Origin of the sequence: Pseudoxanthomonas sp. J35 (assembly GCF_000513995.1) — a bacterium.
GTDB lineage: Bacteria > Pseudomonadota > Gammaproteobacteria > Xanthomonadales > Xanthomonadaceae > Pseudoxanthomonas.
The window spans coordinates 112,129-158,597 of sequence record NZ_AZVB01000008.1 but is presented as its reverse complement, the minus strand read 5'-3'; the positions used below and the strand labels follow the sequence as shown (position 1 = coordinate 158,597).

Annotated in this window: 46 protein-coding genes and 4 pseudogenes (1 of these 50 running past the window's edge); 27 read left to right on the top strand and 23 right to left on the bottom strand. The window is 67.3% G+C overall.

What is annotated here, in order from left to right:
- A partial coding sequence (locus tag PSEJ35_RS0107005; protein WP_028917159.1) for a transposase occupies positions 1-284 on the top strand: 284 nt, incomplete at its 5' end.
- A gap of 78 nt (positions 285-362) precedes the next feature.
- Here the strand turns inward: PSEJ35_RS0107005 and PSEJ35_RS0107000 are convergent.
- The 5 genes from PSEJ35_RS0107000 to trxB form a co-directional block, all read right to left on the bottom strand.
- Positions 363-731, bottom strand: coding sequence for a hypothetical protein (locus tag PSEJ35_RS0107000; protein ID WP_028917158.1), 369 nt, complete (start codon positions 729-731; stop codon positions 363-365).
- Between the two features lie 217 nt (positions 732-948).
- The gene (gene infA, locus PSEJ35_RS0106995; protein WP_013535213.1) at positions 949-1,167 is read right to left on the bottom strand and encodes a translation initiation factor IF-1; all 219 of its coding nucleotides are present in this window, start codon (positions 1,165-1,167) and stop codon (positions 949-951) included.
- A gap of 74 nt (positions 1,168-1,241) precedes the next feature.
- The gene (gene aat, locus PSEJ35_RS0106990; protein WP_028917157.1) at positions 1,242-1,994 is read right to left on the bottom strand and encodes a leucyl/phenylalanyl-tRNA--protein transferase; all 753 of its coding nucleotides are present in this window, start codon (positions 1,992-1,994) and stop codon (positions 1,242-1,244) included.
- An 18-nt stretch (positions 1,995-2,012) separates the two neighbouring features.
- Entirely contained in the window at positions 2,013-3,134 is a 1,122-nt protein-coding gene (locus tag PSEJ35_RS0106985; RefSeq protein WP_037082669.1) for a GNAT family N-acetyltransferase, read from the bottom strand.
- Between the two features lie 96 nt (positions 3,135-3,230).
- Positions 3,231-4,184 carry a thioredoxin-disulfide reductase gene (gene trxB, locus PSEJ35_RS0106980; protein ID WP_028917155.1) on the bottom strand — a complete coding sequence of 318 codons (954 nt, stop codon included), beginning with the start codon at positions 4,182-4,184 and terminating at the stop codon, positions 3,231-3,233.
- A gap of 285 nt (positions 4,185-4,469) precedes the next feature.
- Here trxB and PSEJ35_RS0106975 point away from each other — a divergent pair, with 285 nt between their 5' ends.
- The 10 genes and pseudogenes from PSEJ35_RS0106975 to PSEJ35_RS0106930 all read left to right on the top strand — a co-directional run bounded on the left by PSEJ35_RS0106975 (position 4,470) and on the right by PSEJ35_RS0106930 (position 13,643).
- The gene (locus tag PSEJ35_RS0106975) at positions 4,470-6,824 is read left to right on the top strand and encodes a DNA translocase FtsK (protein WP_028917154.1); all 2,355 of its coding nucleotides are present in this window, start codon (positions 4,470-4,472) and stop codon (positions 6,822-6,824) included.
- Positions 6,825-6,911: 87 nt separating this feature from the next.
- Positions 6,912-7,553: an outer membrane lipoprotein chaperone LolA gene (gene lolA, locus PSEJ35_RS0106970; RefSeq protein WP_028917153.1), complete on the top strand. Its 642-nt coding sequence runs from the start codon at positions 6,912-6,914 to the stop codon at positions 7,551-7,553.
- A gap of 52 nt (positions 7,554-7,605) precedes the next feature.
- On the top strand, positions 7,606-8,973 hold the full coding sequence (locus tag PSEJ35_RS0106965; RefSeq protein WP_028917152.1) for a replication-associated recombination protein A: 1,368 nt from the start codon (positions 7,606-7,608) through the stop codon (positions 8,971-8,973).
- A 42-nt stretch (positions 8,974-9,015) separates the two neighbouring features.
- Positions 9,016-9,402 (top strand): fluoride efflux transporter CrcB, encoded by a 387-nt coding sequence (gene crcB / locus PSEJ35_RS0106960; RefSeq protein WP_037082627.1) that lies wholly within the window; start codon positions 9,016-9,018, stop codon positions 9,400-9,402.
- Between the two features lie 99 nt (positions 9,403-9,501).
- Positions 9,502-10,062 carry a lipocalin family protein gene (locus PSEJ35_RS0106955; protein WP_028917150.1) on the top strand — a complete coding sequence of 187 codons (561 nt, stop codon included), beginning with the start codon at positions 9,502-9,504 and terminating at the stop codon, positions 10,060-10,062.
- Between the two features lie 45 nt (positions 10,063-10,107).
- Entirely contained in the window at positions 10,108-10,593 is a 486-nt protein-coding gene (locus PSEJ35_RS0106950; protein WP_156924752.1) for a hypothetical protein, read from the top strand.
- A gap of 65 nt (positions 10,594-10,658) precedes the next feature.
- The gene (locus tag PSEJ35_RS0106945; RefSeq protein ID WP_028917148.1) at positions 10,659-10,997 is read left to right on the top strand and encodes a zinc ribbon domain-containing protein YjdM; all 339 of its coding nucleotides are present in this window, start codon (positions 10,659-10,661) and stop codon (positions 10,995-10,997) included.
- Between the two features lie 264 nt (positions 10,998-11,261).
- Positions 11,262-12,401 (top strand): SDR family oxidoreductase, encoded by a 1,140-nt coding sequence (locus PSEJ35_RS0106940; protein WP_028917147.1) that lies wholly within the window; start codon positions 11,262-11,264, stop codon positions 12,399-12,401.
- Positions 12,402-12,550: 149 nt separating this feature from the next.
- Positions 12,551-13,027 (top strand): annotated as a pseudogene (locus PSEJ35_RS17600) (pyridoxamine 5'-phosphate oxidase family protein); the annotation flags it as partial.
- Positions 13,028-13,379: 352 nt separating this feature from the next.
- Entirely contained in the window at positions 13,380-13,643 is a 264-nt protein-coding gene (locus tag PSEJ35_RS0106930) for a DksA/TraR family C4-type zinc finger protein (RefSeq protein ID WP_024867846.1), read from the top strand.
- Between the two features lie 21 nt (positions 13,644-13,664).
- On the opposite strand, the gene PSEJ35_RS0106925 is transcribed toward PSEJ35_RS0106930, so the two are convergent.
- The 3 genes from PSEJ35_RS0106925 to PSEJ35_RS0106915 form a co-directional block, all read right to left on the bottom strand.
- Complete coding sequence (locus PSEJ35_RS0106925) at positions 13,665-14,279, bottom strand: mechanosensitive ion channel family protein (RefSeq protein ID WP_028917146.1); 615 nt, start codon at positions 14,277-14,279, stop codon at positions 13,665-13,667.
- 130 nt (positions 14,280-14,409) lie between these two features.
- Positions 14,410-14,640 (bottom strand): RNA-binding S4 domain-containing protein, encoded by a 231-nt coding sequence (locus tag PSEJ35_RS0106920; protein WP_028917145.1) that lies wholly within the window; start codon positions 14,638-14,640, stop codon positions 14,410-14,412.
- 8 nt (positions 14,641-14,648) lie between these two features.
- Positions 14,649-15,791 (bottom strand): tetratricopeptide repeat protein, encoded by a 1,143-nt coding sequence (locus PSEJ35_RS0106915; RefSeq protein WP_028917144.1) that lies wholly within the window; start codon positions 15,789-15,791, stop codon positions 14,649-14,651.
- 260 nt (positions 15,792-16,051) lie between these two features.
- Between PSEJ35_RS0106915 and PSEJ35_RS0106910 the strand changes: the two genes are divergently transcribed.
- The gene (locus PSEJ35_RS0106910) at positions 16,052-16,396 is read left to right on the top strand and encodes a RidA family protein (RefSeq protein WP_024867850.1); all 345 of its coding nucleotides are present in this window, start codon (positions 16,052-16,054) and stop codon (positions 16,394-16,396) included.
- A gap of 170 nt (positions 16,397-16,566) precedes the next feature.
- Here PSEJ35_RS0106910 and PSEJ35_RS0106905 read toward each other — a convergent pair whose 3' ends face one another.
- From PSEJ35_RS0106905 to PSEJ35_RS15665, 6 genes are all read right to left on the bottom strand, one after another.
- Entirely contained in the window at positions 16,567-17,073 is a 507-nt protein-coding gene (locus PSEJ35_RS0106905) for a histidine kinase (RefSeq protein WP_028917143.1), read from the bottom strand.
- Positions 17,074-17,231: 158 nt separating this feature from the next.
- Positions 17,232-17,639: a hypothetical protein gene (locus PSEJ35_RS17445; RefSeq protein ID WP_028917142.1), complete on the bottom strand. Its 408-nt coding sequence runs from the start codon at positions 17,637-17,639 to the stop codon at positions 17,232-17,234.
- Positions 17,640-18,390: 751 nt separating this feature from the next.
- Positions 18,391-18,783, bottom strand: coding sequence for a hypothetical protein (locus tag PSEJ35_RS0106895; protein ID WP_028917141.1), 393 nt, complete (start codon positions 18,781-18,783; stop codon positions 18,391-18,393).
- A gap of 383 nt (positions 18,784-19,166) precedes the next feature.
- Complete coding sequence (locus PSEJ35_RS16925; RefSeq protein WP_084635474.1) at positions 19,167-20,039, bottom strand: TniQ family protein; 873 nt, start codon at positions 20,037-20,039, stop codon at positions 19,167-19,169.
- On the bottom strand, positions 20,032-20,949 hold the full coding sequence (locus PSEJ35_RS0106885) for a TniB family NTP-binding protein (protein WP_198014164.1): 918 nt from the start codon (positions 20,947-20,949) through the stop codon (positions 20,032-20,034). Before PSEJ35_RS0106885 ends, PSEJ35_RS16925 begins: the two co-directional genes overlap by 8 nt.
- Before the next feature lie 5 nt (positions 20,950-20,954).
- On the bottom strand, positions 20,955-22,724 hold the full coding sequence (locus PSEJ35_RS15665; RefSeq protein WP_198014163.1) for a Mu transposase C-terminal domain-containing protein: 1,770 nt from the start codon (positions 22,722-22,724) through the stop codon (positions 20,955-20,957).
- An 843-nt stretch (positions 22,725-23,567) separates the two neighbouring features.
- On the opposite strand from PSEJ35_RS15665, the gene PSEJ35_RS0106875 reads away from it, so the two are divergent.
- On the top strand, positions 23,568-24,572 hold the full coding sequence (locus PSEJ35_RS0106875; RefSeq protein WP_232207596.1) for a hypothetical protein: 1,005 nt from the start codon (positions 23,568-23,570) through the stop codon (positions 24,570-24,572).
- Positions 24,573-24,612: 40 nt separating this feature from the next.
- On the opposite strand, the gene PSEJ35_RS0106870 is transcribed toward PSEJ35_RS0106875, so the two are convergent.
- Positions 24,613-24,942: a hypothetical protein gene (locus PSEJ35_RS0106870; protein WP_028917137.1), complete on the bottom strand. Its 330-nt coding sequence runs from the start codon at positions 24,940-24,942 to the stop codon at positions 24,613-24,615.
- Between the two features lie 102 nt (positions 24,943-25,044).
- Between PSEJ35_RS0106870 and PSEJ35_RS0106865 the strand changes: the two genes are divergently transcribed.
- The 3 genes from PSEJ35_RS0106865 to PSEJ35_RS17195 are packed head-to-tail and all read left to right on the top strand — an operon-like array spanning position 25,045 to position 26,061.
- Positions 25,045-25,371 carry a helix-turn-helix transcriptional regulator gene (locus tag PSEJ35_RS0106865; protein ID WP_028917136.1) on the top strand — a complete coding sequence of 109 codons (327 nt, stop codon included), beginning with the start codon at positions 25,045-25,047 and terminating at the stop codon, positions 25,369-25,371.
- A gap of 56 nt (positions 25,372-25,427) precedes the next feature.
- Positions 25,428-25,847 carry a hypothetical protein gene (locus tag PSEJ35_RS17200; protein ID WP_156924751.1) on the top strand — a complete coding sequence of 140 codons (420 nt, stop codon included), beginning with the start codon at positions 25,428-25,430 and terminating at the stop codon, positions 25,845-25,847.
- On the top strand, positions 25,825-26,061 hold the full coding sequence (locus PSEJ35_RS17195; RefSeq protein ID WP_156924750.1) for a hypothetical protein: 237 nt from the start codon (positions 25,825-25,827) through the stop codon (positions 26,059-26,061). The genes PSEJ35_RS17200 and PSEJ35_RS17195 overlap by 23 nt, the downstream gene beginning before the upstream one ends.
- Before the next feature lie 258 nt (positions 26,062-26,319).
- Here the strand turns inward: PSEJ35_RS17195 and PSEJ35_RS0106850 are convergent, their stop codons facing one another.
- Positions 26,320-26,751: a helix-turn-helix domain-containing protein gene (locus PSEJ35_RS0106850; RefSeq protein ID WP_024867893.1), complete on the bottom strand. Its 432-nt coding sequence runs from the start codon at positions 26,749-26,751 to the stop codon at positions 26,320-26,322.
- A 90-nt stretch (positions 26,752-26,841) separates the two neighbouring features.
- On the opposite strand from PSEJ35_RS0106850, the gene PSEJ35_RS0106845 reads away from it, so the two are divergent.
- The 7 genes and pseudogenes from PSEJ35_RS0106845 to PSEJ35_RS15650 form a co-directional block, all read left to right on the top strand.
- Positions 26,842-27,459 carry a cation transporter gene (locus PSEJ35_RS0106845; RefSeq protein WP_024867892.1) on the top strand — a complete coding sequence of 206 codons (618 nt, stop codon included), beginning with the start codon at positions 26,842-26,844 and terminating at the stop codon, positions 27,457-27,459.
- A complete protein-coding gene (locus PSEJ35_RS0106840; RefSeq protein ID WP_028917135.1) occupies positions 27,456-27,815 on the top strand; it encodes a DUF2946 family protein in 360 nt (119 codons plus the stop codon). Before PSEJ35_RS0106845 ends, PSEJ35_RS0106840 begins: the two co-directional genes overlap by 4 nt.
- A gap of 53 nt (positions 27,816-27,868) precedes the next feature.
- On the top strand, positions 27,869-29,146 hold the full coding sequence (locus tag PSEJ35_RS0106835) for a TolC family protein (protein ID WP_028917134.1): 1,278 nt from the start codon (positions 27,869-27,871) through the stop codon (positions 29,144-29,146).
- A gap of 137 nt (positions 29,147-29,283) precedes the next feature.
- Positions 29,284-30,096, top strand: a pseudogene (locus tag PSEJ35_RS15660) (efflux RND transporter periplasmic adaptor subunit); the annotation flags it as partial.
- 8 nt (positions 30,097-30,104) lie between these two features.
- Positions 30,105-33,287: a CusA/CzcA family heavy metal efflux RND transporter gene (locus PSEJ35_RS0106825; protein ID WP_028917133.1), complete on the top strand. Its 3,183-nt coding sequence runs from the start codon at positions 30,105-30,107 to the stop codon at positions 33,285-33,287.
- Between the two features lie 265 nt (positions 33,288-33,552).
- Positions 33,553-34,708, top strand: a pseudogene (locus PSEJ35_RS15655) (IS3 family transposase).
- A gap of 15 nt (positions 34,709-34,723) precedes the next feature.
- A pseudogene (locus PSEJ35_RS15650) lies at positions 34,724-34,998 on the top strand (transposase); the annotation flags it as partial.
- A gap of 40 nt (positions 34,999-35,038) precedes the next feature.
- On the opposite strand, the gene PSEJ35_RS16910 reads toward PSEJ35_RS15650, so the two are convergent.
- On the bottom strand, positions 35,039-35,464 hold the full coding sequence (locus PSEJ35_RS16910; RefSeq protein WP_043766636.1) for a MerR family transcriptional regulator: 426 nt from the start codon (positions 35,462-35,464) through the stop codon (positions 35,039-35,041).
- Between the two features lie 41 nt (positions 35,465-35,505).
- Between PSEJ35_RS16910 and PSEJ35_RS0106805 the strand changes: the two genes are divergently transcribed.
- The 4 genes from PSEJ35_RS0106805 (at position 35,506) to PSEJ35_RS17440 (ending at position 37,657) form a co-directional block, all read left to right on the top strand.
- Positions 35,506-35,862, top strand: a complete 357-nt coding sequence (locus PSEJ35_RS0106805; protein WP_017355168.1) for a mercuric transporter MerT family protein — start codon at positions 35,506-35,508, stop codon at positions 35,860-35,862.
- Positions 35,863-35,870: 8 nt separating this feature from the next.
- A complete protein-coding gene (locus PSEJ35_RS0106800; protein ID WP_028917132.1) occupies positions 35,871-36,158 on the top strand; it encodes a heavy-metal-associated domain-containing protein in 288 nt (95 codons plus the stop codon).
- A complete protein-coding gene (locus tag PSEJ35_RS17595) occupies positions 36,151-36,363 on the top strand; it encodes a GDCCVxC domain-containing (seleno)protein (RefSeq protein WP_084635471.1) in 213 nt (70 codons plus the stop codon). The genes PSEJ35_RS0106800 and PSEJ35_RS17595 overlap by 8 nt, the downstream gene beginning before the upstream one ends.
- A 94-nt stretch (positions 36,364-36,457) precedes the next feature.
- On the top strand, positions 36,458-37,657 hold the full coding sequence (locus PSEJ35_RS17440; protein ID WP_028917131.1) for a hypothetical protein: 1,200 nt from the start codon (positions 36,458-36,460) through the stop codon (positions 37,655-37,657).
- A 35-nt stretch (positions 37,658-37,692) separates the two neighbouring features.
- Here the strand turns inward: PSEJ35_RS17440 and PSEJ35_RS0106790 are convergent, their stop codons facing one another.
- The 6 genes from PSEJ35_RS0106790 to PSEJ35_RS0106765 form a co-directional block, all read right to left on the bottom strand.
- Complete coding sequence (locus PSEJ35_RS0106790) at positions 37,693-38,796, bottom strand: acetate/propionate family kinase (protein ID WP_028917130.1); 1,104 nt, start codon at positions 38,794-38,796, stop codon at positions 37,693-37,695.
- Positions 38,797-38,815: 19 nt separating this feature from the next.
- The gene (locus PSEJ35_RS0106785) at positions 38,816-40,891 is read right to left on the bottom strand and encodes a heavy metal translocating P-type ATPase (protein ID WP_232207595.1); all 2,076 of its coding nucleotides are present in this window, start codon (positions 40,889-40,891) and stop codon (positions 38,816-38,818) included.
- 63 nt (positions 40,892-40,954) lie between these two features.
- Positions 40,955-42,628, bottom strand: a complete 1,674-nt coding sequence (locus PSEJ35_RS0106780; RefSeq protein ID WP_232207594.1) for an AarF/UbiB family protein — start codon at positions 42,626-42,628, stop codon at positions 40,955-40,957.
- The gene (locus PSEJ35_RS0106775) at positions 42,573-45,035 is read right to left on the bottom strand and encodes a xylulose 5-phosphate 3-epimerase (protein WP_232207593.1); all 2,463 of its coding nucleotides are present in this window, start codon (positions 45,033-45,035) and stop codon (positions 42,573-42,575) included. Before PSEJ35_RS0106775 ends, PSEJ35_RS0106780 begins: the two co-directional genes overlap by 56 nt.
- Positions 45,032-45,946 carry a ribose-phosphate diphosphokinase gene (locus tag PSEJ35_RS0106770; RefSeq protein ID WP_028917126.1) on the bottom strand — a complete coding sequence of 305 codons (915 nt, stop codon included), beginning with the start codon at positions 45,944-45,946 and terminating at the stop codon, positions 45,032-45,034. The genes PSEJ35_RS0106775 and PSEJ35_RS0106770 overlap by 4 nt, the downstream gene beginning before the upstream one ends.
- Positions 45,943-46,469: the 3' portion of a thymidine phosphorylase family protein gene (locus PSEJ35_RS0106765; RefSeq protein ID WP_028917125.1), read on the bottom strand. The gene runs 991 nt beyond the window's last position; the window shows 527 of its 1,518 coding nt (coding positions 992-1,518); its start codon lies off the right edge, out of view; its stop codon occupies positions 45,943-45,945. The genes PSEJ35_RS0106770 and PSEJ35_RS0106765 overlap by 4 nt, the downstream gene beginning before the upstream one ends.

The following is a 46,469-nucleotide window of genomic DNA, read 5'->3' as shown; positions in this document are numbered from 1 at the left end:
AACAGTTGTGGCGATATCGCAGCCGCGCCTGGGCGTTACGCGCCTGGAAGCAGTGGAAGCGCCGGGCCCTGCGCAGCGGGCTGGAGCCGCTGAAGATCTTCGTCCGGCGCCTGGAGCCCTACCTGCCCGGCATCCTGGCCCACTGCCGGTGGCCGCTGGGCACCAACCTGGTCGAGGGCATCAACAACAAGATCAAGGTCATCAAGCGCATGGCCTACGGCTTCCGCGATGACGCCTACTTCTTCCTCAAGATCCGGGCGGCCTTCCCCGGAGTTGGGAGATGAACCTTTTTTTTGGTTCTGGCCGGGTCGCCGCCGGCCGCCACGACGAGTAGGCGGCGGCGGGCGACCCGGGCGCAGCGGTCAGCGCGAGAGGCGCTTCTTGCGGGCGGCGAACTGCTCGGCGTCGATCGACTCGACCTTGCCGACCTGGCAGTTCTCGCGCTTGGTCTTGACGATGGTGCCGGTCGCGCACAGGCGGTTGGCGGTGCCGGCGGTGATGATTTCCAGCTTCGAGGTGGTCGGCAGCGAGGCGCAGTCGCCGCGGAAACCGACCAGGTAGTGCTCGTCGCCATCGCGCAGCAGGAAATTCTGGGTGCCGCCCGAGCGGACGATTTCCTGGTTGCCGCCCAGGTCGACGCAGTCGGTGAGGGCGTTGCCATTGGCGGCCGACGCATTGGCAGCGAAGCCGGCGAACATCGCGGCGGCGGCGAGAATGAGCTTCTTGTTCATGGGGAAAGGGTTCTTGGTCCGGTCCGGATTGGACCGCGCACAGGCTATGCGCCGCGCGTCGGCGGCAAATCTGCCTGAGGTGACAATGACCTTGGACACTGCGTCGCAGGTCCCGGTGACTTGCGGCACGCGCTGGCGCCAACCGGCGCAAAGCGCAAGAAAAAAGGCGGCCAGGTGGCCGCCTTTCTTACTACGATCCGGCGCGGTGCGCCAGCCGTCATTTCATGCGGTAGGTGATGCGGCCCTTGGTCAGGTCGTAGGGCGTCATCTCGACCTTCACGCGGTCGCCGGTCAGGATGCGGATGTAGTTCTTGCGCATGCGGCCGGAGATGTGGGCGATGATCTCGTGCCCGTTCTCCAGGCGGACCCGGAAGGTGGTATTGGGCAGCGTCTCGATGACGGTGCCTTCGAACTCGATGGAATCGTCTTTCGACATGCGGTTCCGGTAAGCGCTTCTGGGGCGAAAGCCCGGCATTTTACGCCAGGCTGGCGACAAAGGCAAAAAATGTGTTAACAGGCGCTGGATGGCGCGGCCAGGCCGGCCGCCGCCATGGTGCCGAAAGCCCTGGTCCACGGGCCTTCGCGCCCCGGCTGGCGGACCAGGGTGGCTACCTCGGCCAGGAACCGGGCCCGTGGCCAGGCCTCGGCGCCGAGGGTCTCCAGGTGCGGGTTGGCCACCTGGGCGTCCAGCAGCGGCCAGCCCCATTCGTGCAGGCGCCGCGCCAGCGCCGCCAGGGCGATCTTGGAGCCGCCGGAGCGCGCGCTGAACATGCTCTCGCCGAAGAACATCCGGCCGACCGCGACGCCGTAGATCCCGCCGGCCAGCGCGCCGTCCTCGTCATAGACCTCCACCGAATGGGCGTGGCCCAGCGCATGCAGGCGGCGGTAGGCCTGCTGCATCTCCGGCAGGATCCAGGTGCCGTCCTGGCCGGGGCGGGGGATCGTGGTGCAGCAGGCGACCACCTCCGCGAACGCGGTATCGGCGCGCACCTGCCAGCGGCTGCGGCGCAGTTCACGGCGGAAGCGGCTGGACAGGCGCACGCCGTCGGTGCGGAACACGGTGCGCGGGTCCGGGCTCCACCACAGGATCGGCTGGCCGCGCGAGTACCAGGGGAAGATGCCGTGCCGGTACGCCTGCAGCAGCCGCGGCACGGACAGGTCGCCGCCGATGGCGAGCAGCCCGTCCGGCTCGTCCAGCGCCTGCTCGACGGGAGGGAAGGGCGCGTGCGGGTCGTCCGGCAGTACGAAGGGCAGGCGGTGCATGGCGTCGGATCCGGCGGCTCAGCCCGCCTCGCGGAACGGGCTGTGCCTGGCCAGGGTGGCGGCGTAGCGGCGGGTGGCTTCGCCTTCCTCGGCACACCATTGGCGTAGCGCCGTCCGGAATGCGGGATCGGCGATCCAGTGCCGGCTGCACACGAAGGCAGGGAGGAAGCCGCGGGCGATCTTGTGCTCGCCCTGGGCGCCGGGCTCGAAGCGGGCCAGGCCCTGCTCCAGGCAGTACTCGATGCCCTGGTAGTAGCAGGTCTCGAAGTGCAGCCCCGGCAGCACCGCGTCGCTACCCCAGTAGCGGCCATACAGGGTGCCGGCGCCGCGCAGGCACAGTGCTCCCGCGACGGGTGTCTCGCCAAGATAAGCAAGTATTATCAGTAAGTTGCGCGGAACAGTTCGCGCCAGATGTTCAATGAAATCGCGGGTGAGGGCGGGCGCGTTGCCGTATTCGGCGAAGGTCTGCCGGTAGAAATGGTGGATCGCGTCCAGCTGGGCTTCGGAGGCCTCGTCCCCGTGCAGGCGGCGGAACTCCACGCCGGCACGGGCGACCTTGGCCCGCTCCTGGCGGATGTTCTTGCGGTGGCGGTGGTCCATGGCCGCCAGAAAGGCGTCGAAGCTTTCCCAGCCGCGGTTGCGCCAGTGGTACTGCACGTCGCTGCGCGGCAGCCAGTCTTCGCCGAACAGCGCGTCCTCGGCGTCGGTGTGGAAGTTGACGTGGGCCGAGGGCAGCCCGGCGGCCGCGACGCGTTCGCCGATCGCGGCAAGCAGGGCGCGCCGGGTGGCCTCATCGCGGGCGAGCAGGCGCGGGCCGGTGACCGGGGAGTAGGGCACCGCGAACAGCCACTTGGGGAAGTAGTCCATGCCGTGCCGTGCGTAGGCATGGGCCCAGGCATGGTCGAACACGAACTCGCCGTGGGAGTTGGTCTTCAGGTAACCCGGCGCCGCGGCGGCCAGCCTATCGCCGTCCCACAGGGTGAGATGACGCGGCGTCCAGCCCCAGTCGCGGCGCAGGCAGCCGTACCGCTCCAGACCTTCGAGGAACGCGTAGGAGACGAACGGGTTGCCGCCGTCGTGCAGGGCGTCCCACTGCGGCGCTTCGATCGACGCCAGCGCGTCCAGTTCGCGGACCTGCAGGCTCACGGCCCTGCCCTCATCGCGGTGTCCGGCCCCGGTGCCGGGGTGCGGAAGCGCCTGCCGCGGCGCCAGGCTGCCGCCGCGGCCGGGCAGGCATCAGGCGCCCTTGTCGAGGTAGCGCTCGGCGTCCAGCGCAGCCATGCAGCCGAAGCCGGCGGAGGTGATCGCCTGGCGGTAGTGCTGGTCGGCCACGTCGCCGGCGGCGAACACGCCCTCGACCGAGGTCTGGGTGGCGTTGCCGCCCAGGCCCGAGCGGATTTCCAGGTAGCCGTTGTTCATCGCCAGCTGGCCTTCGAACAGGCTGGTGTTGGGATGGTGGCCGATGGCGACGAAGAAGCCGTGGCACGGGATCTCGCGGGTGCTGCCGTCGAGCGCCGACTTCACCCGCACGCCGGTGACGCCGGCGTCGTTGCCGAGCACCTCGTCGACGGTGTGGTGCCAGACCGGCTCGATCTTGCCGGCCTCGACCTTGGCGAACAGCTTGTCCTGCATGATCTTCTCCGCGCGCAGGGTGTCGCGGCGGTGGACCAGGTAGACCTTGCGGGCGATGTTGGACAGGTACAGCGCCTCTTCCACGGCGGTGTTGCCGCCGCCGACCACGACCACGTCCTGGTCCTTGTAGAAGAAGCCGTCGCAGGTGGCGCAGGCGGACACGCCGCGGCCCTTGAACTTCTCCTCCGAGGGGATGCCCAGGTACTTGGCGGTGGCGCCGGTGGCGATGATCAGGGCGTCGCAGGTGTAGGTGCCGTTGTCGCCGACCAGGGTGAACGGCTTCTTCGACAGGTCGGCGGTGTGGATGTGGTCGAACACGACCTCGGTGTCGAAGCGCTCGGCATGGGCCTGCATGCGCGCCATCAGGTCCGGGCCCATCAGGCCATGGGCGTCGCCCGGCCAGTTGTCGACCTCAGTGGTGGTCATCAGCTGCCCGCCCACCTGCAGGCCGGTGATCACCACCGGCTTGAGGTTGGCGCGGGCCGCGTAGACGGCGGCGGTCCAGCCGGCGGGGCCGGAACCGAGGATGAGCAGGCGCGAGTGCTTGGTGGAGGTCATGCAATCCAAAGGGGGTCAGAAGGCAGCGCATAGAGTGGCGGCCGTACGGGGGCGAATCAAGGCGAACATCCGGACACTGCGTCGTCGGCGCAGGCATGCGCGGTCGCCATGCGGCGCTTCGGAACGCGGGTATGCGCCGCGTCCGCGGGCCGGTAGGATGGGCCGGCAAGCCTTGGGGCAGGGGAGCCCGGCCAGCGCGGACAGCGCTAGGCAATAGTGGACAGAAGCATTTAAGATCAAGGCCTAACATCGCATTCTGCGAGCAACTTCCAGAACCGGAACCCCGTGGCCAAGGCATTGACGGAACGCAGCAAGTCCAGCCGTGGCGCAGCTCCACGCGCCGACGCTTCCGCCGCCGGCGCGCGCCGGCAACGGTTGTGGCGCGACCTGGCGCTGATCGTGATCGCGCCGCTGCTGCTGTACCTGCTGGCCTGCCTGGCCAGTTATTCGCCGGACGATCCGGGCTGGTCGCACAGCGGCAGCCTGACCGCGCCGGTGCAGAACCTGGGCGGCTTCGCCGGCGCGTATATCGCCGACGTGCTGATCCAGCTGTTCGGATACGCCGCCTTCGTGCTGCCGGTGATCCTCGGTGCGGTCGCCTGGATCGCGCTGTTCGGCCTGGGCGAGGAGGATGAGCTCGGGCCGGCGCTGCGCCTGGTCGGCATCGTCGGCTTCCTGATCTCGCTGACCGGCCTGCTGCACCTGCGCCACATCGGCGCGCTCAGCGTGGGCGACCCGGGCCAGGCCGGCGGCGTGATCGGCCAGCTGGTCGGCAAGTCGCTGGCCACCGGCTTCGGCGAGCTGGGCGGCAACATGTTCCTGGTCGTGCTGCTGCTGGTCTCGGTCACCCTGGCCACCGGGCTGTCCTGGTTCTGGGTGATGGAGAAGATCGGCGCCTTCGTGCTGGCGCTGCCGGACCTGGTCCGGCGCAAGACCCAGCAGGCCGAGCAGTGGAAGCGCACCCGCGACCTGCGCGAGGAGCGCGAGGAAACGCGCAAGACCGAGGCGGTGCGCCAGGCGCGCCGCGAGCCGGTGAAGATCGAGCCGCCGGCCGCGCCGGTGGTGGAGAAGAGCGAGCGCGCCAAGCGCGAGACCCAGATCCCGCTGTTCCACGGCGCCGGCGCCACGGCCGACGGCCTGCCGCCGCTGGCCCTGCTCGACGAGCCCAAGCCGCAGGCGCGCGGCTACTCGGAGGAGACCCTCGAGGCGCTGTCGCGGCAGATCGAGTTCAAGCTCAAGGACTTCCGCATCGAGGTGCAGGTGGTCGGCGCCTACCCGGGCCCGGTGATCACCCGCTTCGAGCTGGAGCCGGCACCGGGCGTCAAGGTCAGCCAGATCAGCTCGCTGGACAAGGACATCGCCCGCGGCCTGTCGGTGAAGTCGGTGCGCGTGGTCGACGTGATCCCGGGCAAGTCGGTGATCGGCCTGGAGATTCCCAACACCAGCCGGGAAATGATCTTCCTCTCCGAGCTGCTGCGCTCGAAGGAGTACGACAAGTCCGCCAGCGTGCTGACCCTGGCCCTGGGCAAGGACATCGCCGGCCGTCCGACCGTGGCCGACCTGGCGCGCATGCCGCACCTGCTGGTCGCCGGCACCACCGGTTCGGGCAAGTCGGTGGCGGTCAACGCCATGGTCCTGAGCCTGCTGTACAAGGCCACGCCGAAAGAACTGCGGATGCTGATGATCGATCCGAAGATGCTCGAGCTGAGCGTCTACCAGGACATCCCGCACCTGCTGGCGCCGGTGGTCACCGACATGAAGGAGGCCGCCAACGGCCTGCGCTGGTGCGTGGCGGAGATGGAGCGCCGCTACAAGCTGATGAGCGCCGTGGGCGTGCGCAACCTGGCCGGCTTCAACAAGAAGGTCAAGGACGCCCAGGACGCCGGCCAGCCGCTGATGGATCCGCTGTTCCGGCCGAACCCGGAACTGGGCGAGGCGCCGCGCCCACTGGAACCGCTGCCGTTCATCGTCATCTTCATCGACGAATTCGCCGACATGATGATGATCGTCGGCAAGAAGGTCGAGGAGCTGATCGCACGCCTGGCGCAGAAGGCCCGCGCTGCCGGCATCCACCTGATCCTGGCCACCCAGCGTCCGTCGGTGGACGTCATCACCGGCCTGATCAAGGCCAATATCCCGACCCGCATCGCCTTCCAGGTTTCGAGCAAGATCGACTCGCGCACGATCCTGGACCAGTCCGGCGCCGAGACCCTGCTCGGCCATGGCGACATGCTCTACCTGCCGCCGGGCACGGCGATGCCCGAGCGCATCCACGGCGCCTTCGTCAGCGACGACGAGGTGCACCGGGTCGTCGAGCACCTCAAGGCCAGCGGCCGCGCCGACTACATCGAGGGCGTGCTGGACGAGGTCCAGACCCTGGGCGACGGCGTGGTGGTCGGCGCCACCGGGCTGCCCGAGACCAGCGCCGGCGGCGACGAATCCGACCCGCTGTACGACGAGGCGGTGCGGATCGTCACCGAGACCCGCCGCGCCTCGATTTCCGGCGTGCAGCGCCGGCTGAAGATCGGTTACAACCGCGCCGCACGACTGATCGAAGCGATGGAAGCGGCCGGCGTGGTCAGCGGGCCGGAGCACAACGGCGACCGCAGCGTGCTGGCTCCGCCGCCGCCGCGCGACTGAGCGAGGGCGGGCGCCCGGCGGCATCGACGCCTGTTCAGGTTTCCTGTCGCACACTCCCGCCATCCGATCACGACTCCGGTCATCCCCATGCATCGCACTCCGCGCAACGCCTTCCGTCTCGTTCTCGGCCTGGGGCTGGGCCTGCTGCTGGCCGGCAACGCCAGCGCTGGCGCCCGCGACGAACTGGTCCGCTTCACCAGCGGCCTCAAGGGCCTGGAAGGGCAGTTCAGCCAGCAGGTGTTCGACGCCAACGGCAGGGCCAGGGAGAAGAGCAGCGGCAAGGTCGCCGTGTCCGCGCCGCGGCTGTTCCGCTGGGAGTACACGAAGCCGTTCGCCCAGCTGATCGTCGCCGACGGGCAGAAGGTCTGGATCTACGAGCCGGACCTGGAGCAGGCCACGGTCAAGCCGCAGGGCGAGGAGGAGCGCAACAGCCCGCTGGTGGCGCTGTTCGACCCGGCACGCCTGGACAGGCAGTTCGACGTCAGCGAGGAAGCCACCGCCAGCGATGGCCTGCAGTGGCTGACCCTGACCCCGAAGGTCGACGCCGAGACCAACTTCCAGATGGCGCGCCTCGGGTTCGATGCGCAGGGCCTGGCGCGGATGCAGGTGCTGGACCTGGTCGGCCAGAAGACCGAGATCAGCTTCCAGGGCTGGAAGCGCAACCCGGCCTTCACCGCCGGCACGTTCAAGTTCACCCCGGGCCCGGGCGTGGATGTGGTCGGGGAATGATCGACGGCGCCGCGGTCGCGGCCTGCGCGATCGCAGGCGCTAGGATGGTGGCATGAGCCGTCCGCGCCGCGCCGCTGCCGCCGATACCGACCTGCTATCCGCCGACTCCGCCCGGCAGGAGGCGATGCGCCCGCTGGCCGAGCGCATGCGCCCGCGCACCCTGGACGAGATGGTCGGCCAGCGCCGGCTGCTGGCGCCGGGTTCGGCGCTGCGCCGCGCGGTCGAATCCGGGCGCGTGCATTCGATGATCCTGTGGGGGCCGCCGGGCTGCGGCAAGACCACGCTCTCGCTGCTGCTGGCGCAGTACGCCGACGCCGATTTACGCGCGATCTCGGCGGTGCTCTCCGGCCTGCCGGAGGTGCGCCAGGTGCTGGCCGAGGCCGCGCAGCGCTTCGCCGAAGGGCGCCGCACCGTGCTGTTCGTGGACGAGGTGCACCGCTTCAACAAGACCCAGCAGGACGCGTTCCTGCCGCACATCGAGCGCGGCAGCATCGTGTTCGTCGGCGCCACCACCGAGAACCCCTCGTTCGAACTGAACTCGGCGCTGCTGTCGCGCTGCCGCGTGCACGTGATGGAGGCGGTGTCGGTGGACGACATCACCGCCGCGCTGCAGCGGGCGCTGGCCGACGAAGAGCGCGGCCTGGGCGGGCAGGGCATCGCCGTCGAGGCGCCGCTGCTGCGCGAGATCGCGTCGGCCGCCGACGGCGACGTGCGTCGCGCCCTGACCCTGCTGGAGATCGCCGCCGAGCTGGCCCTGGACGAGGGCGGCCAGGTCACCGAGCAGACCCTGCTGCAGGTGCTGGCCGACCGCACCCGCCGCTTCGACAAGGACGGCGAACAGTTCTACGACCAGATCTCGGCGCTGCACAAGTCGATCCGCAGCTCCAATCCCGATGCGGCCGTTTACTGGCTGGCGCGCATGCTCGACGGCGGCTGCGATCCGTCCTACCTGGCGCGCCGGCTCACCCGCATGGCGGTCGAGGACATCGGCCTGGCCGACCCGCGCGCGCTGCAGATGTCGGTCGATGCCTGGGATACCTACGAGCGCCTGGGCAGCCCGGAAGGCGACCTGGCCCTGGCCCAGGTCGCGATCTACCTGGCCAGCACGGCCAAGTCCAACGCCGCCTACGCCGCCTGGAATGCCGCGCGCGCCGACGTGCACAGGTACGGCACCGCAGAGGTGCCGATGCACCTGCGCAACGCGCCGACGAAGCTGATGAAGCAGCTCGGCTACAACAAGGGCTACCAGTACGACCACGACGCCGCCGGCGGCGTGGCGCTGGACCAGACCGGCTTCCCCGATGCGATGGGCGAGCGGGTCTACTACGAACCGGTCGAGCGCGGGCTGGAGATCAAGCTCAAGGAAAAGCTCGACCGGCTGCGGGCCGCGCGCGCCGAAGCGCGCCGGGGCAAGGGCTGAGCGGCGCGTCACGCGGCGTGCGCAAGGGGCAGGGCAGTGGAGATGGTGCGTTCCTTCATCGCGGTAGGCGCCGGCGCGGCGATCGGCGCGTGGATGCGCTGGGGCCTGTCGGTGTGGCTCAACCCTGCGCGCTCGCCGGTGCCGCTGGGCACGCTGGCCGCCAACCTGATCGGCGGTTACGCGATCGGCCTGGCGATGGGCTGGATCGCCTCGCGGCCGGGCCTGGCGCCGGAATGGCGCCTGTTCGTGGTCGCCGGCCTGCTGGGCGGGCTGACCACCTTCTCCACGTTCTCGGCGGAGATCGTCCAGCAGCTGGTGCGCCAGCAGTACGGCAGTGCGCTGTCCGGCGTGGCCCTGCACCTGGGCGGTTCGCTGCTGCTGACCCTGCTCGGCCTGTACACCTGGCGGGTGCTGAGGTTCGGCGCCTGAGGACGCTTTCCGCACGCTGAAGCAGCCCTGGCCGCCACGACGGCGTACTAACGCCGGCGGTGTCAGGGTCGCACCACCTTGAGTTACGTGAACCGTTGCATGCGCCTGAACCTGCTCCCCGCCGTCCTGCTGTGCTCCCTGCTGTCGCTGCCTGGCCCTGCCGCATCGCAGGAAATCACCCGCAACATGCCGGTGCCGGTGTTGGACCTGGGGCGCTATGCCGGCCAGTGGTACCAGGTCGCGCACCTGCCGTTCTTCTTCCAGCGCAAGTGCGTCAGCGACACCACGGCCCGCTACACGCTGCAGGAAGACGGCAACATCGAGGTGCTCAACGCCTGCACCACCGCGAAGGGCAAGCGCATGGAAGCGCTGGGCGTGGCCGAGCCGGTGCCGGGCAACCCGGGTTCGCTGCGGGTGACCTTCGCGCCGAAATGGACCACGTGGCTGCCGATGACCTGGGCGCCGTACTGGGTGCTCGCCGTCGACCCGGACTACCAGTGGGCGGTGGTGGGCGGCCCGGACCGCGACCATCTGTGGATCCTGGCGCGCGAACCGGAGATGGATGCGCAGCTCTATGCCAGGCTGGTCGAACAGCTGGGCGCCCTGGGTTATCCCGTCGACGAGCTGGTACGCGAGGCGCATACCCTGGGATCGCCCTGAGGGCGCACACGCGGCCTTTGCCGCAACCGCAAGAGGAGAAGCACGATGCGCACGTCACTCTCCGCCTTCCCGCCGATCCTCGCAGGCGCCATTTGCCTGGCCCTGGCCGCGTGCGGCCGCGACCAGGAGGCTCCGGTTCCAGGGGAGCAGGGCGTTACCGCGCCTGCCGCGCCAGTGGACGCGAGCGCCGCCGCCGGCGAACGCACGCCTTCGCTGCAGGACGAACTGGTCCTGCTCACCAACGAACCGTTCTGGCAGGCGCGCACCGATGGACCGGAGCTGGCGTTGAGCGGCATCGAAGGCCAGCGGCAACTGGACGTGGTCAGCAGCGTGCTCACCGAAGGCACGCGCACCGTCGTGGCCAACGATGCCTCTGGCAAGGTCGAGCTCCGCGTGACCGAGGAACCGTGCCAGGACTCGATGGCGGGCGCGTCGTTCCCGTTCACCGGCACGCTGGTCATCGACGGCGGCGCGCCGATCCAGGGTTGCGCGCGTCCGGCGTGGATGCCGCCGCCGGGCGAGCCGGACTGAGCCGGCTGCCAGCCGTACGCAGGCGTCGGTTAAAATGCGCGGCCCCATAGAACGGACCGCCACGCATGGCCGATTTCCCCGCCTGCCCGCAATGCGGGCTTGAGAATGTCTACGCCGATGGCGCGCTCTGGATCTGCCCGGAATGCGGCCACGAATGGTCCTCCGTGGCCGAGGCGGCTGAAGGCGGCGTGGTGGTGCGCGACAGCAACGGCAACGTGCTGTCCGCCGGCGATTCGGTGGTCGTGATCAAGGACCTCAAGGTCAAGGGCTCTTCGATCCCGCTCAAGCAGGGCACGGTGATCCGCAACATCCGCCTGGTCGAGGACGACCCCGAGCACATCGAGGGCAACTCGGACAAGATCAAGGGCCTGGTGCTCAAGACCATCTTCCTGCGCAAGGCCTGAAGGCCCCGGCCGCGCCCGGGCGCGGCCGCGCAGCGCCAGGTCGAGCCGGTCGACCACGATCCCCGGTCCGCGTTGTCGCTCCGGCCAGTGACGTACCGCCATGCCTGAAGGTGGCGGCCGCAACGCCGGGCGTTGGCGCCTTGGCCGGAAGGCGTGCCGGGCGGCCCCCCGACTTTCATCATGGGCGCCAGTACGGGGCCCGGTGCTTCAATCCCGTCGATAGGGCGGCCCGCCTGGGGCTGATCCCGCAGACAGGAGAGACCCATGCGCACCACCCGTCGTGACCTGCTCCGTATCGGCGCGCTGGCCGCCGCCAGCGCCGCGCTGCCGTCGTGGGCGCCGATCGCCCGCGCCGCGCGTCCGCTGCGCATCCTGATCCTCGGCGGCACCGGCTTCACCGGCCCGTTCCAGGTCCAGTACGCGCTGGCCCGCGGCCACCAGGTCACGCTGTTCAACCGCGGCAAGCGGCCTTCGCCGGAATGGCCGGGCGAGGTCGAGCAGCTGCACGGCGACCGCGAGACCGGCGACCTGTCCGCGCTCAAGGGCCGCGCCTGGGACGTGTGTATCGACAACCCGACCAGCCTGCCGTCGTGGGTGCGCGACGCCGGCCAGGTGCTGGCCGGCAACGTCGGCCACTACCTGTTCATCTCGACCATCTCGGTCTACGCCGACGGCAGCAAGCCGGGCATCGACGAGGACGCGCCGCTGGCCCAGTATCGCGGCAAGGACGCGATGGCCGAGACCCGGCAGACCCTGATCGCCGACATGGAGAACCTGTACGGTCCGCTCAAGGCGCTGAGCGAGGCCGAGGCGTTCCGCCAGTTCGGCAAGGCGGTGACCATCGTGCGTCCGGGCTACATCGTCGGCCCGCGCGACGAGACCGACCGCTTCACCTACTGGCCGCACCGCGTGGCGCAGGGCGGCGAGATGCTGGTGCCCGGCGACGGCAAGGATCCGATCCAGGTGATCGACGGCCGCGACCTGGGCGAGTGGATGATCCGCCTGGCCGAGAACCGCACCTTCGGCACCTTCAACGCCTGCGGCCCGCGCGACGCGCTGACCATGGACGCGATGCTCGAGGCCAGCCGCAAGGCCACCGGCGGGCAGCCGCGCTTTACCCATGTCGACAGCGCCTTCGTCGAGGAGAAGCAGATCGAGCTGCCGATCTGGGTGCCGCGCAACGAGGGCCCTTACGGTGGGTACGGCCAGGTCAGCAACGCACGCGCCGTTGCCGCCGGCCTGACCTTCCGTCCGCTGGAGACCACCATCGCCGACCTGATGGACTGGTTCGGCAAGCTGCCGGCCGAACGCCAGGCCAAGCTGCGCGCAGGCATCAGCCGCGAGCGCGAGGCCGAGCTGTTGGCCGCGTGGCACCAGCGCGGCACGCGTACCGGGCGGGCCTGAGCTTCGTCATGGCCGGCGTGCGGGGTGAACCGCGCGCCGGCATCCGTCCGGCCGTCGCAACCGGCCGTGGCTCCTTCACGGCGGATCGCCATCCGTCCCGCTAGCGTCACGGCATCGCGACCTGCGATCCAACGCCAGCGAGGAAGGACATGGCCACCGCCACCGAGAAGCGCGAACAACTGCGTGGCCTGATCAAGGGCATCGACATCGCGATGTTCACCACCTGGGGCGAGGACGGCTTCCCGGTGAGTCGGCCACTGAGCACCCAGGAGGCCGAGTTCGACGGCAAGGTGCTGTGGTTCTTCACCCGCCGCTCCAGCGCCAAGGTCGACGAGATCCGGCGCAACCCGAAGGTCAACGTCGCCTACGCCTCGAAGGAGCGCAACGTCTACCTGTCGGTGGCCGGCACCGCCGAGGCGATCGACGAGCAGGCGCTGATCGATGCCTACTGGAACGACGCGATGAAGGCGTTCTTCCCGGGCGGGCGCACCGATCCGGACCTGGCCCTCATCAAGGTCACCGTGCACACGGTCGAATACTGGGACGGTCCGTCGACCCTGCTGGGCAAGGCCATCGCCTTCGTCGTCTCGCGGGTGCGCAAGGACGATTCGGCCATGGGCGACAGCGGCCAGCTGCGGATGGCACCGGCGAAGAAGGCGGACAGCCGCAGCCGGGCAGGGAAGGCGGGAGGGGCGCGGAAGGCGACCGCAAAGAAGGCCGCCATCGCCAAGGCCGCGCGCAAGGCTCCGGCGAAAGCAGCGAAGAAGGCGTCCACCGGCACGGTCCGCGCGACAACCCGTACCTCGGGTGGTCGCAAGGTCGCCGGCGACGGTCCGGCGCGCGGTCCAGGGAAGACGGCCGCTGGCGGAAAGGCACGCAAGGCCGGGACGGGAAGCCGTTCCGGACGGAGCAGGGCAGGTTGAAACCCCCTCCCGGCGGCCACATGCTGTCAGGGAGAGTGAGGGCTGGAGGACGGACATGGCGACAGGCTGGGCAGGCGACGGCGCGGTCAACGACCAGATCGACGCGACGGTGAAGGACGCGGTGGAACGCGCGCGCCGGCAGCTGCCGCAGGGGCCGGGGCTGGAGCGATGCGAGGAATGCGACGCGCCGATCCCGCTGGCACGGCGCCGGGCCATGCCCGGGGTGCGCCTGTGCGTGCCCTGCCAGGAAGCGCACGACGAGGAGGCCTCGTTCAGCGCCTACAACCGCCGCGGCAGCAAGGACAGCCAGCTGCGCTGAGTGCCCGATCCGGCTTCGCGCTCAGCGGCTCTCCTGCGAGGCCGCGTTGGCGGCCGGCGTATCCAGCCACTTCGCTGGAACCGTGGTCCCGCGCCAGCGCCGCACGGTGCGCTGGAAGAACATGCTGTTGGGCACCTGCAGCACGCTTCCGGCGTCCCTGGCGTCGGGACCGACTTCCTGCAGCGTGCTGTAGATCAGGTTGATGTCCACGACCCGGCCCTTGAGCCCGGGCTTCTCGCCGTTCTCCAGCACCTCGACGTAGTCGCTGAGGCGGAACAGCCGGGTGCTGAATATCAGCACCGCGCAGAAGATGTTCGACAGCACGCTCCACGCGGCGAAGAACGCCACCGCGCCGACGGCGGCGAAACTGGTGAAGGCGGTCCACAGCACCGTCCCGGACACGCCCAGGCGATCCAGAACCAGGAGCACCGCGCCGAAGCTGATCAACGTCGCCGATACGCGGCGCATCACCGTGGCCATTTCCCGCGGCAGGCCACGGGTGTTGCCCAGGCGGACGACCAGGGAGCGCACCAGGCGCTGCAGCAGCCATGCGCCCAACAGCACCAGCACGACCTCGCCGACCGGCACGATCACGTCCAGCCAGTCACGTATCCAGGTGGGCAACGCCTGCTTCATCCGTCCTCGTCCCGTCGTTCCCGCGGCGTTGGCGCCGCTTGGCTGGCATTCTAAGGGCGAGTGGGCGGTCCATGCCCGGGTAGCGAAGCATGGGCAGTGGAGTCAGGAGTCGCCCCGGAGGAGGGCAGGGTCAGCCGACGGGCGCGGCAACGACGTGGATCGTGGTGCCGTCCAGTTCGACGCGCTGGCCCTCGCGGATCTTGCAGGTCTTGCGCCACTCGACCTCGCCATCCACACGGACCAGGCCCGCGGCGACCAGCTGCTTGCCGGCGCCGCCGCTGTCGCACAGCCCGGCCAGCTTGAGCAGCTGGTTGAGTTCGACGTAGTCGCCTTCCAGTTCGAACTCGAGCGTATCGGTCATCCCTGTCCTCAGTGTTGCAGCCGGGTCGAGGCCTGTTCGCGCCAGCGCCGCAGGCTGTCCAGCTTCTGCTTGTACACGCTGCGCACCTTGTCGTTGTCGCCGAGGTTGAGTGCGCGGCCCAGTTCGCGCTGGGCCGCGCCCAGGTCGCCGGAGAGAAAATACACGCGTGCCAGCCCGAAGTGGAACTGGTGTTCCTCGCCCTGCAGCGCGATCGCGCGCCGGTAGCGGGTGATCGCGCACTCGTAGTTGGCGTTGTGCTCGCATTCCAGGGCCAGCATGAACTGGTGGAACGGATCGGTGCGCTGCACCCGGTCCAGCCGCCACTCGTAACGGCGCTGCTGGCGTTCGTCGCCGGTGCGGCGGTACAGCGAGACCAGGTTGCTCAGCGTGGCCGCGTGTTCGCGCTTGTGCCGCAGGCCGGTCAGGTACGCGTGCTCGGCGGCCCTGGCGTCGCCCATGCGCAGCAGCAGCACGCCGTAGTTGTTCCAGGCCGGGACGAATTCCGGGTCGTCCTGCAGGGCGGCCAGCAGGGCGAGACGGGCGGAGGCCAGGTCGCCGTCGGCCATCAGCTCGGCGCCGCGGTTGTTGTGGAAATGGGCCAGGGCGCGGCGGTCGTCGACCCCGAACGGACGGTTGCGCGCCGCCAGGATGTTGGTGTCCACGTCCACCACCTGCCATTGCGCGCCGGTGCGCACGCCGACGTTGACGTGGTTGGCGTTGTAGATCACCCCTTCGTCCTGGTACCAGGCCAGCACTTCGCCCACTTCCTGGACCTGCGCATCCAGCCCGGCCTCGCGCGCCAGGGCCACGAACAGCAGGGTGAAGGACAGGCAGTTGGCCTTGCGGTCCCGGTACACCTCGGAGACGGTGCGGGTGTAGTCGTTGTCGTAAACCAGGGCCAGACCGTCGTCGCCGAACACGTAGGCCGCCAGCAGGTCCAGCTTGCGGCTGCGCGAACCGCCGCCGGGTTCGACGACGCGTTTGCGGACCTCGGCGCGCAGTTCTTCCGGCACCGCCATGACCTGTTCCATGGTCAACGGCGCGATGGGCGTGACGGGTACGGAGGGGATATCGGTGATGTCGGGCAAGGGCGAGGCCGGCGAGGTCGGGGCCAGCGCCAGGGTCGCCGCGAGGGTCAGGCTTGCGAACATGGCAACCTCCCGAATGCCTGTCTGCACCGCCAGTCTATGCCGCTTGCCTCGCTGCTGGCTGAAGGCCGGCAGTGCCGCGTACCCCATTGGTCGGAAGCGCAACTTCGGGCAATTCCGCGCGCGCCCTGGCCGGCGCCGGTTCGTGGCGCAACCGCGTGGGACACCGGCGTCCGGGGCAGGGAATCGGAGGCACGCCGGAACCGCCGGAGCGCGGCGTTGTATGCTGCGCTCGCTATCGCATCCCTATTCAGGAGTTACCCATGATCCAGCGTTTCGAGGTTGGCCCGCGCCTGTCGGAGATGGCCATCCACAACGGCGTGGCCTATCTGGCCGGCCAGGTGCCGGAGGACCCGACCAAGGACATCGTCGGCCAGACCCGCGAGGTGCTGGAAGCGATCGACGCGCTGCTGGCCCAGGCGGGCACCGACAAATCGAAGATCCTGCGCGCGGAGATCTTCCTGGCCGACATCGCCGACTTCCAGGGCATGAACCACGCCTGGGACGAGTGGGTGGTTCCGGGCCACACGCCACCCCGCGCCACCGTGCAGGCCAGGCTGGCGCGCCCGGAATGGAAGGTCGAGATCGTGGTGACGGCGGCGATCTGACCGCTGGGGTGCATCTGGCGGCCGGTCGCCGGCAGGCTCTTGCCACGTAGGCCGGGGGCCAACGGATTACGTGCGCCCGGCGAGGTCCGGGCGCGGGTCATTCCGGCGGACGCGCTACTGCAATCGCGCTTGCGCTCGCGGCAAGCGCGGCGGGGCTAGTGGTTGGAGCGCTATTCCCGGCGTGTCCGCTGGAGCCAGCGCACCAGATGCCGGTGCGGACGGACCCGGGTGGGGATGCTCGTCCAGGGCAGGCAGATCTCGATCTCCGTGCCTGAGCCTTCGCGGCTCCAGATGCGCAGGCGGGCACCCATCTTCCCGGCCCGTTCCTGCATGCCGGTGACGCCCCAATGTCCGGCGCGCGCGCGTTCCTGCAAGCGCCCGGAATCGCATCCCGGGGACCGCCGACAGGTCTGCACCAATCGCTGCCAGGGATTCCAGCAGAGCCCCGGGGCGGTAGTGCGGCAGGCGAAGGTCCATGACCCGGTCCCTGCCTTATGCAGCCGGAGCGTCAGGCCCTGCACGCCCTGCAGCAGGGTGTCGTGCAGTTCACGGGCGATGCGCTCGCGTTCCTGGTGCTGTACCTCGAGCCGCGCCAGCAGCCGCGAGGCCAGGTACCGGACCCTCGCACGATAGGCGACCCACAGCAATGCGATGGCGACAAGCGCGCAGAAGGCCATGAACTGCCAGGTCTGGTGCAGCGCGGGCGGTATCTCGAAATGGATGCTCGCCGGCTCGCTCCATGGCCCATCGCCGTAGGCGGCCGCCAGCTCGAACCCGTATCGCCCCGGAGGAAGCCCGCGATGTAGGTGGCCTCGCGCGAACCCCCGGGATGATGTCAGTCGTCGTCGTAGCCATGGAGGCGATAACGGAACTGCAGGATCTCGGGCGCCTTGAGTCCCGGCGCGGTATAGGCGATGGCGACCCGGCGCACCTGCGCGGGCAGGACCGGTTCTGGACCGGCCAGTGGCGCGTTGTCATCGCCGAGCAGCGAGACGATCTGGGGCGCGGGGGGCGCCAGTCCGGCGGCGACGCGGTGGGGGTCTGCCCGGCGTACGCCTGCACTGGTGGCAATCCAGATGCTTCCGTCAGCGCCGGACAGCGCGGTCGGTAGCGGGCGCAGCTGCCAGGAGTCGTCGGCCATCGGCTCGGTGGGCCCGAGCCGCTTCGGGGTGACCAGGTAAGCCGGATCGCGAAGGAACCCCGCGAGCTGCCCGGCCTCGATACGGAAAAGCCCGTCGTCCACATGCAGAGTTCGCCGGTCACCGTCTCGACCAGCCCGTGGAGGCCCCTGATGTCGCGGTATCCGAACCAGGGATGACCTGCGCGGTCGAGCACGGCGCGTACCGGCATCTTCTGCGAGGGCAGGGGGCCTTGCACCGGCTCCCGCGACCAGCGACCTGCCTGCCAGCGGTACAGGCCTTCATCGTGCAGGGAAGCCCACAACCTTCCCTTGCCGTCGTCCACCAGCGCACGCACGACGCTGTTCGATGCGATGCCCGGGGGCAGGCCGGTCACGGGTTCGACTCTGCTGCCACGGGTTTTCCAGAAGCCCGTTGGCCCGGCCAGCCAGACGTCGCCTTGCGGATTGCGGTGGGCCACGGTGACCGGGGGCGGCACCTGCGAGCTCACCCGTCCTGCCTGCGTCAGGCGCATCGCATTCCGGCTCATCGAGCCGGCCCACACCGCGCCTTCGGAGTCCACGGCCAACGCGAAGTTGTAGGCGGCCGCCGGAAAGCCGACCTTGGCCAGCTCGGGTTGGCGAAAGCGGCCCAGTCCCGCATTGGTTCCGAACCACAGGTTGCCTTCGCGATCCCTGAGCGCAGCCCCCACCACCTCGCCACTCAGCCCCTCGGCGCTGCCGAAGAGAGTCGAGTCCGCATCGGCAACGTTGCCGCCGGGCGAGGGGACATACCGGATGCCGTCACCGGTCGTGCCGATCCAGAGTCCGCCATCCAGGTCGAAGACCATCGTGGACAATGGGCTGGGATAAGCGCTCATCGACGCCCTCCCGGCAGCGCTGGAAGCACAACGCCCTCCGGTACGCCGTGCGCGACTCCGAAAGACGTCACCTGTCCGTTCTCAAGCCTGGCCAGGCCGCCGCGGCGCAGGCCGGCCCAGAGCGAGCCGTCGGGATGTGCCGCCAGCGCCATCACCCGCGGAAACGGCTCGCCATCGTTCGAGCGGACCGGCTCGAAGGTCATGCCATCAAACCGGAACAGGGTGTGGCCGCTTGCAAGCCACAGGAAACCGTCCCTGGTCTGGGCCAGCTCCGAAACCTGGCCAGGCAGTCCGCGCCTGGCCGTCCACTCGGCATGTTCGAACCCGGAAAGGTCCCGGTCGTCCTTTGCCGCGACAGCCAGCGGCCACGCCGAGGCATGCAATGCCATTACCAGGGCGGCACAACGGTGCAAGGCAGGACGCGGGCAAAGCCGCGGCATCCTTGGAGCCGTCTGTGCTGGCATGGATCCCGGTCCCATAGGCGCCGACAATCAGGCAGCGAGTCTGATGTCGAACGAACCCCGTGGATGGAGGCGGGCGCCCGGATGGGCCGCACGAAGCCCCAAGCCCGACGCCGTACGAGTGTCGGTAACCCCTTAACCATGTCGCAGAAGATCATTTCACCGTAACCAATTGAATTGTAAGGATCCTTTGGTGCGATCTCAGGAGCGCCTCGCGCCTGCACGTTTGGGAAGCGACGCGGTTAAGGGCCATGACCGGACTGCGCGCCATGGCTACGGATCAATCACCCCTTCAAAGGGTTAAGGATGCGTCAAACACGCCAGACAGCGCGTTCGACCACGGGCGGGAGCCTGCTCAATCCTGGCGACAACTCATCTGGACGCTCGCGCATCAGTTCCCATGCTGCGATCCAAAGGCTTGCGCGCCGGATCGACGGATCGGCGATCTCCCGGTACCCGTCCCATCGCAGCTTTTTGACCGGTTCTTGGTGGTGCGAAGGACCGTGGACGTACATCGCGAGGTTCCCGCTGGTCTGGATGCACTTCGTTAAAGGGATGTCCCTGACTTTGTTCATGTTGAAGCTGACGGCGATGAGCAGCTGGCGCGCGGCATGAGGATTACCGGCCAGGTTTGCGGGCCAGGGAGCGCCCTCATACAAGCTGCGCTCGAGGCTTTCCCCAAATGACGCAATCAACTCAAGAATCCGCTGCTCGTGAGCGGTCAGGTCGGGGAGTTGGAACTCGCGGACCTGGGGCCAGCTAGTCCACTGCTCTGGGCAGAGAAGGAGCGGGAATCCATGAACCGCGCACCGGGTGCGAAGAACCCGCCTCCACCCGCGACGGAACCATAGGGGGTCACCTCGGCGCCGGTCGTCTGTCCAGCACAAGGGGCAATAGACCTCATCCGCTTGTGGGGCAAGGAGCCAAGGAGCGTCCGGCAGGCGCTGAGCAGACAGGTCGGAGGGTGGCAGCCCCATAGCGATGGCCATCCTGCGCAGCACGCGGAGAGCGGGTGAGTCGATTTCCCCGTACGGTTGCGGGTCGTCCCAGTTCAGGCATTCCCACAGCCGCTTGGGCGGGCACTCGTATAGCGCGGCGGCGCGGTTGATGACCGAACGCAGCGTTTCGTCCGGCATCGGCGGTCGAATCCACCAACGCTGGCGGGCGGGTTCAGCTTCAAGCATCGATCCTCCGAAGTTCGATCTGTAGAGCCGCTTGTCTCGCAGCAGCCAGCGGCGGTTCGATCATGGCGCGTTCCAATAGCGCCGCCGTGATCCGATCTTCTCCGCACTCGACGGCATGGGCAGCGGCGTGGGTCACCAACTGAACGATCGTCTGCAGAACGCCCCTCGACAGTCGCGTCAACTCCGTCGAGAGCGTCGGCGAAGACAGATAGGAGGGCTTGCGCAACGGAAGCGCCTTCTCCAATGCATCGAGGAAGTTCTTCAGGTACGCATCGCGCGTCCAGATAGGCAACTCCCGGTACTTGAAACGCGCGTTCAAGTGCTCATCGACCTGCATCGCCGCGGGTGCGTGGGATGTCCCCAATATGAGGATCGGCAAAGACAACTCGTTCATGAGGAACTTGATGGTGTCCAATGCAATGCGCTGCTGGCGTGCTGTCGTCGTCAGGATGTCCTGGATCTCGTCGACGACCAGCAACCTGAGATTCGCTGCTCGGCAGAGCTTGATCACCATGCGCTCCCGGTCGCTTCCCGAGTAGCGGCTGGGCTCAGGAACTCCGAACCGGACCAGGATCCGGCTGTAGAGCGTTTTCGCTTCCCGGGCATTGGTCATGTTGATGGCCAGCACTGGTTGGCCGGCCGCCCTTCCGGCCATTGCCGGCGTCGGAGGGTGACGGCGAAGGACGGCACGGGACAGCATGGTCTTTCCGGAACCAGGCTTGCCGGAGACAACCAGCCCATTGGCCCTTGTCCGGGAAGGCATTCGGATGAGGAACTCGATGTGGTCAAGAACTGGGACCAGCCGTTCGTGCATGATGAATCGCTCGATGAGCATGCGGCCGGCTCGCTCTTCATCAGGCAGGTCAAGTTGCCCACGTGCCGAGGGGTCAAGGTGCCTGAAATCGCTCATGTCCGTCAGCTCCATTCTTCAAGCTGAAGGGCGGCATGGCTGGGGATCGACACACCTACGATTGGCGACGGCTCTGCGGGATTTGCCTCTCTAGAAGACGCGCCACGCTTGTCGGGGCGTTTCCCGCCGCGAGCCGCACGGGTAGCGTTCTGCGCAATGGCCTCGATGCGGTCGGTGGCCTCGAACCCCTTGTCTGTTTCGGCGTGAAGTCTGGCTTGCGTGATCCGATCGACCTTCCTGCCGAGAGTAGCTTCCGCCGCGCGGCCGCCGATCAGGGCTGCCGTCACCAGCACCCCGTCCGAGCGTCGTATCCAGACCTCGCTCGGATCTCTTGGGTCATAGCGGACCCGTACAGGCGCATCCGAGCGGAGCATGGGAACCAGATCGTCATGCCAGTAGCGCGACCCCCTGAGCTCGATCCCGGTGCGACGCACTAGGCGCGTTTCGAAGGGCAGGAAATCCATCCGGAAGTCCCTTGGCCGCGCAATCAATGGGGGACTGGTGATGTTTCCTGCCGCATCAGTGAGACTGCGCTCCCACGCAACGATCGGGGGCAAGCCAAGCACGCGATGGTTGCGCTGGTGATAGAACCTGCAGACCTTCTGCGTCATCCATTGACGGAACTCCTCCAGGGTCAGGCGGGCCTTGCCTTCGCTGTCGTAGTTCCCCCGTTCCCGGACGTTGCTGAAAGTGGTGCCCGGCAGGAGATGGGCAATTTTCATGAGCGTGCCGATCAGCCGCTCGATGTGACCTCCGTAGTGCGGTGTCCTGACCGGGCGCCACGTCAGGTCGATCTGGTGTTCGTCGCAGCCTCGCTCCAGCGCCATGCTGCGGAAGTCTTTTCCGTTATCGACCAGAATCCTTCTCGGCTTGCCGTACATCGGCCAGATTCCAGGATCCGTGGCGTTCTCCGGCTTTGGCAGGACGACATGCTCGATGCACAGCGAGACCGACACCGATGAAGGTGCCTCCATCGAGATGTACATGCCGAGTACGCAGCGAGTCGCCACGTCGATCGCCAAGGTGATCCAGGGACGGCCCAACACTTCGAGACGGTCGTCGCTCAGGACCATGACGTCAGCGCGAGTGTGATCGATCTGGATCAGGTCCAGAGGCCGTTCGACCCTCAGACCTCCCACTCGTGGCCGCCACTTTTGATGGGCGGCTGGCCCGCCCTCGCGTGCCATGTCCGAGGCGACACCGATCTCCTGGTTCAAGCGCAGCAAGATCGCCTTGCGTGACGGCATCGGCAGCTGAAGTCGGCGCGCCATCGACTGGGCACGGACCACCACGTATTCCTTGGGCGGCTTTTCGCGACGCATGTAGTGCTTGGCGATGACGTGCCGGATCAATGCATCGACCCGTGGGTCGAGCCGACAGAATCCGAGCGGCCGGCCACCTGGTTTCCTGGCTAGGGTGCTGGCCCTTGGATCTTTCGCAAAGGCGGCACGGATGCGCTGCAGCTGGCGGACACTCAGCTCGTATCGCTTGGCTAGCTTCGTGAGAGCAACTCGAGGTACCTCCCTGCAATCAAGCAGGGCACTCAGATCCTTGGCAAGCTCGGTACACCGCCTCCATTCCGCTTCGTGGATGGTTCCTGCCTCCCTATCAGCGCCGGTCGAAGGAAGTGCCTCGATCTGGGCAATGGGAACGGTGATCATCTTCCCCGTCCCCATGTCTCGCGCATCCACTTGCGAAATCGAACTCGCCCCGTCGATCTGGATCACTCGCCCGTTGGCCATGCAGACGGTTCCCGGGTTCAGTAGGAGGCTCATTCGACACCTCCTTGATCGACGTTGAGTTCTTGCTCCGACCTTGCGTGGTTGCGGTTGCTGCCACCCACGCAGCATCTCTGCAGACGTGCCGGCATAGCTGAGGAGCCCGGCATGCGCCGGGAATAGGACTTGGTGGGCATTGAGCTCTCCCTGCCGGCCCCCTTGAGGCGAACCGGCGCGTTCAGATACATCCCGCCCTGTTTGAACAGGGCAGGGGAACTTGACTTCCTAGGAGGGCGCTCGGAACATAGCCTCAACGGGCGTGAATCCGTTTCAGCTACTGGGCCCCGCATTGGCGTGCGGGGCCCAGTTCGTTCGAGCGATGGAATCTCACTCGCTCATCGTCGGCTCCTTCTCTGTTCGTTCCCTTGCCCCGGATGATCCGCACGCGTCCGTTCGTGCCGGGAAATCTCTCGGTACTTCCTGATGCGGGCCCCGTGTCGCCCGGCTCGCGCTCCTTTCGGGCTCATGCGGCCGCCGGAGGAGTCGCTCGGCGCCTCAGCCCGGCAAGCCATGAGGCAACGTCCTTGGTGAGCGCGTACTTCCCCCGCCGGTGTGGGATGGCGAAGACAGGGACCGGGACCAGGCCCCGTGCCAACGCCTGGCGAAAGCCGTCTCCGGAGGCGTAGCCCAGCGCCTGACGCAGCTCGTCTTGACCAATTACAGGCCCATACCGGTGCAGCAAGTCTTGCTGCAAGGCGTCGGCGAGCGGATCCGCTGGCTTGTCATGGCAGGTCACGCACGTAGCGTAACGGTTGCTAGGATTTGGGCCCACAAGGAACGACGAAGGCCGTCGTTACTCTATTGCGCCACCTCTCCTGCGAGCCTAAGCCATTGAATCGCTTGAAATCCTACGGCGATACACGTCTGAAGCAGCTGATTCGGCGTGCAGATGCTGGACAGCCGGACTCTGCACGCAGGGCGCTCGATGTGCTCAGAGTTGGCCTGTGGTTCGAGGAGTTGCGCGCGCAATCAGGTTGCGAAACGGCATACGGCCTCGGTCGCCTGCTTCAGCCGCAGACCTACAAGGACGGGTTTCACCACAACAACCTCTGGGCGAAGTACGCCGGTGGGCTGCACCTCCCGGGAGCCGAAACGGTACGGGCGTGCGCGGAGAAGCTCCCCGGATCGGATGAGCCGCTTATGAGCCCCGCCTGGTGTGCCCTGGACATCAGCAAAGCACCGAAGGGCAATGGAGACACCCTTCTGCGAGCCCTTGGGCCTGGTATCCAGACTGCCGTGTTCGACCAGCGGGAGTTGGCAAAAGGACGCTACGTTCTTCGAAAAGCATTGGGCACGTCGTTGAGGAGCCTGGAAGGACAAGCGGGGCTGCAGTCGTTGGCGGCTACCGTGGTGTTGTTGCAGGACGCCTATGTGAATGGCGATAGATCGAGAGCCTTCACGATTGGTCGATCACTGCATCGAACCTTGCTGATGGCGGCAGTTGCAAGCCCGCTTAAGTTCATTTCGGTCGAGCTGTTCGAGTTCTTTATCCGATACATCTTCCCGATGGCTGCCGGGGAGGAGTTCGAGATGGACCTGGACCGAAATATGCTCCAGTCACAATCAGAATGGCTCAGACGGACAGCGTTGAACCTTCACATGCGTGGTCGGCCAGGTTTCTCCCTGGTGGGCAATACTCGGCAGCTGCGACGGTTACTGCAGCTCGACTTCGGCTTTGATCTTCTGTATGGCCTGGGGCCGCGTCTCAGGACGCTCATGCCATCGGACGCGGTTCAGCCGCGCCTGTCCGCTTTCATCGCAGAGAACAACGCGAGATGCGATTGGGGTGCCTCAGTACTCGCATCCGGTCAATGCGTGCGCCTGCCTCCCGACCACATTCGATGAGCCGGAACGAGAGCCACAAAAGCACCAGCGGGCGCACCGGTCAGCCGTCGCGGAGGCGAGCGGACGCTTTGTCGATGAAGAGTGACATCTCCAAGCGGGAGGACAATGCCCCGGGCGGGACATCCGTCGCTAGCTTTTGGGCGAGCACCGCCGCCAGCGCCATCTGGGCATCAGTTGGTGCCTTGATATCCCAGTCCAAGGCTTCAGACAGTGCGCTGGTCAAGTGCTTGCCAAGCCTGACGTTGAATCGCTCGCGCGCGGCAGCCTCTCGCAACCGGGCCCATTGACGAAGGAGGGCGCGCTCGTCCGACTCCGAGATCGGGACCTCGAGGGCTATGCCGTGCTCAGGTGCGACCAGGTAGAGGCCCATGGAGCAGTTGGATCCTTGAAGACTTGACCGGACACTAAGGATATCTTAGTGTGAAAGCGTGGACGCTTGCGCCATCCTATGGTTCCAACCGTAGGGGGCACAGTGTCCGACACCACGCGTCCAATCTTTGCCCAGAGACTGGCCGAAGCACGTAGTCGTGCGGGTCTTTCCCAGGCTCAGCTTGGCGTTCTGGCCGGTATGGAGCCTGAAGTGGCGAGCCCTCGCGTCAACCAGTACGAACGCGGCGTGCACGAGCCCCGCGCCGAGATGGCGAAGAAGCTTGCGGAAGCCTTGAATGTCCCTGCCGCGTTCCTGTATACCGAGGACGAGATGCTGGCCAAGCTGCTGCTGCGCTGGAACGATCTCAGCAAGACGCAGAAGCGCGATCTGGTGAAGCAGGTCGAGCAGTCAACTGCCACAAGCAAGTAACGGCCGAACTGACGGTGTGCGCGCCGTCCATTCGGACGGTGACTCGGGAGACGTGAATGCCTGACGTCCGGAACGCATCGGTGAAGGTCGCTTTTACCTCCGAGGAGAAGCGCAAGCTCGTCGAGTCCGCCCGCATGGAAGGCCGATCACTCGCCGACTACATCCGCGAACGTGTCCTTGCGGAGTGCCGAGTAGAGGACGAGGTGTTTCATCTCCTGCTGGACGACCTGGCTCGCGCAGCGATGCCGCTGCAGCGTGCCGGAACCGGTCAGCCGGATGCGGACGACGCTGGTGCGCCACAAGAACTACCGGAACAGCAGCACGCCCGCATAGCCAAGGAAGTGCGTGCTTCATTGTCTGGCGAGCAGATCGAAGCTTTGTCCCAGTTCCTGAATCCTGCGTTCGAGCGAGGGCTTTGGCCCGGCCCCATGCCGCGAAATGAGAAGGTGGAAGATGAGCAGCCAGGGTTTGACTGATTCCGTGTCCAATGCGGCAAACGAGCTTCATCTGCATCCGGTAGACGGTGGCCGTTGGGTCGGGGTGGTATACCTAAAGGGCGCCAAGCGGATCGAAACTGAGCCGCTGTCAAGTATCGACGCCGTCAAGTCCGAGGTCGCCAAGCACGTTGAGGGCGAGCTGAAGAACGTCAAATGGGCACAAGATGGCGGAATGATCCTGAGCGAGGGCTAGTGCTGGCAGAATTCGTTGTTGATCAGCAACGTGCCTAGCCATCAGCCGCCCATCGCCGTCGGCCAGCCAAGAACCTGATGTGCGCATCAAGCTTGCGGTGAACTGCAGGCCTGCTTGGTGTGGCCGATGTATCGCATCGGCCATCTTCCAGGTGAAGCAGCTATGCGCGATTAGGGGCCGTTATCGTGGCTAGCAGCCGACAAGTTCGCCTGCGCTGCGTGTTTTTGCGTCCGGCGGCCTCCAGATACCGTTCGAGGCTCATGAGCGGCACCCCGGTTCCGGACATGAAACCTGGGCGCTGCCCGGCCGGCGCAGTGCCCCCAGGATGGTGCACGTTCCGCGCTCGCCGCCGGCGCAGTCGGCAATGACCCGTTCCAGTTCCGACGCCATACGCTGCAACTCTGCGATGCGCCCCTGGATATCGGCCAGATGGGTGCGGGCCATGGCGTCGACGTCGCGGCACGACATGGTGGGGTCGTCGTCCAGGCGCAGCAGGCTGCGGATCTCCTCCAGGCTGAAGCCCAGCTCGCGCCCTCGGCTGATGAAGCGCAGCCGGTCGACATCGGCGGGGGTGTAGGAGCGATAGCCGCTGTGCGTGCGCTTGGGCGGCGACACCAGGCCCGAGCGCTCGTAGTAGCGGATGGTCTCCAGGTGGCAGCCACTGGCGGCGGCCGCTTCGCTGATCTTCACGTGCTTGACTCCGTAGCTACTACAGACTTTATCCTTCGCCGCATTCCGCCGCCACCCTGGCCGGGTGGCATCTGTTCGACGAGGACCCCGATGAGCGATTGCGGCTGCCACCATGAGGCAAAGAACGCACAGGAGCGGCGCGTACTGCGCATCGCCCTGGTGCTCAACGCCGCCATGGCGGTGATCGGCGGCCTTGCCGGCTGGATCGCCCAGTCGACCGGCCTGCTGGCCGACGCCCTGGACATGCTGTCCGACGCCACCGCCTACGCGATCGGCCTGGTGGCCATTGGGCGCACCGCCCGCTTCAAGGCGAACGCGGCCTGGCTCAGTGGCAGCGTGCTGCTCGTGCTCGGTATCGGCGTGCTGGTGGAGGTGGGCCGGCGCGTCGTCTATGGCGCCGAGCCGCTCAGCGGCTGGATGATCGGCACCGCGCTGCTGTCGCTTGCGGTCAACGTCACCGTCCTGCGCCTGCTTGCCCCGCTGAAGGCGGGCGAGGTCCACCTGCGTGCCACCTGGCTGTTCACCCGCGCCGACGTGGTGGCCAACATCGGCGTCATCCTGGCCGGTGTATTGGTACTCTGGCTCGCCACCCCGTACCCGGATTACGTCATCGGCACCCTGATCGGCCTGTACGTGATCAAGGAAGCCATCGAGATCCTCGGCGATGCCCGCCGTGCCCGCGCCGAATCGAAATCGCCCTCTGCATGACCTCGCGTCGTCCCCCGCTGTCCCTCTGTCGCTGGCTGATGCTGGCGGCATTGGCGTTGAGCGTGGTCCTGCAGCCGGTGCTGGGCTCGGTGAGCGAATTGCACGAGCTGTCGCACGGCGCCGCGAGCGTGCACGACATCAGCGAAACCGGAGCGCCCGATGAAGAGGGCAATGCCGCCGGCACGCTGCACGTCATGCACCACTTGGCTCACTGCTGCGGGCATGTGGTGCCTACACCCGCTGCACCGCTGGTGCTGCCCCGGATCAGTCACAGCGAACCCACGAACCTGACGGACTCGCGCCTTGTGCCTAGCGGGCGATGGCTCGCCCCCTTCCGACCTCCGATCTCGGCCTGACGCCCCACCGGCGCTGATGCCGGCTTCTGGCCCTTTCCGATTGGAGTGTTTCCATGTCTGTGCGACTTGCGGCGTTCGCCGCACTGGTCGCCGTGTCCGCCATTGCATGGCCGGCGAACGCGGCTGATCGACTCTCCCTGGACGACGCATTTGCGCGCGTCGCCGAATCCCATCCCGATCTGCGCCTGCTCGGGGCGCGACACAACGTGCTCGCCGCCGAACTGGGCCGCGCAACCCTGCGCCCCCCACTGGTCGCCGGCGCCAGCGTCGAGAACGCTTTCGGCACCGGCGAGGCGAGTGGCCTGAGCGGCGCGGAGCTGACCCTGACCCTGGCGTCGGTGCTGGAGCGTGGCGGCAAGCTCGATGCGCGTCGCACGCTGGCGCAAAGTCGCATCGATGCCCTGGCGGTCGAGCGCGAGGCCCGGCGCCTCGACCTGCTGGCGGAAGTCGCGCGTCGCTACTTGGCGATGGTCGCCGCGCAACGCCAGCGCGAGATCGCCGAGCTCGACATTGCCCAGCGGCAACGTACCGTCGCCGGAGCGCGGCAACGGCTGCAGGCCGGCGCTTCGCCCGAGTCGGTCGTGCTGACCGCGCAGGCGGCCCTGGCCCGAGCGGAGTTGGATCGTGCCCGTGCCGAGCAACGCCATGCGGCGGCGCGGCAGCACCTGGCCGCCCTGTGGGGCGAGCGATCACCCACCTTCGACGCGGTGGCTGGCGACCCGACGGTCCTGCCCGAGGTGCCTGCGTTTGCCACCCTGGCGAGCTTGCTGGAACAGACGCCCGAGCTTGCGCAGTTCGTCGGTGAGCGCCGTATCCGTGAGGCGCGCCTGCAACTCGCGCGTGCCGATGCCAAGGCGGATCTGGATTGGGAAGTCGGCATCCGCAGGTTGCAGTCAACAGACGACTTGGCCCTCGTGGGCAGTGTGTCGATGCCGCTGGGCGCGAGTCGCCGCGCGCAGCCGGAGATCCGCGTGGCCGAGGCCGAACTCACCGCGCTGGAGATCGAACGCGAGTCCAAGGGGCTGTCGCTGTATTCGACACTGGCCGAAGCGCACGGGCGCTACCTCACGGCACAGCTGGAGGTGGACCGGCTGGGCACCGACGTGCTGCCCAAGCTCGCCAAAGCCGAAGCCGCGGCGGAACGCGCCTACCGCGCCGGCGCCATCAGCTACCTGGAATGGGCGCAGCTGCAGTCGGAACGCACCGCAGCCCGCAAACAGCAACTCGACGCCGCGCTGGAAGCCCAGCGCGCCCTTATCGAAATCCAGCGCCTGACCGGTGCGCCGTTCGTGGCAGCACCGGCACAGGCGACGCAGGGAGGTACCCCATGAAGTGGACACACTGGATCAGCGCACTGACGCTGGCCGTTCTGTTGAGCGCATGCGGCGGCGCGAAGCCGTCCAACGAAACCGATCACGAAGAAGGCGAAGCACACGCCGCAGAGGAAGGCCACGAGGAGGCGCCCGACCGCACCACCATCGCGGCGAAAGTCGCCCAGGACGCCGGCATTCGTGTCGCACCGGCGGCAGCCGGCATCATCGCCGACGAGCACGAAGTCCAGGGCCTGCTCACACCGGTCGAAGGCCGCGTCGCCAAGGTCATGGCGCGCTTTCCCGGTCCGATCCGTTCACTGCGTGCCAACGTGGGTGATCGCGTGCGTGCGGGGCAGCCGTTGGCCACCATCGAAAGCAACCTTAGCCTCACGACTTACACGGTCCCCGCGCCAATCTCCGGCGTCGTGCTCGCTCGTAATGCATCGATCGGCACGGTGGCCAGCGAAAGCGCGGCGCTGTACGAGATCGCGGACCTGTCGGAACTATGGGTGGACCTGCACATCTTCGGTGCGGATGCTCAGCACATCACGGCTGGCGTGCCGGTGCGGGTCACGCGCTTGAGCGACGGACTTACTGCCGAAACGACGCTCGAACGCGTGCTGCCGGGCACTGCGACCGCCAGCCAGAGCACCGTGGCGCGCGCAACGATTCGCAACCTCGATGGCCTGTGGCGTCCGGGCTCGGCGGTAAAGGCCCGCGTCACCGTGGACCAAGCGCCGGCGAAGCTGGTTGTGCCCGTCACCGCCTTGCAGACCGCCGAGGACCAGGACGTGGTCTACGTGCAGCAGGGCGACACCTACCGCGTCCGGCCAGTGAAGCTGGGCCGCCGTGATGCGGAGCGCGTGGAAGTACTGGATGGGCTCAAGGCGGGTGAGCGCGTGGTCGTGGCGCAAAGCTTCCTGGTCAAGGCGGACATCGAAAAGTCCACCGTTGAAGAAGACCACTGAGGCCCGCCATGCTCGAACGCCTCATTCGCTTCTCCATCCGCCATCGCTGGCTGATGCTGGTGCTCACCGTCGCGCTGATCGCGCTGGGCGTATGGAGCTATCGGCATCTGCCGATCGATGCCACGCCCGACATCACCAACGTACAGGTCCAGATCAATACCCAGGCGCCGGGCTACTCGCCGCTGGAAGCCGAACAACGCGTCACGTTCCCGATCGAAACGGCAATGGCCGGCCTGCCCAAGCTGGATTACACCCGTTCGCTGTCGCGTTACGGACTCTCGCAGGTCACCGTGGTCTTTGCGGACGGCACGGACCTGTACTTCGCCCGGCAACAGGTCGCCGAGCGGCTGCAGCAGATCGCCTCGCAACTGCCCGAAGGCCTGGACCCGGAGATGGGGCCGATCTCCACGGGGCTTGGCGAGATCTTCATGTACACCGTGGAGGCTGAGCCGAATGCCCGCAAGCCGGACGGAACCCCGTATACGGCCACCGACCTGCGCACCCTGCAGGACTGGGTGATCCGCCCGCAGCTGCGCAACACGCCCGGCGTCACCGAGGTCAATACCATCGGCGGCTTCGAGCGGCAGATCCACATCACGCCCGATCCGGCTCAACTGGTCGCGTTGGGGTTCACCCTGCATGACGTAGTGCAGGCGATCGCTCGCAACAACCAGAACATCGGCGCGGGCTACATCGAGCGCAACGGCCAGCAATTTCTGGTGCGCGTGCCTGGGCAACTGGCGGACCTGGAAGCGATCCGCAATATCGTGCTGGACCGGCGCGAAGGCGTGCCGATTCGGGTGCGCGATGTCGCCACGGTCGGCGAAGGCAAGGAACTGCGCACCGGCGCAGCTACGCAGAACGGTCACGAGGTCGTGGTCGGCACCGCCTTCATGCTGTTCGGCGCCAACAGCCGCGAGGTGTCCCGTGCCGCGGCCGAGAAGCTGGAGGCCGCCAATGCCAGCCTGCCGGCAGGCGTACGTGCCAAGGCGGTCTATGACCGTACCGCGCTGGTCGACCGCACCATCGGCACCGTCGCCAAGAACCTGATCGAGGGCGCGTTACTGGTAGTCCTGGTGTTGTTCCTGCTATTGGGGAATGTTCGTGCGTCGCTGATCACCGCCGCGGTGATTCCGCTGGCGATGCTGTTCACCATCATCGGCATGGTGCGCGGCGGCGTGTCGGGCAACCTGATGAGCCTGGGCGCGCTCGATTTCGGACTCATCGTCGACGGCGCCGTGATCATCATCGAGAACTGCCTGCGCCGCTTCGGTGAAGCGCAGCACGCACTCGGCCGCGATCTCAACGACGAGGAGCGTTTCGACCTGACCGCCTCGGCGACCGCAGAAGTGATCCGGCCCAGCCTGTTCGGCTTGGGCATCATCGCCGCGGTATATCTGCCGATCTTCGCGCTCTCGGGCGTGGAAGGAAAAATGTTCCATCCGATGGCGATCACCGTGGTGCTGGCGTTGACCGGCGCGATGATGCTGTCGCTGACCTTCGTGCCAGCGGCGATTGCGACCTTCCTGCGCGGCCGTGTGGCGGAGCACGACAACTGGCTGATGCGCCGGTCGAGGGCCTGCTACACGCCATTGCTGGACTGGGCGTTGCATCACCGCGTCGCAGTGCTGGCCGGCGCCGCGCTGCTGGTGGTCGCCTGCGGACTATTGGCCACGCGTCTCGGCTCGGAGTTCGTGCCGAGCCTGGACGAAGGCGACATCACCGTGCAGGCGATGCGCATCCCAGGCACCAGTCTGGAGCAGTCGGTGGCGATGCAGGAGACGTTGGAGAAGCGTCTGGCCCAGTTCCCAGAAGTGGCCAATGTGTTCTCCAAAATCGGCACCGCCGAGGTGGCCACCGATCCGATGCCGCCGTCGATGGCCGACACCTTCCTGATGCTCAAGCCGCGCGACCAGTGGCCGGACCCGCGCAAGCCCAAGGCGGAACTGATCGAGGAACTGGAAACCGCGGCCCGCGAGATCCCGGGCAGCAACTACGAGTTCACCCAGCCGATCCAGATGCGCACCAACGAGCTCATCTCCGGCGTGCGCTCGGACGTGGCGGTAAAGGTCTACGGCGACGATCTCGGTCAGCTGGCGCGACTGGCCGCGCGGGTCGAGCGCGTGATGCGCCAAGTGCCCGGTGCAGAGGACGTGAAAGCCGAACAGGTCACGGGATTGCCACTGCTCGCCGTGACGCCGGACCCCGTCGCACTGGCGCGCTACGGCCTCAACCCGGGCGACGTGCAGGACACCGTTGCTACGGCCATTGGCGGCGAGGTCGCTGGCCAGCTGTTCGAGGGCGATCGCCGCTTCGCGCTGGTCGTGCGTTTGCCGGAGTCGCTGCGCCAGGATCCGGCGGTGTTGGCGGACTTGCCGATCCCGCTGCCCGAGAGCGCGAACGCTGACGAATCCAGCCGCGAAGCCGCCTGGCGCAGCGGCGGTCCGCGCACGGTACCGCTGCGCGAAGTGGCCGAGGTACAGATCCAGCGCGGACCGAACCAGATCAACCGCGAGAACGGCAAGCGCCGGGTGGTGATCACCGCCAACGTGCGCGAACGCGACCTGGGCGGTTTCGTCGCGGAACTGCGCACACGCATCGGTCGCGATGTGAAGCTGCCCGAGGGCTACTGGATCGACTACGGCGGCACGTTCGAGCAGTTGATCTCCGCGAGCCAGCGCCTGGCAGTGGTCGTGCCGGTCACGCTGGCGCTCATTTTCGCGTTGCTCTTCATGGCCTTCGGCTCGGCCAAGGACGCGGCGATCGTGTTCAGCGGCGTGCCACTGGCGCTGACCGGCGGCGTCATCGCACTGGCCTTGCGCGGGATTCCGTTGTCGATTTCCGCCGGCGTCGGCTTCATCGCCTTGTCCGGCGTGGCGGTGCTCAATGGTCTGGTCATGATCGCCTTCATCCGTCGCCTGCGCGAGCAAGGCGATCCGCTCGAGAACGCGGTCCGCGACGGCGCGCTGGGCCGGTTGCGGCCGGTGCTGATGACCGCGCTGGTGGCTTCGCTGGGTTTCCTGCCGATGGCGCTCAACGTAGGCGCAGGTTCGGAAGTGCAGCGCCCGCTGGCGACGGTCGTGATCGGCGGCATCGTGTCCTCGACATTGCTGACGCTGCTCGTGCTGCCGGCGTTGTATCGCTGGCTGCATCGGCAGGCGGAGGGTTCACCGCGGGCTGCGAACGCTTGATCGAAACTTCATGCAGGCTGCGGCCACTTAGGAGCACAAGACATGGGTGCAGGACACGATCACGGGCTGGGCGAAGTCCAGCATGAGAAACCGTTGTGGTGGGCCTTCGGACTCACCGCCGCCTTCCTGGTCGCCGAGGTGGTGGGTGGCCTCGTCACCAACAGCTTGGCGCTGCTGTCCGACGCGGCTCACATGGCCACCGAGGGTTCACCCCCGTTTTCACGGACACTTACGAGAAGGCCGATCGAGGCCATGAGGAGTGTTCATGTCGAAGCGAAGGAAGTTCAGTGCAGAGTTCAAGCGTGGCGCGGTTGAGCAGGCGAGCCAGCCGGGCGTCAGCTGCGCTCAGGTGGCACGGGAGCTGGGGATCCGGGACACGCTGCTGACCCGCTGGAAGCGAGAGGCCCAGAGCCAAGGCAAGGTGGCCTTCGGCGGCACCGGCACGCCCCGGGATGAGGAACTCGCCCGCCTGAAGCGCGAGCTGGCCCGGGTGAAGAAGGAGCGGGATTTTTTAAGAGAAGCGGCGACGTTCTTTGCCAAGGGATCGTCCTGAGGTATCAGGCGATCGAACGTTGCCGCGATGAGTTCCCGGTTCGGCTGATGTGCCGCTGCCTGCGGGTCTCGGCCAGTGGTTACTACGACTGGAGCAAGCGCCTGCCAAGCACCCGCCAGCTCGACAACGAGCGCTTGCTCGACCGCATCCGTGAGCTGCATGAAGACAGCCGGGGCACGCTGGGCGCCGGTCGGATGCAGGAAGATCTGGCCGATGCCGGCGAACCCGTCAGCCTGAACCGGGTGGCGCGCCTGATGGCTGAAGATGGCCTGCAGGGCTGGCCGCGGCCGAAGCGGCGTGGGCAGCGTGGCCGGCCCGCGCTGACGCCGCCGGGCGTGCGCAACCTGCTCGAACGGGACTTCACTGCGCTGGAGCCGGAGACCAAGTGGGTCACCGACATCACCGAACTCAAGACCGGCAGGGCAAGCTGTGCCTGTGCATCGTGCTGGACCTGTTCGACCAGCGCGTGGTGGGCTGGTCGATGCACCATCGGCAGGATCGGCAGATGGTGATCCGGGCCGTGCAGATGGCGGTCTGGCAGCGTCAGGGCAGCGACCCGGTGATCCTGCATTCCGATCGCGGCAGCCAGTTCCGGAGCGGCGACTACCAGCGTTACCTGGCGGCCAACGAACTGGTGTGCTCGATGAGCGCGGTGGGCCATTGCGGTGACAACGCGGCGTGCGAAGGCTTCTTCGGCCTGCTCAAGCGCGAGCGGGTCCACCGCATGACGTATCCGACACCCGATGCCGCCAGGGCTGATGTGTTCGAATACATCGAGCGGTTCCACAACCCGAGGATGCGGCGCAGGGTGGCCAGGAAAGACCGGAAGCTGTCAGCTCTTTTACAGCCGTCCGTGATTTCGGGGTAGAACCCCGCGGTACGGATGGTGCTGGAGCATCAGGGCGAGCACCGATCGCAGTGGGCGGCGATTGTCTCGATCGCAGGCAAGGTAGGGTGCACGCCCGAGTCGCTGCGTCGCTGGGTCCGTCAGGCCGAGCGTGACCGCGGCTTGCGCAGCGGGCCGACTACCGACGAGCAGGCGCGGATAAAGGCGTTGGAGCGGGAAGTACGCGAGCTGCGCCAGGCCAACGAGATCCTGCGCAAGGCGTCAGCGTATTTTGCCCAGGCGGAGCTCGACCGCCGGTTCAAGCCATGAGAGGGTCGGCAGGGATTCGTGTAAAAACGGGCCGAAAGTGAGCTAACTGCCTGTCGCAGCTGGCTTTCTTGGCCGCTCCAGAAAATCGAGGGTTGGGCAGCACTCTCCCGCCGGCACTTGGGCGCACCGCGCTATCTTCTGTTCGAGATCCCTCTCCAGCTGTCGCAGCTCGCGGATTCGTAGACGGACATCGACGAGCTTTCGCTCGGTCAGCTGACGGGTCTGCTCGCAAGAACGTTCGCCTGTGATCTCTAGCAGGCCAGCGATCTCGTCGAGGCTGAATCCCATCATCTGAGCGCGCCGGATGAACTGAAGCCGATTGACATCGTTTTCGTCGTAACGACGCACGCCTCCTATGGGTCGCTCGGGTTGACGCAGCAGCCTACGTCGCTGGTAGTAGCGCACGGTTTCGACGTGCACATCGGCCGCCGCCGCCAGCCGGCTGATCGTAAACGTGTTCGGACGCACGGCTTGACTCCGTAGCTAGGTACAGAGGCTAGTATACTCTGATGCAAACAACCCCGGCCAAATCGTCTGTTCCAGCCATCGTTGGCGCGAGCATCGCCGCCATTGGCGCATCGGTCTGCTGCGTCGTGCCGCTGGTGCTGGTCCTGCTGGGCATCAGTGGCGCCTGGATCGGCACCCTGACAGCTCTCGATCCCTTGAGGCCCTGGTTCAGCGCCGCCGCCGTACTGTCCTTGGCCGTGGCGTTTTGGATGCTGTATCGACCGGCGGCACGGTGCGGTGTGGATGGCAGTTGCATCGCCCCGGACGCTCTGCGACGCAGGCGACGTTGGCTCTGGTTGGCGACAGCCCTCATCGTCCTGTTGCTGCTGTTTCCCTATTACATCGTCTGGATTCTGTAGGAGGCGCGATGCACAAGTGGATACTGGCCCTGGTGGCTGCTCTGTCGGTCGGTGCCGCTCTTGCGACGCCCGCAACCGTAGTGATGCTCGATGCTGAGAACATGACCTGTCCCGCCTGCGGCATCACCATCAGGAAGGCGCTGGAGAAGGTGCCGGGCGTGGCCGATGTGAAGGTGGACACCCGGGCTGAAACAGTCACGGTGACGTTCGAATCGAGCCAGACCGATGCAGCCGGAATCGCGCGTGCAGTCACGGAAGCAGGCTTCCCGGCCAAGGTGCGGACTCGCGGTGAGTGACGTCAAGCTGGAAAGCGTCTTGACCTGCCCGGAGTGCGGCCATCGGGCGACCGAGACAATGCCCATCACAGCGTGTCAATTCTTCTATGAGTGCACGGGCTGTGGAGCGGTTTTGCGTCCGCATCAAGGCGACTGCTGTGTGTTCTGCTCGTTCGGAACAGTGCCATGTCCACCGATCCAACAGAACAATCCCTGTCGTGGTTGAACCGCGGACTCCGATAATAGTTGGACAGACAGGCTGCGAGATCGACTGTGCCACCCTGGAAAGCGCGCCGCTCAACCAGCGGTGTGCATGCGAAGTGGTCGACATCCTCCGTCTGCACGAGTCGATCCGGGGTGCCTTTCCGGAGTTCACGACTGATCCCGCCGTACACGCGCACTTATTTTCACCCTATGCCTTGTTCGTTGATCGGCCCGCGTTGGAGGCCATGGGACGAGTCGCGGCGGCGGTCTTCGACGTCGCAGGAAACCCGGGATATAGCCAACGGGTCCTGCAATGGGCCCCCGACATTGCAACCCATGATCCGGGTTCTGCGGGGGGCGTCCTGGGTCTGGACTTTCACCTGACGGTCGACGGCCCGCGGCTGATCGAGGTCAACACCAATCCCGGCGGCCTGCTCCTCAATGCAGTGCTGCTCGATGGCGTGCGGTCTTGCGCGCCGGCTGCGTGGACCACCTGGACAACGACGGCGAAGGCCCGCAACGCGGCTGTCGCCGCCTGGCTGGACGATGCCCGGCAGCAGTTCGGCCGCGCGCCTGCGCGTCTGGCGATCGTGGACAGCGCCCCGCGGGAGCAGTTCCTTTACCCGGAGTTCGAGCTGTACGCGGACGCATTCCAGGAGCATGGGGTGGACTGCGTGATACGCGCACCCGAGGAACTGAGCCTTGGCCCGGACGGGCTTGCAGATGCCCATGGCCGGATCGACATGGTCTACAACCGGTTGACCGATTTCGCGCTCGAGGAAGCTTCGCATGCAGACCTTCGTCAGGCTTACCTGGCGGGGGACGTCGCATTCACCCCGCATCCACGTGCGCACGCGTTGTTCGCCGACAAGCGCAACCTTGCGGTGCTTGGAGACCCGACCTTGATCGGCGGGTTCGGGGTGGATGCGGGCTCGGCGGCCCTGCTGGCCCAGGTGATCCCGCCCACGGTTGAAGTCGTCCCCGGAAACCGGGATGCGCTGTGGGCAGCGCGCAACGGCTACTTCTTCAAGCCTGCAGCAGGGTTCGGCAGCCGTGGCAGCTATCGGGGCGACAAGCTCACCCGGCGAACGTGGGAGTCGATGGCGTCGGCGACCTACATCGCACAGGCCTTCGCGCCACCGAGCATGCGGATCGTGCATGGGGGCCAGTCCCTCAAGGCGGACGTGCGCTGCTTCGCGTCCGAGGCGGGTGTGCTGTTGTTCGCGGCCCGGCTTTATCAGGGCCAGACTACGAACATGCGCACCCCAGGTGGTGGATTCGCAGCGGTGCTCACGACGCCACTGATCGGCGAGTAATCCTGGCTGGGGCCGCCCTGGCGGTATGCCCTGGACTACAGCCAGGCCAATGCTGATTCGGCCAGCTCGCGTTCCTCATCGATCGCGACGTTCCAGATGGCCGGCCCGCTCGCGGCATCGATCCGCGTGGCCCCAGCATCGTTGTCGTCAGGTGCCAGCGCCAGGCCAAGCCAGCCCAAGCGCGCGATGATCCGCGCCCGCAGACCCGGCGCGCGGTGGCCGATGCCGCCGGAAAAGACGACATGGTCGAGTCCGCCGATTCCCGTGGCCATGGCCGCGATGGACTGCGCGATCCGGACTGCGAAGAGGTCCACGGCAAGCTGGGCCTGCGGGCCAGGATCGGCAAGCAGCACGCGCATATCGCCGTGCCCGGCGATGCCGGCAAGACCTGCAGTGCGGGACAAACCATCTTCAATCGCTTGCGCGTCCAGCCGTTCGTGCCTGAGCAGGTACAGCAACGCACCGGGATCGAGATCCCCGGAGCGGGTAGGGCTCGGGATTCCCCCCAGCGGAGTGAGCGCCATGGTGGTGTCGCGGCTCCGACCGTCCTCGACGGCGCAGACGCTGCAACCACCCCCCAGATGCGCGAAGACGGCGCGGCTCCGCAGGATTCCGGCGTCCTGGCTGGCCACGACTCGCAGTGCAGAGGCGAAGGCGAGTCCGTGGAAACCGTAGCGGCGGACGCCCAGCGCATCCCATGCTTCGGGGATGGGCAGGCGCTGGCTCCAGGGTGCGAGTGTCACGTGGAAGTCCGTGTCGAAGGCCACGCCCTGGCGGGCTTGCGGCCAACGCAGGCGCGCGGCACGCGCGAACGCGAGGGCGACCGGCTGGTGCAAGGGTGCGAATGGCACCAAGGCATCCAGTTTCGCAAGTACATCTTCGTCGAGCTCGCTGGCGTTGCGCAGGTCGCCGCCATGTACGATTCGGTGGACCACCACGTCGGGGCCGGGCGCCGGTATCGACAATATTTCGAGCAGGGTGGCAAGTCGCTCTTGCGCATCCGCGCCGACGGCAATCTCGGCCCGGGAGCGCTCCACGACGCGTGGCTGCGCGCCTGGCCCCTCAGCGTGCAACAGATAGCACGCGCCCTTGAGGGTGGACGAGCCAACGTTGAGTGTCAGAAGCCGGCGCGTGGTCATAGGTGTCGCCAGTTCATGTTCATGGGGACCGTACCGCCCGGCGCAACAGCTGCGCATTGATCGCCACCACGATGGTGCTCAGCGACATGAGCACTGCACCAAGCGCGGGTTGCAGCATGATCCCCCATGCAGAGAGAACGCCGGCAGCGAGCGGGATGGCGACGATGTTGTACCCGGCGGCCCACCACAGGTTCTGGATCATCTTGCGATAGGTCGCCTTGCTCAATGCAATGATCGCAGGGACGTCGCGCGGGTCGCTGCGCACGAGTACGACGTCGCCGGCTTCGACCGCGACGTCCGTGCCTGTGCCGATGGCGATGCCGACGTCGGCTGTGAGCAGCGCCGGCGCGTCATTGACGCCGTCACCCACCATCGCGACGCGCTTGCCCTGGGCCTGCAGCTCCTCGATCTTTGCCACCTTGTCCTCGGGCAATACCTCGGCGAAGACGGTGTCGATGTTGAGTTCCTTCGCGACCGCGTTTGCGACCGCCGTGGAATCACCCGTCAGCAGGACAACCTCCAGTCCTTCGTCGTGCAGCCGCTTGACCGCGTCGAACGATTCGGGACGGATGGCATCCGCGATCGCAAATACGGCGAGCACCCGGTCGCCTTCCACCAGGTAGGTTGCAGACTGACCATCGGCTGCCGCTGATTCGGCGGCCCGCCGAAGGGTCTCCGGCGGTTCGACGGCGAGCATTCTCAACAGACCCGGCCCGCCAACGTGAAGCGAGCGCTCCTCCACGACTGCGCGCACGCCGCGTCCCGGCATGGACTCGAAGCCCTGCGACATCGGAACGTCGATGCCATGTTCCTTGGCGCTGGTCATCAGCGCCTGCGCGATCGGATGTTCAGCGTCGCGCTGGACCGCCGCGGCCACGCGAAGCACCTCGTCGTCGGTGAGTCCATCGGCGGCAGTGGTCTTCACGACGCGGTGCGAACCGAGGGTGAGCGTGCCTGTCTTGTCGAACACGACCGTGTTCAGCAAACGGGCCTCTTCCAGGCCGCGTCGATCGCGCACGAGCAGGCCGTTCCGTGCGCCAATCGTGGTCGAGATGGCGGTCACCAGCGGGATGGCCAGACCCAGCGCATGGGGGCAGGCGATCACGAGCACGGTCACTACGCGCTCGATCGTGAAGCTCCACGGTCGACCGAGGAGTGGCCAGACAATGGCGGTAACCGCGGCGGAGACGATGGCGATGATCGTGAGGTAGAACGCCGCCCGGTCGGCCAGGGCCTGGGCGCGCGAGCGCGACGTCTGGGCCTGCGCGACGAGCCGCATGATGCCCGCGAGCGCGGTCTCGTCGCCGGTTCCCGTCACCTCGACACGCAACGAGCCCTGTCCGTTGACGGTGCCGGCGATCACCCGGTCGCCCGCCGCCTTGTTCATCGGCTTGGACTCACCGGTGATCATCGCTTCGTTGACGGCGCTGCTCCCTTCCTTCACGACGCCGTCGGCGGGAATGCTCGCGCCGGGCCTGATGAGCAGCAGGTCGCCGCGCTTCAGTTCCGCGACAGGGACTTCCTTCGCGGTACCGGCCTCATCCAACCGCACCGCCATATCAGGCAGCAGCTTCGCGAGTTCCTTGAGAGCGCCCTGTGCCTGGTTGATCGAACGCATCTCGATCCAGTGGCCGAGCAACATGATCGCCACCAGCGTCGCCAGCTCCCACCACAGGTCCAAGCCCTCGACAACGCCGAGCGTGACCAACGCGCTGTAAAGGAAGGCGACGGTGATCGCAAGCGAGATCAGCGTCATCATGCCCGGCAGGCGATTTCTCAGCTCGTGGTATCCGCCGCGGACGAACGGCGAGCCGCCGTAGAAGTACACGATCGTGCCGAACACCGCCGGGATGTACGCCGACCCCGGGAACTGTGGTGCGGTGTAGTCGAACCAATGCTGGATCATCCCGCTCCAGATCAGAGTGGGGATGGTCAGCAGCAGCGTGAGCCAGAACTTGTCGCGGAAGCTCGCCACGCTGTGGCCGGCGTGCTTGTCGTGCCCGGCATGGACGTCACCTTCAGCACCCGTGCGGGGATGCGGCGGTTGCTCGCCGTGCGCCTGATGATCTTGATGATGATGATTGTGTTGCGTCATGGGTCTGCCTTCGTGGATGCACTGATGCGCCGGGCACCAGCGGGGAGATAGATCAGTGTTCTGTTACAAGTGTCCCGATCTGGCGATGGCCATCACCAGCCGCAGCGAGAGCAATCCCGCAGCAGCGAAAGCCACCATAGCCAGGAAAGGCATGTGACCGAACACTTGCGGGCCGTCGGAATGCAGGCTCAACAGCGCACCGCTTACGTACAGGCCCAAGGTGACCAGGGCCAACGCCAGCCGGTTGCCCGTGCGCGCGATTGCCTCCTGCGTGGAACTCAGGCCATGGTGGTGTACGGAGAAGGCGGGTCGTCCGTCGCTCAGTTGCGCCTGCCGCAACAGGTCGGTGGCGATCTGTGGCAATTGGCGCGCAGTGCGGGCCAGCCGCATGGCAAGCGGCCTGTTGCCGCCGGGGCGGCTGGCATCGGCAATGTCGGCGATCGCGGCCGCCTGCGCGGACAGCGTCCCCAGCAGGTCCAGATCCGGATCCAGCGCCCGCAGCGTGTTCTCGACCAGGAACAGCGTCCGGATCAGGGACAGCAGGTGGGCCGGAAGCCGGAATCCTGCGCCCTGCCCAATGCGTGCCACGCGCCAGATCGCCTCGGCAATGGACCACTGCGCCAGCGGACGGCTGGCCATCTCGGCCAGGATCAGGTGGATCTCGCGCACATGCGAGCGTCGCTCGACCTGCGGCGGGAAGAAGCCCAAGGCGATTGCCGCATCCAGCACGCCTTCGGCGTCGTCGGCGGCGATGGCCTCGACCATGCCGCCCAGCGCGAGCCGGGATGCCGGGTCGAGCACGCCGATCGAGCCGAAGTCATGCAGGCACAGGCGACCGTCGTCGAAGAAGAACAGGTTTCCCGGATGCGGATCGGCATGGAACACGCCGGCGCCGAAGAGCTGATGCACGTAGGCATCGAGCAGCGCGCTCGCCAGCGCGGGAGCGGCCGCTGTCCCGTAGGCGGCTTCCAGACGGGTGCCGTGGCTTCGATCCTGGACCAGCACGTCGCGGGTGGCATAGGGCTCGACGACGTGGGGCTGGGTGATGCCGGGCAGCGCATCAAGCACCCGGGCCATGCGCCGCATGTTCTGCGCCTCGTGACGCATGTCGATCTCGTCGCGCAGGAATGCGCCCAGTTCGTCCACGAGTTCGAGCGGGCGGTGTCGCTTGAGTGGTGGCCAGAGCCACTGGGCGACGCGCATCGTGCGCCGCAGGAGCCGCAGGTCGGCCTGCACCTGGGCATGGATACCGGGGCGGGTGATCTTGACGACCACATCGCGACCATCATGCATGCGCGCCGGATGGATCTGGGCCACCGACGCCGCGGCCAACGGCTTGTCATCGAAGCGGGCGAAGAGCGCGTCCACCGGCGCGCCGAACGCCTGTTCAACCATGCGTCTCGCCTCGTCCGCCGGAAACGCCGGCACGTCGCTGTGCAACCGCGACAGCGCATCGCGATAGGGCGCCGGCAGCAGGTCCCAGCGCAGGCTCAAGCCTTGGCCCAGCTTGACGAAGGTGGTACCCAGCCCCACCAGGGTGGTGCTGACGTATGCGGGAAGCCGATCGGGTGCGCGCCGGCGCAGGCGCAGCACGGCGGCCCCGAGCTTCAGTCCGGCCCAGGCGATCTGCCCTCCGCGCCGCACCGTGCCCGCCATCAGCGCGAGGTCCTGGCCGGCCGGCTCACGATGCCGGCCCCGCTTCCGCGCGCAGGATGGCGGTCGGATCGCCGCGACCATCCACGGCCGCCAGTTCCGCTTCGGACAGCAGGTTGTCGCGGGACTCGCCGAGGACGCCCGCAGCCGCGTCAACCACGTGCGCCCAGGTGCTGCGGTTGGCGAACAGCAGGCCCGGCACGTCCAGTGTGCCGCCCCGGTTGACGAAGCCCAGCGCCGCGGTCGTGGCCGGGCCGGTGTCGATGCGGCGCAGCGCGCCGAGGAAGGGCTCCGGACGGGTGTGGGTAACGAATACGCGCGGCCGGCCCACCGGAAACAGCGCTTGGACCGCACTGTCGGAGTGCACGTACCTTGCCTCCTCCGGATCGCGGGGCGCGCGGAACCGGCCGGGTTCGGCGAGATAGACGATCGCGGCCGACATTCCGCGTGCGGCCAGACGCGCCTGTGCGCGGCGCACTTCCTGCAGCTGGTACGCGCCGGTGGCCACCAGCAGGATCGCCGCCGTCTCCGGATCGCCGGCGAGGCATGTTGCGCCGGTCTCGGCCAGTGCCTGGGCCTGCTGCGGGGTCAGCTCATGAGGCACCGGACGCTTGGGAACGACCAGTGTGGTGACCGTGCCCCGTTGCGCGTAGGCGTGGGCGAGGGCCGCGGCGGCGCCGTTGGCGTCCGGGGGAAACACCACGCGCGATATGTCGGCCATTTCGCCCAGGAGCGCCTCGGCCATGGTCGGATCCTGATGGGACTGCTCGTTCTTCGCGTTCTCCCACGTGTGCGAGGTCAGCACCAGGGGCACGCCCAGCCAGCCGGGCGGTCGCCCCGCCTGTGCCTGGTGACGGGCGAAGATCAGTTCCTGGCACACGGCGCCGAGCATCTTCGGTGCGAACGCTTCGTAGGTCACCACCAGGTTCAGCCCGCCCTTGTTGCCCAGCGCGGCGCAGACCACGGCCTCCTCGTTGAGCGCGGTGATGACCGTGCCGGTGGTCGATTCGGCGACGCCGGGCTCGGGCTCGTGCACCCGGTGCTTCATGGTGTCCAGGGTACGGTCGAGCTTGTTGCTGCGCAGCTCGTCGGGATTGCCCACGCGTACGCGCAGCCCGGGGTTCGCTTCGGCGATGGCGATAAACTGCTCGTCGAGCGCGGTCATCGGCGAGCTCTTGCCGCCGACGCCGCGATCGGCAATGGCTGGAACGCGGGGCGGGTCTATCTGGCGATCGGCGAGCGCATGGTCGCGCTCGCGCACACGCTGCTGCAGGTCGTGGCTGTTGAGTGCGGCAATGGCCTCATCCAGTTCGGACGCGGCCACGAACAGCGCCGCTGCGCCTTCATTGAAGAGCGTGCGCGCCGCGGCATCCTTCGCCGGATTCCCCGGCAGCGGCAAGTTGTGCGAGGCGTTGGTCCCGGCGCCGGGGAAGCCGAAGCCCTTGACGGTTTCGGCGATGCCATAGGGCAGCCGCACGTCGGCGGGAACAGCGGCGCCCGCTTGCAGGCGCGACTCCATCACGTGGATGCCCCACGCGATGCTGGCCGGATCGCGCCCGTCCAGCGCGATCGGATCAAAGCCGTTCAGGCGCAGGTGCCGGTCCAACCACCGCTCGCCGCCTTGCTGGGTGATCTGGCTGCGCTGTTCGATACGCCGCCCGTTGAGGATGATGATCGGGCTGACCAGCCCGCTGTCTTCGGCACGCCACCAGCGCGGCGCCCAGTCGCTGCCGCGCTGTTCTTCGAACGCACCGTCGCTGAGGAACGCCACCAGGCGTTCGTCCTTGAGCGGCGCATGCACGTACTGAAGCTCGGCAAAGCCGAGATAGCCACCTTCCATCACGCCCCCGGCGGTGTGCGCATTGACGTGGGAGCCGAGGGGCGACGCCGGCGTTCCGTCCGGATTGAGGGTGTAGGCATAGAAGTCGCTTACGAACCGGCTCAGCCCTTCGTCGGTGCGGTCGTAACGTTCAGCGTGCCGGTCGGTCATGTTGCCAACCAGCACGTTCAGCGCGTCGATGGCGGCCACGCAGTGCCCCTGGCCCATCATCCACGCGCGGGTGACGCCATCCAGGGAATCCATCAGCAGGTAGCCGGCGTAGGCGGGCACCATGTTGAGGGACCCGCCGGTGTGGCCTTCGGGCGTGGCCTTGAAGTCATCGGCCTCGAGGGCCGCGCCGTCGGTGCGGACCCGCTGGCTGTAGGTCATGTGCGCCACCAGCCACATGCCGGCGCTGGTAACGCGGTCGGCCGCGGCGAGCCGCTGCCAGGCGGTGCCGGCATCGGGTGTGCGGCCCAGGGCCACCAGCTCGTCCACCATCTGGCGGACGCGCAGCTGGGTGAGCGGGTCATGCCGGATCACGCCGTAGCCGGCCGCCCAATGGGCGAACGCCGGATCGGCCTGCCGGTGGGCGTCGGCGAGTTCAAGGATCCGCTGGCGCTCGGCGGCCGACAGCTGGTCGGCGGTGCAGCAGTTGAGATGCAGGTTCATGGGTCCTCCGGGGAATCGGTCGAAGCGGTCATCAGGGTCGATGCCGCGGCGGCGAGGTCCGCACCCAGCGCGATGGCGTTGGAGGGGTGGGAGATGGTGTCAGTGCTGACGATGCGGGCCAGGCCCGCCTCCTGCAGGCGGGCGTAGGCGTCGCCTGCGAACACCGGATGGATGGCGACCAGCAACGGCGACGGCAACGACAACCGGCGCAGGTGTGCGAGGGTCTCCAGGATCGTGTGGCCGGACGACACGATGTCGTCGATCAGCACCGGAGTCCGACCAGCCACGGCTGCCGGGTCGGGCAGGCTGACGCGCACGTCGTAGTCGCCGTGCCGCTCCTTGGCCAGCACCTGGTAGGGCATGCCGGACAGGGCGGCGATGTCCGCTACCCACTGCTCGCTCTCGCTGTCAGGGCCGATCAGCACCGCGTCTGGGACCGTCTCCGCGATCCAGCGGGCCACGGCCGGCGTCGCCGACACGTGGACCGTCGGAATGCGGTAGAGCGACTGCAGGCGCTCGACGCGGTGCAGGTGCGGGTCCACGGTCACCAGCCAGTCGAAAGCCTCTTCGAGGAATTGCGCAAACAGCGGTGTACTGACCGCCTCGCCGTGATGGAAGCGGGTGTCCTGGCGCATGTACCCCAGGTAGGGCGCGATCAGGCCGACCGAGCGCGCTCCGAACTCGCGCGCCGTTCGGGCGGCGAAACGCAACGGGAGGGCCAAAGCATCGGCGTGGCGCAGGCTGGCCAGGATGGCCACATCCGCGCCAGCCAGCGCGTCGTCCAGGGTGACCAGCGACTCGCCATCGGGAAAGTGCCGCCAAGCCACAGGTGCAATGCGCGCCTGCATAGCCTGGTTCATGGTGCTGGCCAATGCTGCATCGGCCGGGAAAGGCATCAGCACACGGGTCATGGAACCTCTCCAAGCACAAAGGGTTGCAGCGTCGCGGCGTGCTCCAGGGCGTAGGCCAGTTCTCCCGGCGACTCCGCATGCAGGGTCATCATGGGCTGTCCGCGCTCGACCGTATCGCCGATCCGCAGACCGGTTTCGAGGCCGGCGGTGGGGGATGTCGGGGCGCCGGCCAGCTTGGCCAGTTTGGCCAGCCTGCGGTTGTCGATCGCCGCGATGCGGCCCGATGCAGGCGCCGGGACGTCGGCGGTGAACGCCGCCCGTGGCGGTTCGCGGAAGCCTCCCTGGGCCTCGCAGATCGCCAGGAACTTGGCCAGCGCCGCCCCGGAATCCAGCACGCCGCGCGCGCGCTCCAGTCCGGTGCCGGCGTTGCTGCCCGGTGCCATGTCCAGCAGCGCCGCGGACAGCGCAAGTGCGCGTTCGCGAAGGTCGGCGGGTGCATCGGCTGCATTGCGCAGCACCTTGAGCACATCGTGCGCCTCGAGCGCCGGGCCGATGCCCCGACCCACCGGCTGGGTGCCGTCGG

Coding starts and splice junctions, on each gene's coding strand:
- PSEJ35_RS0107000 (WP_028917158.1), bottom strand. CDS start 731: ATGAACAAGAAGCTCATTCTCGCCGCCGCCGCGATGTTCGCCGGCTTC.
- infA (WP_013535213.1), bottom strand. CDS start 1,167: ATGTCGAAAGACGATTCCATCGAGTTCGAAGGCACCGTCATCGAGACG.
- aat (WP_028917157.1), bottom strand. CDS start 1,994: ATGCACCGCCTGCCCTTCGTACTGCCGGACGACCCGCACGCGCCCTTC.
- trxB (WP_028917155.1), bottom strand. CDS start 4,184: ATGACCTCCACCAAGCACTCGCGCCTGCTCATCCTCGGTTCCGGCCCC.
- lolA (WP_028917153.1), top strand. CDS start 6,912: ATGCATCGCACTCCGCGCAACGCCTTCCGTCTCGTTCTCGGCCTGGGG.
- PSEJ35_RS0106965 (WP_028917152.1), top strand. CDS start 7,606: ATGAGCCGTCCGCGCCGCGCCGCTGCCGCCGATACCGACCTGCTATCC.
- crcB (WP_037082627.1), top strand. CDS start 9,016: ATGGTGCGTTCCTTCATCGCGGTAGGCGCCGGCGCGGCGATCGGCGCG.
- PSEJ35_RS0106955 (WP_028917150.1), top strand. CDS start 9,502: ATGCGCCTGAACCTGCTCCCCGCCGTCCTGCTGTGCTCCCTGCTGTCG.
- PSEJ35_RS0106950 (WP_156924752.1), top strand. CDS start 10,108: ATGCGCACGTCACTCTCCGCCTTCCCGCCGATCCTCGCAGGCGCCATT.
- PSEJ35_RS0106945 (WP_028917148.1), top strand. CDS start 10,659: ATGGCCGATTTCCCCGCCTGCCCGCAATGCGGGCTTGAGAATGTCTAC.
- PSEJ35_RS0106940 (WP_028917147.1), top strand. CDS start 11,262: ATGCGCACCACCCGTCGTGACCTGCTCCGTATCGGCGCGCTGGCCGCC.
- PSEJ35_RS0106930 (WP_024867846.1), top strand. CDS start 13,380: ATGGCGACAGGCTGGGCAGGCGACGGCGCGGTCAACGACCAGATCGAC.
- PSEJ35_RS0106925 (WP_028917146.1), bottom strand. CDS start 14,279: ATGAAGCAGGCGTTGCCCACCTGGATACGTGACTGGCTGGACGTGATC.
- PSEJ35_RS0106920 (WP_028917145.1), bottom strand. CDS start 14,640: ATGACCGATACGCTCGAGTTCGAACTGGAAGGCGACTACGTCGAACTC.
- PSEJ35_RS0106915 (WP_028917144.1), bottom strand. CDS start 15,791: ATGTTCGCAAGCCTGACCCTCGCGGCGACCCTGGCGCTGGCCCCGACC.
- PSEJ35_RS0106910 (WP_024867850.1), top strand. CDS start 16,052: ATGATCCAGCGTTTCGAGGTTGGCCCGCGCCTGTCGGAGATGGCCATC.
- PSEJ35_RS0106905 (WP_028917143.1), bottom strand. CDS start 17,073: ATGGCCTTCTGCGCGCTTGTCGCCATCGCATTGCTGTGGGTCGCCTAT.
- PSEJ35_RS0106895 (WP_028917141.1), bottom strand. CDS start 18,783: ATGGCATTGCATGCCTCGGCGTGGCCGCTGGCTGTCGCGGCAAAGGAC.
- PSEJ35_RS16925 (WP_084635474.1), bottom strand. CDS start 20,039: ATGCTTGAAGCTGAACCCGCCCGCCAGCGTTGGTGGATTCGACCGCCG.
- PSEJ35_RS0106885 (WP_198014164.1), bottom strand. CDS start 20,949: ATGAGCGATTTCAGGCACCTTGACCCCTCGGCACGTGGGCAACTTGAC.
- PSEJ35_RS15665 (WP_198014163.1), bottom strand. CDS start 22,724: ATGAGCCTCCTACTGAACCCGGGAACCGTCTGCATGGCCAACGGGCGA.
- PSEJ35_RS0106870 (WP_028917137.1), bottom strand. CDS start 24,942: ATGGGCCTCTACCTGGTCGCACCTGAGCACGGCATAGCCCTCGAGGTC.
- PSEJ35_RS17200 (WP_156924751.1), top strand. CDS start 25,428: ATGCCTGACGTCCGGAACGCATCGGTGAAGGTCGCTTTTACCTCCGAG.
- PSEJ35_RS17195 (WP_156924750.1), top strand. CDS start 25,825: ATGAGCAGCCAGGGTTTGACTGATTCCGTGTCCAATGCGGCAAACGAG.
- PSEJ35_RS0106845 (WP_024867892.1), top strand. CDS start 26,842: ATGAGCGATTGCGGCTGCCACCATGAGGCAAAGAACGCACAGGAGCGG.
- PSEJ35_RS0106840 (WP_028917135.1), top strand. CDS start 27,456: ATGACCTCGCGTCGTCCCCCGCTGTCCCTCTGTCGCTGGCTGATGCTG.
- PSEJ35_RS0106835 (WP_028917134.1), top strand. CDS start 27,869: ATGTCTGTGCGACTTGCGGCGTTCGCCGCACTGGTCGCCGTGTCCGCC.
- PSEJ35_RS0106825 (WP_028917133.1), top strand. CDS start 30,105: ATGCTCGAACGCCTCATTCGCTTCTCCATCCGCCATCGCTGGCTGATG.
- PSEJ35_RS0106805 (WP_017355168.1), top strand. CDS start 35,506: ATGCAAACAACCCCGGCCAAATCGTCTGTTCCAGCCATCGTTGGCGCG.
- PSEJ35_RS0106800 (WP_028917132.1), top strand. CDS start 35,871: ATGCACAAGTGGATACTGGCCCTGGTGGCTGCTCTGTCGGTCGGTGCC.
- PSEJ35_RS0106790 (WP_028917130.1), bottom strand. CDS start 38,796: ATGACCACGCGCCGGCTTCTGACACTCAACGTTGGCTCGTCCACCCTC.
- PSEJ35_RS0106785 (WP_232207595.1), bottom strand. CDS start 40,891: ATGACGCAACACAATCATCATCATCAAGATCATCAGGCGCACGGCGAG.
- PSEJ35_RS0106780 (WP_232207594.1), bottom strand. CDS start 42,628: ATGGTCGCGGCGATCCGACCGCCATCCTGCGCGCGGAAGCGGGGCCGG.
- PSEJ35_RS0106775 (WP_232207593.1), bottom strand. CDS start 45,035: ATGAACCTGCATCTCAACTGCTGCACCGCCGACCAGCTGTCGGCCGCC.
- PSEJ35_RS0106770 (WP_028917126.1), bottom strand. CDS start 45,946: ATGACCCGTGTGCTGATGCCTTTCCCGGCCGATGCAGCATTGGCCAGC.